We start from the raw sequence: 57,671 nt of genomic DNA, 5'->3' as shown, positions 1-57,671 counted from the left end.
CTCAAGGAACAACTGCAATATCAATCGGTTCATGACAGCCTCTCCGGACTTTATAACCGCCGTTTCTTCTTCGAGGTGTGCGAAAAGAACCTGAGTATGAACATGCGCCACCAGCTCACCTCGGTGCTGATAGTGCTGGATGTGGATCAGTTCAAATGCATCAACGATCGCTACGGTCACCCGCTGGGCGATCAGGCGCTGATCCATCTGGGCAGGGTGATGCAATCGGTGCTGCGCAGCGAAGATGTGCTGGCCCGCATCGGCGGTGACGAGTTTGCCATCTTGCTGCCCAACACCACCCTCTCGGCCGCCGCATCACTGGCCGAACGGCTGCGCAAGCAGGTGATGCAAAGCCCGTTACCCCTTGCCGATGGGGATGAGCTGGTTATCACCATCAGCGCCGGGCTGGTGGAAAATAGCAAGGGGGAGCAGATGGAGAGCCTCTACGCGCGCGCCGATCAGATGCTCTATCAGGCCAAACAGAGCGGCCGCAACTGCGTCGCGTGCAAGGCACGATAGCTGGCTGGCCAGTCAGGCACTCCCACTTCCCTTGCTGCATTTATCCCGACAGCTTAGTCATCCTATTGCACGCTGCTTTCACTCACGCTCGATTAGCACCTAACCCAGCTGTTTGCGCAGCACAAACTTTTGCACCTTGCCGGTGGAGGTCTTCGGCAGCGGGGTAAAGATGATCCGCTTAGGCGCCTTGAAGTGGGCCATCTGCTCCCGGCAAAAGGCGATCAGCTCCGCCTGGGTGGTCTCTCGCCCCTCTTTCAGTTTGACGAAGGCGCAGGGCACCTCCCCCCACTTCTCATCGGGCATGGCGATCACCGCCGCTTCGTCCACATCGGGATGGCGATAGAGCACATCTTCCACCTCCAGACTGGAGATATTCTCCCCGCCGGAGATGATGATGTCCTTGGATCTGTCCTTGATCTCCACATAACCATCCGGGTGCCACACCGCCAGATCCCCACTGCGAAACCAGCCGTCCGCCATCGCCTCGGCGCTGGCCGCCGGGTTCTTGAGATAGCCTTTCATCACCACATTACCGCGCAGCACTATCTCCCCCATGGTTTTGCCATCTTTGGCCACCGGCTCGCCACTGACCGGATTGATGACCCGCATTTCCCCCTGCAGGGGTGAGGCAACCCCCTGGCGCGCCTTCAAACGCGACAGCGTGGTGGCATCCTGCCCCTGCCAGCGTCTTTGCGGCTCGCACAGCACGCAGGGACCATAGGTTTCGGTGAGGCCATAGACGTGGGTCACGGCGATCCCCATCGCCTCCATGCCGGCGATCACGGTGGCGGGAGGCGCAGCGCCAGCGGTCATCACTTTGATGGGGAGATCCAGCCCCTGCTTGAGCGCTGGTTCGGCATTGTTGAGCATATTGAGCACGATGGGCGCTGCGCAAAAGTGACTCACCTTGTGCTCGTGCAGCGCCTCATAAATAGCGTCTGCCTGCACATGACGCAGGCAGATACTCACCCCGGCGGTGGCCGCCAGCGTCCAGGGGAAACACCAGCCGTTGCAGTGAAACATCGGCAATGTCCAGAGGTAGACGGGATGTTTGGGCAGCTCCCAGGAGAGTACGTTATTGATGGCGTTGAGGTGGGCGCCGCGATGGTGATAGACCACCCCCTTGGGATTGCCGGTAGTGCCGGAGGTGTAGTTAAGGGAGATAGCCTGCCACTCATCTTGCGGCAACCAGCCGGGCTCATCACCACTCCCTTGCGCAAGGAACTGTTCATAGTCGAGGTCACTGATAAGCGCCCCCTCCCGGTAGAGGGGATCATCGATGGCGATGACCAGCGGTTGGCTCTCCAGCAGACCCAGCGCCTTGCGCACCACGGCGCCAAACTCCCTGTCTACCAGCACCACCTTGCTCTGGGCATGCTGGAAGATAAAAGCCATCGACTCGGCATCGAGCCGGGTATTGATGGTGTTGAGCACGGCGCCGCTCATGGGCACCCCGAAGTGCGCTTCAAACATCGCCGGGATATTGGGTGCAACGATGGAGACGGTATCCCCCTCCCCGATACCGCTAAGCCGCAGGGCCGAGGCCAGCTGGCGGCAACGGCGGGCGGTCTCGCCCCAGCTCTGGCGCAGCGGGCCGTGGATCAGCGCCGGATAGTCGGGATAGACCCGCTCCGCCCGCCCCAAAAAGCTGATGGGGGTCAGGGCCTCGAAATTGGCGGCGGTTTTGGCAAGGTCACGCTCATAGATGTTCTGCACTGTCATCGGATTCCTTCCTCACAGGTGGCACAAAACGGGCAGTTTCGGGATGATTCAGAGATCAGCAAGCGACATAGGCATCCTGCCCGTCACTGGTCTCTTATGGGGATGACAGCCTAACAGTGAGCCTGCGGCGGCAGGTATTAGCAAAACGTCTTAGACAGGGGCAGCCTGCTGCCAACAGAGGCCCCCTGTTTTCGTTGCAAAAAAATATTTCATTACGGGAAAGCGTGCCATTTTTTTCACAGGCTGTTTTTGGCGAATAACGAAAAATGACGATAATGGAATATTATTCCGTCAAAACTGCTTTATATGTCATTTCATTCATCTCGGCACGCACTATTTTCATGACCTTTATTTAAGGTAAACCGCATAAAACGAAAGCCGAAATAGTTATTGCATAATAACTTTTATTTCATATCAGCTGTTAAATCCATGGAAAATAAATTTTGTGAGCCATCCCATAAAGCGAGCATGGCACCATGTTCATTCAGCCACACACGGGTTACGGTTACAACGTGAAACAATCTACCGGATGTTCAATATCAGGCCAGATTTCTCGCCAATCACTACGCAATCCACAGTGAGTTTGCGTACCTTGGATGTATGACGCAGAAACCCTATCGACCCGATATTCCGCCGAGCCCAAACCTGCTTTATCAAGGAGCATTTTATGTGTGCCGTGCCGAATACCACACCACGCAGACAATTCCCTACTGCATTTACCATTCTGTTTCTTATTATGTTACTGGCCATTGCACTGACCTGGATAATTCCGGCGGGCGCCTATGCCAAGCTCTCTTATAATCCAGCCAGTGAAAGTCTGATGGTCAATAGCCCACAGGGGGAAATAAGCCGACTTCCCGCAACCCAGGATGCCCTGGCAAAACTTAACATCAATATTGCGGTGGAGCAATTTACCAACGGCACCATCCGCAAGCCCATTGCCATTCCCGGCACCTATGCCCGATTGGAGCAAGCGCCCAAGGGGTTCGGTGACGTGGCGGTCAGCATGGTCAAGGGCACCATAGAGGGGGCGGATATCATCGTCTTTATTCTGGTGCTCGGGGGGCTGATCGGCGTCATCAACAAGACAGGTGCCTTCAGTGCAGGGCTGGTGGCGTTGTCGCGCAAGACCCGGGGCAACGAGTTCCTGTTTGTGGCGCTGGTCTGCTTCGTAATGGCGCTGGGAGGCACCACCTGCGGACTGGAGGAAGAGGCGGTCGCCTTCTACCCCATACTGGTGCCCATCTTTCTAGCGCTCGGCTATGACTCCATCGTCTGCGTAGGGGCCATCTTCCTCGCCGCCTCCATGGGAACCACCTTCTCCACCATCAATCCCTTCTCGGTGGTGATCGCCTCCAATGCCGCCGGCATTCCCTTTACCGAGGGGCTGATCTTTCGCGCCATTGGCTGTCTGGTGGGCACCCTGGTGGTGATCGGCTATCTCTACTGGTACTGCAAGAAGATCAAGGCCAACCCGGCCTTCTCCTACACCTATGAGGACAGAGAGAGTTTTCGCGCCCGTTTTCTCAAAGAGGGCTCTATGGACGAAGGGGTGCCCTTCACCCTGCGCCGCAAGATCATTCTGACCCTGTTTATCCTCGCCTTCCCGCTGATGGTGTGGGGCGTCTCCATGGCCGGTTGGTGGTTTCCGCAGATGGCAGCCACCTTCCTGACCATCGCCATCATCATCATTTTTATCTCGGGTCTCAAAGAGAAAGAGGCAGTCGAGGCCTTCACTCAGGGGGCGTCGGAGCTGGTGGCGGTCTCCCTCATAATCGGGCTGGCACGGGGGGTCAATCTGGTGCTGGATCAGGGGATGATCTCGGACACCATTCTGGCCTACGCCTCCGATCTGGTCTCCGGCATGCACGGCGCCGTGTTCGCGGTGGCGCAGATGCTGGTGTTCACCCTGCTGGGGCTGGTGGTGCCCTCCTCCTCCGGGCTCGCAGTGCTCTCCATGCCCATCATGGCGCCGCTGGCAGATACCGTGATGATCCCCCGCTATATCGTGGTGTCGGCCTACAACTGGGGCCAATACGCCATGCTGTTCCTGGCCCCCACCGGACTGGTGCTGGTCACCCTGCAGATGCTCGGCATCCAGTTCAACAAGTGGGTCAAGTTCGTGCTGCCCATGGTGGGCTTTGTGCTGGGATTTGGCGCCCTGATGCTGGTGGCGCAAGTGATGTTGGCCTGATGGGCCTGTGATACATGAGTGACAACACCCCGAGCCTGGCGCGGGGTGTTCTTTTGTCAGCCTTAGTGGCGCACCCGCCCCTGCTGGCGGAAGCAGTAGAGTTTAAGGCTGATGTCGGCGATATCGGCGGGAAGCTCCTCTCCCTGCTCGGCCAGGGGCCGGTAGAGGGATGAGAGCAGACGTTCAGCCTGCTGCGCCGTGATGATGTTGGCCTGGATGGCCGGGGTGATCCAGCTGGGTAACATTGACATATCTCCCCCTCGTTGATCCGGTGATCTCGGGTGAACCTCTTCATATCAGGTCTTACGCAGTTGTCTGCCGACCCGTTCACCCTCTGCTTCACCCAATCAAAGCAAAATGCTTGCCGTGATCTCTTATCGGCCAACATCCGATGGGGCTGGAGCCATTTATCAACCACTTGCGTGGCCATCTCAACGAACAGAGCCCTTGCTCAAGGCCTCCCTTGACCTGCCCCCGTCAGCACTTTGCCACTCTGGCATTCTGCTCACCGCACGCCTTGCAAATTGCGACTCGAATTGCTCCTTATTACACTGGCACAGTCCACCATGCGCCGGAAACCGGTCACTTTTAGTCCGTTGTCGCCAAAGCCAGACACTTTTTCGGGGTGACTGTTTTTTGACCTTGCCAGCGCCTGTCGCAGACCCATCCCCCTCGCCTTGTTCGGCCAACCGGTTATGACAAGATGGCGCCAGATTGGAACAGCCCGTATGGGTATGCAGGAGAACAACAAGATGAACAGATCCATGATGGCAGGTATCGGTATTGGCATCGCCTCGGCCCTGGCGCTCTCGGCGGCGGCCAGTGGCTCGCTCTTTACACCACAACCCACCTTTGCCGAGGTGATTGCCAGCAAGCCGATCACCGAGACCATCAAGACTCCCCGCCAGGAGTGTCGCAACGTCACCGTGACCCACCGCAAGCCGGTACAGGATGAGCACAAGATCCTCGGCACCGTGGTGGGCGCGGCGCTGGGGGGCGTGGTCGGCCACCAGTTTGGTGGCGGCAGTGGCAAGAAGGTGGCCACCGCTGCCGGGGCTGTCGCGGGTGGTTATGCCGGTAATCAGGTGCAGGGCAATATGCAGGCTGGCGATACCTACACCACCACCGAGCAGCGCTGCAAAACCGTGCAGGATACTAGCGTCAACACCATTGGTTATGACGTGACCTATCGCCTCGCAGGTCAGGAGGGGGTGATCCGCATGAAGCAAGCCCCCGGTGCAACCATTCCGGTCAAAGATGGCAAATTGGTGATCGACCAGCCAAAAGTGTGATTTCTCCTGACCCCACTCAGCAGCAGGCCCGCCTCTTTCGAGGCGGGCCTGTGTTTTTGGACGGCTTGTTTCCTTTTTCAAACAACGGCACGCACCACTCACGGCACTAGAACTATCACCCCTTGCAGCACTTCTTCACCGCCCGCACCACGTTCTGATACCCGGTGCAGCGGCACAGATTCCCCGACAGCCCGCGGCGGATCTCCGCATCGGTCAGTGGACGGCGCTCGGTCTTGTCGAGCAGAGCCGCGCTCGCCATCACGAGGCCCGGGGTGCAAAAACCGCACTGCACCGCCCCCTCGTCGATAAAGGCCTGCTGCACGTCGGAGAGCTCGTTACCTTTGCGTTCCCCCTCCACGGTACGAATGGATTTACCATCGGCCCACACCGCCAGATAGAGGCAGCTGTCGATAGCGGTGCCATTCACCCGCACGGTACAGGCGCCGCACTCACCGACACAGCACCCCTCTTTCACACTGATCAGCCCCTGCCCGCGCAGGAAGTGGAGCAGCGACATGGTGGGCGGCACTGCATAGGAGTAAGGCTTGCCGTTGATCTCGCACTGGATCTCCACTGCGGGACAGCTTTGCGGTTGCATCATAGGATCTTGCCTCCGGCACGTTCGACTGCGCAGGCGACCACCCGCTGCGCCAGGGTTTTGATAAGGTGCAGGCGAAACTCCTTCTCCGCCCGCCAGGAGGAGCGCGGCGCCACATCGGCTACCACCGCCTCGGCAATGGCTGCCAGTGTGGCGCGAGTCAGGGGTTGCCCTTCGGCCGCCGCTTCCGCGTGAGGCGTGCGCACCGGGGTCGGGGCCGCCACCCCATAGGCCAGCCGCAGGCGCTTGAAGTGGCCATCCTCAATCTGGCAGTAGGCGGCGCAGCCGATGGTGGCGATATCCATGGCATCGCGCATGGCGTATTTGAAGTAGTGGGAGCCCACATGGGGGTGCGAGTCCGGGGCAAAGTGAAACGCCACCAGAATTTCCGCCGGTTGCAGCGCAACCTTGCCTGGGCCGGTATGAAAACCGGCGATGGGGATGCGGCGTGTGCCGTTAGGACCAGCAATCTCAAGCTCGGCCTCCAGCGCGACGGTAGGCGCCGCCGAGTCGGCACTGGTGGCGCCGTTGCAGATGTTGCCGCCATAGGTGGCGACGTTGCGGATCTGCGGGCCGGCGATAGTAGCGGCCGCCTCGGCCAGCATCGGCAGGCGGCGCTGCACCAGTTCGTTCTCGATGAGCTCGGTAAAGGTGGTGCCGGAGCCGATGCGGATAGAACCGTCAGCCAGCTCGCTCACCCCTTTGAGTTCGGGCAAGTCGTGAATATCGACGATATGACGATAGGCGGCGTTGAGGTGATGCAGCTGGATCATCACATCGGTGCCGCCTGCCAGCAAACGCGCCTCGGGGTCAGCCTGACGCAGGGTGACCGCCTCGGCCACACTGCGGGCCTTGTAGTAACGGGCAATATCAAACATGGTGTTGCTCCTCCCCTGATCCCTCGCCAATCAAACCCGCCGCGACAAACTCCCGGAACAGGGTTTTGGGGGTGATGGGCAACTCGTTGATGGCGACCCCGGTCGCCATTCGAATGGCGTTACGGATTGCGGGGCCCGGCGAGATGATGGGCGGTTCCCCCAGTGATTTGTGGCCATAGACCGACTGGGGCTCATAGGTCTGCACGAAGTCACATTCAAGCTCCGGCAAATCCAGCATGGTGGGGAACTTGTAGTCGAGCAGGTTGGGATTGCGCACCACGCCGCTCTTGGCATCGATGATCATCTCCTCGAACAGCGACCAGCCGATCCCCATCCCCATGCCGCCATGCACCTGTCCCTCCGCCAGTTGCGGGTTAAGGATCTTGCCCGCATCGTGCAGGTTAATGATGCGATTGATAGTCACCTTGCAGAGATCGATATCGACGCTGAGATCGACAAAGGTGCAGCCGAAACTGGGCGGGTTAGTGGTGGTCTTGTGGGAGACCTCGGAGGTGATCTGACCGCCGATAGTGAGGTGGTAGTAGGCGTTGACCGACACTTCGGCGACGCTGATCAGTACCTTGTCCGGTGCGCCAGCCAGCACCACGTAACCATCGATCAGGGTGAGCGATCCCACATCCTGATGGCAGAGTTGGGCCGCCAGCGACAAAATGCGGGCCCGCAGCTGCAGCGCCGCCTGATGGATGGCGGGCGCCGCCACATAGCTCTGGCGCGAAGCGAACGAGCCAGGATCATAGGCGGTGATGTCGGTATCCTGAGTCGAGATGACCCGGATCTGCTCAAACGGAATGCCTAACGTCTGGGCCGCCATCTGGGCAAAGACGGTATCCGACCCCTGCCCTATCTCGGTGGCACCGATCTGCAGATTGACGGTGCCATCCTGATTGAGCAGCATGCGGGCGCCGGCAATTTCGACCCCCACCGGGTAGGTGTTGGAGCCGTAGCTAAAACACGCAACCCCGATGCCGCGCCGCACCCTAAGATGAGGATCCTGCCCCAGACACTCGGCCTTGAGTCGATCCCACTCGAACATCTCGCGGCCACGCAGCAAGCAGTCCGGCAATCCGGCGCTGTAGATGGTCTTCTGGTTGACCTGATTGACGTCCCCTTCCCGCGCCACGTTGGCGATCCGCACATCAAGCGGATCCAGCCCCAACTCGGCGCAGGCATCGTCCAGCATGCACTCGAGGGCAAAGATCACCTGCGGCGCGCCGTAACCGCGCATGGCACCGGCGGTGGGCAGGTTGCTGTAGAAGGTCTTGGCGTCATAACCGAAGGCGCTGCGCGGATAGAGGTAGCTGATCTTGTTGCCACCGGCGCTGGCGATGGAGTGGCCATGGGAGGCATAGCCGCCGGTGTTGGAGAGCACGTCGAGCTGATAGCCCTTGAGGGTGCCGTCGCGGTTGAGGCCCATCTTGCCATCGATGGCAAAGCCGTGGCGGGTGCGGGAGGCAAAAAAGCACTCTTCCCGGCTCAAGGTCACCTTGACCGGCACGCCGCCAAGCTTGTAGCTCAGAAACGCCGCCATCGGCTCTTCCAGCACATCCTGCTTGTTGCCAAAACCGCCGCCCATATAGGGCTTGATCACCCGCACGCTCGACCAGGGCAGGCCGAGAGATTTGGCCACCCGACTGCGCACTATCTGGGGGATCTGGGTGCTGCTGACGACGATGATGTGGTCCGGCTGATCCATGTAGGCGTAGCAGGTCACCGTCTCCAGATGGCAGTGCTGCACTACTGGAGTCCGGTAGTGCCCCTGAAACTGCAGATCGGCCGCAGCGATGGCCTGCTCCGGGTCATTGGCACGAAGCTGGCTTTGGCGCAGCAGATTGCCGCTCGGGTGGATGGGATAGGCACCGTCGGCCAGCGCACTTTCGGCATCCGTCATCACCGGTAGCGGCTCGTAAGTCACCTTGACCAGGGCGGCAGCCTTCTCGGCCACCAGCGGATCGCGCGCCACCACGATGGCGACCCCATCACCAAAGTGGCGTACATGGTCGGTGAGCAGGCGGCGGTCTTTCACATCCCGTTTGGCCTCATCGAGGGACCAGGCGTGACCGGCAGTGCGAAAACAGGTGGTGGGCACATCTTCGTGGGTGAACAAGGCTTCGACCCCGTGCAGGGCCAGCGCGTCGCTGGCGTCGATGGCGAGCACCTTGCCGTGGGCAATATTGCTGCGCACGTACTTGGCGTGGCGCATCCCGAGCATGATGTTGTCATCGGTATAGCGGGCGCTGCCGGTCACCTTGGCCTCGGCATCCACCCGCTTGAGCGGTAATCCTATGGACATATGCAAGTCCTTTTTTCGAAGGGAAAAATCTGGAACCGGCATAAAAAACAGCAAGATATGCGCCTGTTTCCCGCCATCGTCAGGACAATGGGGAGAAGTGTGAAGGGGATCCCATCTAGCCCGCTTTTGTTGGCCCGAAGCGACAAGCCAAGGGCAGCCCCTGAGCAAACGGGGCACATCAGCGGTGAAAAAAGCGGCAGAGCGAGGAGAGCAAGGGTGGGAGCCTATCAATCTGGTAGGAGGATTTATCAAAATGGTATCGCGATGGCACCAGCGGCTGAGGCATGGTAACCAGCGTTGACGGTCAGAGCGCCGCAGATATAAAAATGGGGCCGCCAGTGCGACCCCAAACGGGCGGGTTATCCCTAAATAGCCCACCCCCCAGCATAAAAGAGCACCAGCGCTAGGGCGATGACCACGGTGCCGACGTTGAGCTGGTGCCACTCCTTCGAGCAGATGCGGCCGATCACCAGCGCACTGAAGCCGAGCATGATGCCGGTGACGATGTTGCAGGTGAGCACGATAAAGACCGCGCACACCAGCCCGGACATGGCCCCGACAAAGTCATCGAAATCGAGCTTGGTGACGTTGCTCAGCATCAAGAGCCCCACATACATCAGGGCCGGTGCGGTGGCATAGGCGGGCACCAGATAGGAGAGCGGCGAGAGGAACAGCATCAGCAGGAAGAGGCCGCCGACCACGGTCGCGGTGAGGCCGGTTTTGCCCCCCGCCGCCGTGCCCGCGGCCGATTCGATATAGACGGCAGCCGGGGCCGCCCCCACCAGACTGGAGAAGATGCTGCTGACCGAGTCGGCACTGAGCGCCTTGCCGCTGTTGATGATATGACCATCCTTATCGAGCAGGTTGGCCTGCCCCGCCACGGCGCGGATGGTGCCGGTGGCATCGAATACCGCTGTCATCACCAGCGCCAGCACGCTGGGCAGCACCAGCGGCGAGAGGGCCCCCATGATATCCAGACTGAAGATGAGGGACTTGCCCTGATCGTCCGACAGGCTCGGCAGGGCGAACAGCCCCTGATATTTCACCGCCGGATCGAAAATCAGGCCGAAGATGGAGATGGCGATAATCACCAGCAGGATCCCCCCCGGTACTCGCAGCTTCTCCAGCCCGAAGATCACCGCAAGGCCGATCAGGGACATGATGACCGGCATCGAGGTGAAGGCCCCCAGCGCCACCGGCAGCCCCTCAAGCGGGTTCTTGATCACCAGCCCCACCCCGTTGGCGGCGATAAGCAGCAGGAAGAGACCGATCCCGATGCCGGTGCCGTGGGCAATTCCCATCGGCAGGTTGTCGAGGATCCAGCTACGCACTCCGGTCACCGAGATGGCGGTAAAGAGTACCCCCATCAGGAAGACGGCGCCCAGCGCCACCGGAATGGGGATCTGCTGCCCCAGCACCAGACTGAATGCAGTAAACGCCGTGAGGGAAATAGCGCAACCGATGGCCATCGGCAGCTTGGCCCAGAGCCCCATCAAGAGCGAACCGAACCCCGCCACCAGACAGGTGGCGACAAACACGGCGCCGGGAGGAAAGCCCGCCTTGCCGAGCATGCTCGGCACCACGATCACCGAGTAGACCATGGCAAGGAAGGTGGTGAGGCCCGCCAGCACCTCCTGTCTGACGTTGCTGCCCCGCTCGCTGATCATAAAGTAGCGATCAAGAGCCGTGAGCGGCTGTTGCTTTGGTGCGCTCTGGCTGGCGTCATCATTGGCCAGCTGTTCCACGCTGTTTGTCCTGCTGTTTGCTTGGGTCATACCCAACTCCTTCACACGCGCCTGAATGTTCCATGACGAAATGGCGACAGGATCTGCGGGTCTGCCGAGCGCCAGTCTGATGAGAAACAGGCGATGGTGGCAGAGGATGCGACAGACAGACCAGGGCAGGCAGCCTTGACTCAAACGTTTGCCTTGCTGGTCAAAAAAACCGGGCCATTTCACGTTCTATGCGGGGAGATCCCCTGTGGTGCGGCAAGACTGGCGCCCCTGTGGAGCACGCCAGCCGCCGTATTCGTTGGGGCTGCGCCGCGGCAGCCCACTCCAGCCCCTACCCCCGTTCATGCACCAGTTGGCCATCCACATAGGTGCGGTAGATGGATCTGTCATCCCCCAGGGTCAACAGCACAAAGAGCTTGTCCCGCAGGGTGGTGGAGTTGTCATAACGCAGCTGCTGCAGCGGGGTGGCGACCGGGTCGAGCACCACGAAGTCCGCCTCCTTGCCCACCGCAAAGCTGCCGATCTTCTCGTCAAGCCCCAGCGAATGGGCGCCGCCCAGGGTCGCCAGATAGAAGGCCTGATAGGCCGAGAGCCGCTCGCCCTGCAACTGCATCACCTTGTAGGCCTCGTTGAGGGTCTGCAGCATGTTGAAGGTGGTGCCGGCGCCTATGTCGGTGCCCATCCCCACCTTCACCTGCTTGCGCCACGCCTTGTGCAGCTTGAAGAGGCCACTGCCGAGATAAAGATTCGAGGTGGGACAAAACGCGATGGTGGATCCGGTCTCCTTCAGGCAATCCCACTCCTGTTCTTCCAGATGGACGCAGTGGGCAAACACGCAGTTGTGGCCGGTGAGCCCATGCTGGTGATAGACATCGAGATAACCCTTGTGCGCCGGGAAAAGGGATTTGACCCAGGCGATCTCATCCTTGTTCTCGCACAGATGGGTGTGCAGATAGGTGGTGGGAAACTCTTCGCGCAGTCGCCGCGCCATCGTCAGCTGCTCGGGTGTCGAGGTGGGTGCAAATCGTGGTGTGATGGCATAGAGCAGGCGACCATTGCCGTGCCAGCGCTCAATAAGCTGCTTACTCTGCACATAGCTGCTCTCGGCGGTATCGAGCAGATAATCGGGGGCATTGCGATCCATCATCACCTTGCCGGCGATCATCCGCATATTAATTCGACTGGCCGCCTCGAACAGGGCATCCACCGACTCGGGGTGCACTGTGCCGAACACCAGCGCCGTGGTGGTGCCGTTTCGCAGCAACTGCTTGATAAAGAAGGTGGACATCTCGCGGGCATATTCGAGATCGTTGTAGCGCCTCTCGGCCGGGAAGGTGTGGCGGTTGAGCCACTCCAGCAGTTGCTCGCCATAGGCCCCTACCATCTCGCTCTGGGGATAGTGAATGTGGGTATCGACAAAGCCGGGCACTATCATCTTGCCGCGGTAATCCCGCACCCGCACTTCTGTCGGAATGCGATCCTTGCCCTCCTCCCACTCACCAAACCAGTCGATGCAGCCGTTGCGAATGATCAGCAGGCCATCCTCGATAAGGCGCGCGTTGGACTCAATCTCCTCGGGCTGATCCACCACCCGGGTGATATCGAAGAAGCTGCCGCGTACCGCTTTGACAGAGTTGTCATTTTTCATAACCGTTTCCCTGTTTTTCTTGTTCTGTTGACGTTTTTTGCCGGTTTAACCGTCAGATCCGTTCCACTTGTGGCGCCACCGCCTGCCCGGGCACTGGCTCTGGTGACCCCTCACCCTTGCTGGCCGATGGCTGGCCCGCACTGCGGGCGGTAAAGATCACATCCGGCTTGTCGCTCAGCTGGATCACCTCCACCGCTTCGGCATCCCTGACGGCTGCCTTGCGCTTGCGGCTTTGCGGCAGCACCAGATTCATGATGATGGCGGTGATACCACCGGCACAGATGGGGTTCTCCACCAGCATGTAGATACCCGTCGGCAGCACCTTGAAGACGTTCGGGTCATAGGAGACCCCGAGCCCAAGACCCAGCGAGGTGGCGACAATCAGGGTCTCCCGCCGATCGAAGCCGTGGCTGATGATGATGCGACCACCGGCGATGGCGATCATGGAGAACATGATGACCATGGCGCCCCCCATCACAGGTGACGGTATGGTGGTAAAAAAGCGCCCTACTACGGGAAAAAGCCCCAGCAGCACCAGAATGACGGCAATGAACTTGCCCACATGGCGTGACGCCACTCCGGTCATCTGGATGACGCCGTTGTTCTGGGCAAAGGTGGTGAGTGGCAAAGAGCCGAGTGCCGAGGCGATCACCGAGACCAACCCGTCCGCCAGCACGCCGCCGGAGAGCCGTTTTTGAAATTCAGGCCCCTGAATATCCCGGTGGGAGACCATGGCGGTGGCGGTGATGTCCCCCACCGCCTCCAGCACGCTCAACAGATAGATGGTGCCCGCCAACATAAAGGCGTGAAAATCGAAGGAGAAACCGTACTTGAACGGGATCGGCACCGTAATAAGCGGCAGGTTATCAAGGGCGGAGAAATCCACCATACCGAGCATCAGGGCCACCGCATAACCCACCAGCAGGCCGATGGCAATGCCGCTCATCCGCAGCAGCGGGCTTCGGCTGCAGTTGAAGGCGACGATGACACAGAGCACCAAGAGCCCCAGCCCGATGTACTCGTATTTGCCGAAGGTGCCGCTGCTCATGGCGGAGAAGCCGCCGCCAAAGTCGATGATCCCCACCTTGATAAGACTCAGACCAATCATCAGCACCACTACCCCGCTCACGGTCGGGGTGATCACCCGCTTGAGGTAGGGCAGCACAAAGGAGGAGCCCATCACCAGAAAAGCACCGACAAAGGAGACCCCAAGCAGAGTCGAGACGATCAGCTCCTCGTGGATGCCATCTTTTTTCATGGCGCCGCCGAGGGCGATCATCACGGTCACGAAGGAGAAGTTGACCGACTGGATGGAGAGCAGCCCCGAACCGATGGGGCCATAACGGTTCACCTGCAGCCAGGTGCCGATACCGGAGGCGATCATCGCCATGGAGACCAGATAGGCGGTGATCTCGGTGGAGAGACCCAGGGCGCCACCGACGATCAGCGCCGGGGTCACCATGGGGACAAAAATGGCCAGCAGATGGGTCACTGCACCCATCAGGGTTTGATAAAACGGGGGTTTGTCTTCCAGCTCGTAAATGAGATCCGAGTGCTTGCGTGTTGTTTTAGACATCGTGTTTGTCCCATCACACAGAATGTAGGCGGAGTACTCATTCCGCCGTCAGGCGCTGGGGGCGAGCTGGCGCCCGCCCCTCACCTTTTCTTTTGTTATGCCGACACTTTTTGCTCCAGCTTGCCCAGTTCGCGCAGGATCTGCTCCGGCGTGAAGTGCCACTTGCGCAACCAGACACCACAGGCGTCGTGGATGGCGGTGGCGATGGCAGGCGCCGCGCCGTTGACCCCGATCTCCGAGATGGACTTGGCGCCGTAGGGGCCAACCTTGTCGTCACTCGGCACCAGGAAGGCCCGGAAGTCGCGCGGAATGTCGCCAATCTTGGGCGCGCCATAGCTCTTCAGATCCCGGGTCAGCGGGATGCCCTTGCTGTCGTAGCAGATCTCCTCGGTCATGGTGTGGCCGATGGCCCGCATGGTCGCCCCGTAGATCTGGCCAAGCGCAAGTTCCGGGTTGATGGGGGTACCGCAGTCGAGCAGGGCGTAGAACTTGTCGAGCCGGATCTCGCCGGTTCTGACGTTGACCGCCACCTCGGCGAAGTTGGCACCATACGGGAAGGCAAGCTCCGAGGTGATGTAGCTGGCAGTGCCCACCAGAATACCGAAGCCGGTACCTGTCTCCGCCTTGTGGGCCAGCTTGGCGAGGCTCACCTCCCCCTGCTTGCCGCGCACCACACCCGGGAACGCCAGTTCAACATCTGCTACCGGCTCGCCCAGCATGGCGGCGCCGTGGAACAGGATCTTCTCCTTGAGGTTCTCGGCCGCCTTTTTGGCCGCATTGCCGGAGAAGCAGGTACCGGACGAGGCGTAGGCCCCCTTGTCGAACAGGGCGTGGTCGGTGTCGCCGGAGATGACATGCACATCGCTGAGCGGGCAACCGAGCACCTCGGCGGTCAGCTTGGCCACCACGGTATCGAGGCCGGTGCCGATATCGGCGCCACCGGAGTGAACGATAAAGGTGCCGTCCGATTCCAGCTTGACCATGCAGTTGGCCTGATCGATATCCGGGATCCCCGATTTTTGCATGATGATGGCGACACCACGACCGATGCGCCAATCCCCGTCAGCGGGTTTGGGACTATCCCAGGCAATCAACTCGCGGCCCTGTTTGAGGATGGGTTCGAGGGCGCAGCTGGCCGCATGGGGCACCGAGGTAGGCATCTTGCCCTCGCCGATGGCACCCAGCACCTTGAGGATGTCCCCCTCGTGCACCCGGTTGTGCTCCACCATGTCGAGCTGATCGATGCCCAGTTTCTCGGCAAGTTCGGCAATGGCCATGGTCAGCGCGAAGTTGCCCTTGGGCGCGCCATAACCCTGATACGCGCCGGTCGGGCAGATGTTGCTGTAGTAGGTGTTGACGGTAAAGCGCACGTTGTCGCACGGATAGAGCGGCAGGGAGAGCGCCGGGCCGTTGCTTGGCACCGTCAGGGAGTGGTTGCCGTAAGGACCGGTGTTGGCACGAAAATCCATCTCGATGGCGGTGATGGTGCCATCTTTCTTGGCCCCCACTTTCACCTTCACCTTGGCCACATGGCGGGAGGTGTTGCTGATGAACTCCTCTTCACGGGTGTAGCGGAAGGTAACGGGACGGCCGGTGACCTTGGTCGCCCAGGCGCACACCTCTTCCAGCAGGATATCCTGCTTGGAACCAAAGCCGCCCCCTACCCGCTCCTTGATCACATGCACCTGATGCTGCTTCATGCCGACGATCCGCGCCACCTGGCGGCGCACGTGCCAGGGCACCTGGGTAGAGGCGTGAATAACCAGACGATCCCCATCCATGTAGGTGAAGCAGATGTGTGGCTCGGTCGGGCACTGCTGGGCCTGGGTCGATTCGTAGGTGCGCTCGACAATCTCGTCCGCCTCGGCAAAGCCTTTGGCCACGTCACCGATCTGGCCATGGACGCTGGCGGCCAGGTTCTCGTGGGGACGGGAACCGATGGGGAAGTTGATGATCATGTGCTCGTCGCCGCGGCGCACCGAGCAGGCGTTCTGCTGCTCCAGATCCGCCGGCGCACCGGCCATGTAGACGATAGGTTCGTCGTGGACCAGGGGGGCGTTGGGGGCCATCGCCTCATCGATATTCATGACCGCTGGCAGCACCTGATACTCGACCTCGATGAGTTTGAGGGCCGCCAATCCGATGGCTTCGCTCTCGGCCACCACGGCGGCGACCCTGTCACCTACGTGGCGCAGCTTGCGGCCAAACATGCGGCGATCGAGCGGTGACGGCTCGGGGGCGCTCTGACCACCCGGGGTGTAGTAGACATCCGGGCAGTTGAGGTGGGTGATGACGTGCACGACGCCCGGCAGCGCCTCGGCGCGGCTCACATCGAGTTTGGTGATCACCGCATGAGGATGGGGACTGCGCAGCATCTTGATGATCAGCGCATCTTCAGTAACCCGATCCTCCACGTAGCAGGGCTTGGCCTGCACCATCTTGGCGGCGTCCACTTTCGGACAGCTCTTGCCGATATGGCGCAGATCGTCGCGAAATTCCGGGGCGATCTGGCACAGATAATCCGGGTCCTTCATCCGTGAGCAGGCGAGCTCGATGGCCTGATAGAACTGCTGATAACCGCCATCGCGGTGAAACAGGCCCGAGAGGGCATCGTCGATTTGATCACGGGTGGGCTCGGGGTGGCGATCAAGCAGGTCGGTGACAATCAGCGCGGCGGCCGGATCGTTGTAGCCGGACTGCACCACACCCACATCCACCATTGCCTGCTGCACCAGACTGAGCTGGTTCCAGCTGCCCAGCGACTCGGCGGTGCGCACGTCGGCTCCATCCAGCTGGGCGGCGATCAGCAGGGAGGCGTTGATCACCTTGCCGTTGAAGAGAATGGCGTCGGAGCCGGCAAAGCCAAAACCGTCGTCGCTGTTGCGCACCGAGTGCATCCGGCACTGGTTGAACAGCACCCGCTGGGCATTCTCGCCAGCCGGGGTGATGACGGTGCGCAGGGCACCGTTCAGTGTGAAGTTGAGTTCCATCATGCCTGTACCTCCTGCTGCTGGCACTCGACCAGCAGATCCGCCACCACTACCCCGCTGATATAGCGCTTGTAGGTCACGCTGCCGCCGAGATCCTCGCGCGGTGCAACCAGCTCGCTCACGGCCGCCTCCAGCGCGGCATCGTGCAGATCGCGGCGCTCCACATCACGCAGGCGCATCGGCTGCGGCGTAACGCCAGCAACGGCGACCCGCATCTCGCCAAGGGCATCGAGGGCCACGGCGGCGGTCATCACCGCCAAGCCATCGGCGTTGCGGCTGATGCGGCGAGTGGCGCAGCGCAGTTCAGGCTCCGGCAGCACAACCCCCAGCACCAGGGCATTGCGCTGACCCGCCAGATAGGCGTCGATGGGTTGCAGCAGGTTGTTCTCCAGCACCACCACCGCTTCGAGCACCAGCAGCACCGGCAGCAAGGGGGAGTCCTGCTGTTGGCAGGCAAGTTCGCCGCCGATGGTGGCCTGATTGCGCAGATGGCGGGAGTAGACAAACCCCAGCGCATCGCACAGGGCGGCCGGGGTACGGGGATCCTCTTTCAGGGTCTGCAGGGTGACGGTGGCGCCGATATGGAGCTGGCCGTGCTGCTGCTCAATCTGGTTCAGTCCCAGCTTGTCCAGCGAGATAGCGACCTTCTTGTCGGTGCGGGTCGGAGCGGCGTTAAGCTTGCTGCCGCCTCCCATGTAGACGGCGTCGTTGCCGAAGCTGGCCTTGAGTTCCAAAGCCTGACCCAGTTGCTCGGGTCGGAAGAATTGCTCAATCATGTGTCGTCCTTACTCTTGCTGCCCGCCGCCGGGAAAATCCACAGGGCGGGCAATCCGGTCCAAAACTGTGGAAGGTGGCCTTAGGCCAGCTGATCCATCCGTTGCCACAGGCGGCTCGCCACCTTGCTGGCCTGCTCGTAAATGGGCGCGACATCGAACGGGAACTCGCGATCCTGATAGACCATGCGCCCCTCCACCATCACGCTGTTGACGCTGTTCGATCCCATGCCGAAGGCGAGATGGCCACCGAGGTTACGCGGCGCCAGCGGGGTCGGTGCGTCGTAGTCGCAAATGGTGAGGTCGGCCTTGTATCCCGGCTCCAGGCGGCCAAATTTGGCGCCGAAGTTGCGCTCCAGCAGGGTGTTGCCGTTCCACAGGAAGCGGGCAAAGCTGTCAGGCCACAGGGCGCCACCGGCATCCTTGTGCTTGAAGTAGGCGAACTTGAGCTCTTCGAGCATGTCGGAGCCGATACCATCGGTGCCAAGCGCCAGATTGCGATACTCCGGCAGGTGCATGTTGTAGCCCACGTGGTTGTTCATGTTGGAGCGGGCGTTGTGCACCAGGAAGGCATCGCGGCTGTTGAGCAGTTCGATGTCAGCCGGGCTCAGGTAGATGCCGTGGGCAATCAGGGTCTTGCTGTCGACAATGCCAAACTCGTCCAGCCGGGCGATGGGCTCCTTGCCATAGTGGTGGTGACCGTGGGCCATGTCGTAGCGGTCTTCCGCCACATGGATATGCAGCCCGCGACCGGTAACCTGCACCGCTTCGCGCAACATGGCTAGCCCTTCGTCTGGTACGGTGAAGGGGGCGTGTGCGCCGATATGGGCCTCCACCAGATAGGGTTCGCTCCCCTTGGCCTTGGCGGCATCAATGGCCTGCGCGAACAGGATGTTCTCCTCCACCCCGGCCTGCAGTTCGGCGAGGCCGCCGTTGCGATCCGTAGTCTCGAAGCATGTCATGCCACGCAGACCCGCCTCCATAAACCCTTTGCGCAGCACATTCAGGGAGCCCTTGATGAAGTTGGGCGAAGCGTGGTGGTCGATCACCGCACTGCAGCCGCTCTTGATCGCTTCCAGCGAGCAGATAAGGCCGCTGTAGTAGAGGGACTCTTCATCGAGCGCCCGATCGAGCCGCCACCAGAGGTTTTTCAGGGTGGAGATAAAATCCGGGCAGGGGGCGATGTTGGCCATGATCCCCCGCGACAGGCCTGAGTAGAAGTGGTTGTGGGCACAGACGATGCCCGGCATCACCAGCTTGCCCCCCATCTCCCGATAGTTGGCCTCCGGGTAGAGGGCCCGCAGATTGGGCCCCACCGCTTTGATAAGGGTGCCTTCGATGGCGATATCCACCCCTTCCAGCACCCGAGTCGGCTCCAGCTGGACGGCGGTGACGTTCTTCAGAATAAACATGGTTTGCTCCTTCGCTTATTCGTTATTCGCTCAGGCCTCGACGGCCCCCAGCAGGTAGTGGTGATGAGCATGGACATGGCTGATGATCCGGCACATGTCGCCAAGGGCCGCTGGCGCATCCTTGATCTGGCTCTGGGCGTCTATGGTCAGGCGATAGGTCTCGCCATCCTGACGCACCCGCAGTTCACCACCGTCAGCCAGATAGAAACCGGGGTTGCGGCTGTTGTCGAAGTCCTCGGGCAGGCTGAAGATGGTGACCTTGTCCTGATAGGGCTTGCCCTGCCACGGGCAGAACTGGGCGCAATTGCCACATTCGTTGCAGTAGGCATCCAGGTGCAGGGTCTGGAACTGGTCTTTGAAGCCCGGCACCGCAATGGCGACGTTGGCCCGGTTGGGGCAGACATCCACGCACTTGCTGCAGAGGTAGTTGCACTCGAGGCAACGGTGCGCCTCTTGCGCCACGAAGGCATCGCGCTCGCTCTTGTCAACCAGGGTGACGGCGATGCTCCCCTTGCGGCGATAGATCTCGTCCTTGCCCGACGGCTGGATTGAGACCTCGGCCTGACTGCCAGCGATATGCTCGCGAGAGAGCACCAGATCCGCGGCGCGGCGGGCACCACCGATGGCACCGACGATGGAGGATGGGCCGCTCTGCACGTCACCGATGAGGAAGACGTTGCGACGGCTGGTTTCGCCAGTCTGGCTATCCACCTCGGGCCAGCCATCGCTGCCAAGAGGAATGCCCATGGCTTTGAGCACCTCGCAGTCAGGCTGCTCGCCGATGGCGGTGATCAGCGCATCCATCTGCATCACTTCGGTCTGCTCGGTGGGCACCGGACGGCGGCGGCCCTGCTCGTCAGGATCCCCCAGCGCCATCATCCGCACGGTGAGCTTGCCATCTTTGTCAAAGCGCTCCGGATTGGTGAGGAAGCAGAAACGCACCCCATCCTCCACCGCTTCCAGATACTCCTCGCGATAGGCGGGCATCTCTTTCTCGCTGCGGCGGTAGATCACGGTCACATCGCTCACTCCCGGCACCTTGAGGGCGGCGCGGGCACAGTCCATGGCGGTGTTACCGGCACCAACCACAGCCACATGGCGGCCGAGTGGCAGCGGTTTGCCCTGATTAAAGCTGCGCAGGAAGTTGAAGGACTTGTAGACCCGATCATGACCCCCTTCGAGACGCATGCCTCCATTCTTGTCGGCGCCGATGCCGACGAAGACATAGGTAAAGCCCTGGGCGTGCAGCTTGTCGACGGTAAGCGCCGGATCGCAGCCAAACTCGAACTTGACCCCGTGAGCGGCGACAAAGTCGATGTCGTGCTGGATAAGTTCGGCCGGAATGCGGAACTCGGGGATGATGTGTTTGACCACGCCACCGGCATCCGCTTCACGCTCGAACACGGTGACCGGATGACCGGCACGGGCCAGGAAGTAACCGGCGGAGAGACCGGCCGGGCCTGCGCCAATCACCGCCACTGGATGCTTGTCACCGCTGCCTGCCGGTTTGTGCCAGCGGGCCTTGTACCCTTCCCAGCCGCGCTCCAGCGCCACTTTTTTCAGCTCGCGGATATTGAGCGCGCTGTCGTAGTCGAGACGGGTGCAGTTGTACTGGCACTGGTGATCGCAGATGTGGCTGGTGATGGCAGGCAAGGCGTTGCGCTGATAAATCAGCTCAAGGGCTGCCACATACTCCCCCTCGCCCATCAGGCGAATGTACTCGGGGATATCCTGATGCACGGCGCAGGCAGTGACGCAGGGCGCCACGTAGCAATCGGTCAGCGGCAGGCCGCCACCCACTTCGATGCGATCGTCGGACTTCCACTCCTTCTGGGTGTAATCCATGGTGAGCGCCTTGGCGGCAAGCGCCTCCAGCTTGGCCACATCCACCTGACTCATGCCCCAGCTGCCCGACGCCTCGATCTCTTTGAGACACTCGATCTGGCGCAGGTAGCCACCCGGTTTGAGCAGGTCGGTGGCCATGGTGATGGGGCGGATACCGGTCTCGAAGATCTCGGCGATGTTGAACTTGCTGGCACCGCCCGAGTAGGAGATGGGCAGCTTGCCATCGAAGGCGCGGGACAGCACAGCGGCCACGTTGATGGAGAGGGGGAACAACGCACGGCCGGACATGTACATCTCATCCCCCGGCAGCGCCCCCTTGCGGTTGATGGTGCCAAGGGTATTGGTGAGCTTGACCCCGAAGGTGAGCCCCTTCTCGGCGCCCAGTGCCATCAAGCGAGTCAGCATGGCTTTGGCCTGATCCAGCTTGAGGTCGTGATCGAACGACTCTTCGCTCAGACCAATGTAATCAAAGCCGCAGGTATCGAGGATCTCGCGCACCCGCGGGTAACCCAGCAGGGTCGGGTTCAGTTTGACGAAGGTGTTGAGCCCCTTCTCTTCCAGCATGTAGCGGCAAATGGCCTCGATCTCGTTGGGCGGGCAACCATGCATGGTGGAGAGGGTAACGCCGTGCACCAGATTGGCCGGGATACGATCCACCAGCTGTTGCAGGCGAGCGCGGCGCGCCCCCAGTCCCAGCTCAGCGATAAACTGCTCGTCGGCAACCAGCTCGCGCAGCACCTGCTGGTACTCGGCAAATTTCGGACTGCTACTGGCATCCATCAGGCTGTGGATGAACTGCTGCATCGGTGGCTGTTTGATGCCATCGAGGTTGTACCCCACGCTCATGTTGAAGATGAAGGACTTGGCCTCTCCGTCGAGACGGGGGTCGAACACCTCTTCCAGCAGGTAGAGGGCAAACCAGGCTTTCAGATACTCGTCAAACGCCTTGGGCAGGGTGAACTCGGTAGACCACTCGGTGTTGAAGCACTCGTCTTCGGCGTCGATGCAGGGCTTTTCCAGTTCGAGACGGTCCAGGATCTGCACCGTCTTGAGCTCGATAAAGCGCCCGCCAGTCAGCCAGGAGGTGACGATGTTCTGGGCCAACTGGGTATGGGGGCCGGCTGCCGGGCCGATGGGAGTCTCGCAGGTTTCACCGAACACCTTGATCTTGCGCTCGTCCTGCTTGCGATAAAATTGTGCGGCGGGAATACCGAAAATGCTCTGACTCTCTTTATATTCCGCAAAAATACGGGTCAGAAGGTTCTTGAAGGGAACGGGTCGCATAATATCGCCCATGGCTATCTCCTTGCAGCTGTTCTGCCCATTGGCAGCATGAATAAATGGGGTATCCCGCACGGGCATTACCCCTTGGCAAGGAGAGGAGCAACTATCAGGCCACTACAGTTACAAAACGAGCTACAAAACTATTTTTAGGGTGAAAGCGTGAGACAGCTCCAATTAATGGAGAGAATTTACGATGCCACCATTATGGGTATTGCGAGTAGTTATCAATCACTCTGGAATTTACTTAATGAGCAGTTCAAAAAGAACTCGCCCTATCAGATCAAGTGCGAGAAATATCACTTTGATACGCCATTTATCTCCCCGTTATCTTTTTAAACTGGGTTATTTCGTGGGCTCGCTCTCATTTTCAAGAATGCCACCCAGCAGCGCCTGATAGCGCTCCGGGGTATCCACATCAAACAGGATAGCGGGGCTGTCAACTGGCACCATACGGTGTGGATGCCCTTGCAACCAGCGCCGTATCGACGACTGCACCGGGGCCGCAGCCAACTCGCGGGCAAGGGATTTTGGCAGCAACACCGGATGGCCAGCCTCCCCCTGCCAGGTGGGAAAGAGTGTCTCACAGCCCTGTGCCTGCCAGAGCTGTTGATAGACCTCGCGCGGGATACAGGGGAGATCCCCGTGGCTGATAAAGAGGTAGTCAGCGTCACTGGCCGCCAGGGCGCAGCGGATGGAGCTGCCCAGCCCCTGCCGATAGTCGGGATTGTGGACGACAACAATATCCGGCCGTGATCCGTAGCGCGCTTGAAGCTCCTCGCCACGATGGCCCACCACCAGAATAACCCGCTGACTAAAAGCCAGGGCATTTTTGAGACTTGCATCAAGCATTGTCCCCTGGCAATAAGGTAGCATCATTTTCCAGGTCCCCATTCGGGAAGATAAACCCGCCGCCGTTATTATACAGTCACACTGCACTTGTTCCTGGCAACGTTGTTTCCCACTCCCTTCGTTATTTATTTTGGTCGTCATTATGTCGCACCCACACGCTGTTGCTGTCGCATTTCCAGATATAGATCCGCTATTAAACTCGCTCACCAAAAATATTGATGGCCATACCACCTTAATTAGCCTCTGCGGGGCCGGTGGAAAAACCAGCACCCTGTTCTGGCTGGCGGAATATTTTTATAAGCAGGGTAAAAGGGTGCTAATTACCACCACCACCAGGATGTTTCTGCCTGCCCCGTCACACTATCGGGAATTGATCCTGGAAGCCGATCCCGTCCGCCAGCTGACCCGCTGTCAGCAACTGCCCGATGAGCCGACTCTGGTCGCCCTGTTCAGCCATATCGATCAGGCCAGCGGCAAGGTGGCGGGCTCCACGCCCCAGCAGATTGATCTCATCAAGGGGCAGCAGCGCTTCGATCTCATCCTGGTCGAAGCGGATGGCGCCCATCACAAGTTATTGAAAGTGCCCGCTTTGCACGAACCTTGCATTCCACACCAGAGTGACTGGGTGATCGCCCTGCTGGGCGGCGCCATGGTGGGAGCCAATGCCGAACCGGCGCAGATCCACCGCTGGGCTGAATTGCAGGCCCTGTGCGGGATTGCGGCGGGTAAGCCACTTGACTGGGCACTGTTTGACAGGCTGCTCTCCCACCCCGAGGGGGTGTTCAAGGGCACCCCGCCCGGGGCGCGCCGGATCTGGTTTATCAATGGCGATTATCAAAATGAGGCGTCGTGGCTGGCGGAATTGATAAAGCTGCAGAGCCGCCACCCCGAGATCCACGCCATCTGGCAGGGGGCCGTGCGCGAATCCCCCCCCATCCGTCACCTGATCTGCACAGCTCCGCACGGGGAGGCGCTTTAGCCTCGCCCCTGACGTTTTAAGGATGAAAAGAGGTACCTTATGAATCTGTTTGCACACGCAGCCCGACTGGAACAGGAGAACACGCCGTTTGCCATGGCCCAGATCATCGAAAGCCGGGGATCCACCCCACGCCATCAGGCCCAGATGCTGGTGATGGCCGATGGCCAGATCCTCGGTACCATAGGCGGCGGCATGATCGAGCGGCTGGTGATCGAGGAAGCGATGGCCGCCATTGCCGAGCGCAAGCCGCGCATCTTCCACGGCCGGATGGCCCGCAACGGCGAACATGCGGTCGGGTCGGACTGTGGTGGCGCCATGTCGGTCTATATCGATGTCTATGGCCTGCGGCCACGGCTGGTGCTCATTGGTGCCGGTCACGTCAACCGGGCGCTGGCCCATGCTGCGGCGCCACTGGGTTTTGATATCCATGTGGGCGACTGTTTTGAAGGAAGCCTCAACCCCGATCACTTCCCCGTCGGCACTCACCTCAAACAGGCTGATACCATCAGCGCGGTGATCGAAGCACTGGCCATCGAGCCCGCCAACTTCGTTATCATCGCCACCAACCATCAGGACAAGGAGGCGCTGGAGCGGCTCATCAATCGCCCCCTCGCCTATCTGGGACTGCTCGCCAGCAAGCGTAAGGTGCAGACCTTCACCCAGGCGCTGCGCCAGCAAGGGATCAACCAGACCCAACTGCAGCAGCTGCACGCCCCCATCGGTTACAACATAGGTGCCGAAACCCCCGAGGAGATCGCCATCAGCATCCTCGCAGAGCTGCTGCAGGTGAAAAACGGCAAAGCGGGTGGGCTAATGCAGGATGATGTGCGGCTCAAGCGGGATAAGCTGGTGGTGATGCGTGGCTCCGGCGATATCGCCACCGGGGTGGCGCTGCGCCTGCACAATGCAGGCTTCAAGGTGGTGATGCTGGATCTCGACAAACCCACGGTGATCCGCCGCACTGTCGCCTTCGCTCAGGGGATGTTCGACGGTGAAACCAGTGTCGAGGGTGTGCGCGCCAAGCGGGTCGAGAGCGTTGATCAGGCGTTCGAGCAGCTGGATCGGGGCGTCATTCCGCTGCTGGTTGACCCCGACTGTGCCACCCTAGCCGAGCTCAAACCCCGCTATCTGGTGGATGCCATCCTCGCCAAGCAGAACCTCGGCACCCACAGGGAGATGGCCCCCATTACGGTGGCCCTTGGCCCAGGCTTTGAGGCGGGACGCGACTGCGATGCGGTGATCGAGACCAACCGCGGTCATCATCTGGGGCGGGTCATCTATCAGGGCCCTGCCCAACCCAATACCGGCATTCCCGGGGTGATCGAGGGGCACTCCGCCCGCCGGGTGGTGCGCGCCCCTGTCGCCGGGGTGATGAAGAGCATTATCAAGCTCGGTGATCTGGTGCAGGAGGGGGATGTGATCGCCCATGTGGGGGACGCCCCCATTATCGCGCCGCTCTCCGGCATGGTGCGGGGGCTGCTCAGCGATGGCATCGAGGTGACCGTCGGCTTCAAGATCGGTGACATCGACCCCAGAGGCGAGCGGGCCGACGCCACTACGGTATCGGACAAGGCTCGCGCCATCGGCGGCGCCGTGCTGGAGGCCATGATGCATCTGGCCCAGCGCCGATAACGGCTCTTCGCGTCCCTCTTCAGCACCAAGTTCAGCACCAAGCAAAAGCCCCACCATGATGGTGGGGCTTTTTTCGGCCTGTCTGTTGATGCAGCTCCTTTACATCAGGAGAACCTGCATCACGACCGGGTTCGTTGCAACCGCCAGGCTCGCACCGCCAGCACAACCAGAGTGATGGCGGTGAGCGGCAACACAAAACCGGTTAGCGCTGCACTGAACTGACCTTGCAGCGGACTGGATGTGGCGTGGAGGATCAGCCAGCAGGTGTAGCCGATGTAGTAGGCCAGAAACAGGGCCCCTTCCCAGCGGGCGATGGTGTAACCGGTAAAGAAGATGGGCAGGCAGGCAAGCGCCACCGCAATCATTACCGGAATATCGAACTGAAGGGCGGTGGCCGACACTTCAAGCCCACCGGGAGTGACAATGGAGGTGAGCCCCAGCACGCAGAGGATATTGAAGATATTGCTGCCCACCACGTTCCCCACAGCGATATCCCGCTCCCCGCGCAGGGCTGCGACGATGGAGGTCACCACTTCGGGCAAGGAGGTACCGGCCGCCACTATGGTCAAGCCGATGATCAGATCGCTCACCCCGAAGTAGTGGGCAATCTCAACCGCACTGCCAACCAGCAGACGGGAGCCGAGGATCAGCAGACCCAGACCTGCGGCAATAAAGAGTAGATTGCGCAACCAGTTGCCCGCCGTACTCGCTTCACGGGTCCCAAACTCCTGCTCGTACTCCGCCTGCACCGCTTTGTTTTCCCGTCGACTCTGGACAAAGAGAAACACGGTGTAGGCGATGATGCCGGCAAACAGCAGCGCCCCTTCCAGTGGCGCAATACGGCCATCGTAGCCCAGCAACAACACCAGAAAAGAGACCACTATCATCAAGGGAACGTCGAGACGTACCAGTTGCTGTGAGACGGTCAACGGTACGATCAGTGCCGAAATACCTAAAATAAACAGCACGTTGAAGATATTGCTGCCGACCACGTTCCCCACCGCTATCCCTGCCTGCCCCTCGAGGCCAGACTGGATGCTCACCGCCAGCTCGGGAGCACTGGTCCCAAAGGCCACTATGGTCAATCCCACCACCAGTGGCGATATCCCCATCATGGTGGCGAGGCGAGATGCGCCCCGCACCAGAGATTCGGCCCCCACCACCAGACACACCAGGCCTACAGCCAACCACACCAGCGTCATCATACGGTCTCATCCTTGCCGTTAGGTTCGTTGAAATAATCACAATAAATCAGATACCTGTGCTCCAGCACAGTCAGACCACGCCATTGTAACGAGGGGCTGGTCCCCTGTCGCGGGCTCTTTTGAGTGCTGTTTATCGTGCCACTGGCAGCCCAGTCACCACTCAACCGTGCTTGATACGGGTTTCCCCCGCCACTGACACCACGGAACGCTTGCCCTTGCGACTGATCACCAACAATGCCAGCACGATAAGGGCGATACCGCTCCCCTCCACCGGCCCCGGGTTTTCCCCGAGCAGCCACCAGGAGAGCAGCACGCCGCTCACCGGCACCGCCAGGGTGCTGAGGCTGGCAATACCCGCCGGCAGCTTTTTCAGCACAAACAGCCAGAGGCTCCAGGCCAGTGCCGTGGCGAAGATGGCGCTGTAGGCGAGCGCGCCAAACACATAGGGCTGCCAGTCGATGGGTCGCTCCGGCACCAGCACCGCCACTACAGCCATCACCATGGTGGCGTAGATCATCTGCCAGGTGGTGAGAGACATCAGATCCACCGCGGGGTGGCGGACATACATCCGCTTGGCGATGATGGCGCTGATCCCCCAGCAGATGCCGGAGGCAATCCCTAGCAGCGCACTCTTCATGGAATCCAGATGCAACTGCCAAGGCTCGATCACCAAGAGCAGCCCGCAAGCAGCCACCCCGACCGCCAGATAGTGGAGCCTGCGCATCCGCTCGCCGAGAAAGAGCGCCGCGAAGATCACCACCCAGAACGGCATGGTGTAGCTCAGAATAGCCACCTTGCCCGCCCCGCCGCTGATCAAAGCCCACTGGGCCAACCCCACCATGCCGCAGGTCTGGAACAGGGCAATGGCGAGGGTATAGCGAAACGGAGTGGGTTCAAGATAACGGCGCCCGCGCAGGGCCAACACCAGCAGCAGAACCAGAGATCCGCACAGGCAGCGCAGGGCGGTGAACTCGAAGGCCCCCGCGTAGAGCATCACCTGCTTCATCACGATCCAGCTGTAACTCCAGATGGCGGTGAGCAGGATCAATCCCACCAGCGCCGCCATATTGATCTTTCCACTCATTTGTTTGTTACTCACCTCTTGTCACTCATTGCGCCGGGTCTGTTCTCGGCGTCTTGCCCGCGCTTGAAGGCGGCCATCTTACGCCGCTCATCCTCCGCTGACCATGACTGCCCCAAAATGAACAAGGGGGCCGTCGGCCCCCGCAATCACACTCAACCCGAGCTGGAACGCCTAGCGGCAGATAAGGGTTCCCGTCTTGCCGGCAATGCCGTCGGCGGCCTTCTCCAGCAAGGTGATCAGGGATTTGCGCCCCGGCATGGAGGTCGCGAACGAGAGCGCTGCCTCCACCTTGGGCAGCATGGAGCCCTTGGCAAACTGCCCCTGAGCAATAAAGCTGTTGGCATCGGCGACGCTCAGCTGATCGAGCCACTGCACATCGGGCTTGCCGAAGTTGATGGCGACCTTCTCTACCGCGGTTAGGATGATCAGCATGTCGGCGTCAATGAGCTCCGCCAGCTTGGCACTGGCCCAATCCTTGTCGATCACAGCACTGGCTCCGCGCAGGTGATTACCCTCGCGCAGCACCGGGATGCCGCCGCCACCGACTGTGATCACCACCTGACCGGCGGCCAGCATGGCAGAGACGGTCTCTTTCTCGATGATATCGACGGGTTTGGGAGATGCGACCACCCGGCGATAGCCACGGCCGGCATCCTCTTTGAGCCGCTCGCCCTTGGCCATCAATGCCTCGGCCTCCTCCTTGCTGAAGAAACCGCCGATGGGTTTGCTCGGGTCAAGGAAGGCGGGATCGTTTTTATCCACCTCAACCTGGGTCACCAAGGTAGCAACCGGCTTGTGAATACCACGCGCCAGCAAGGCCTCGCGCAGGGCGTTTTGCAGGTCATAACCGATATAACCCTGACTCAGGGCCACGCAGACCGACATGGGCAGATGGGGTGCCTTGGGATCGTGGCGAGCCGCCACCTCGAACGCCTGCTGGATCATCCCCACCTGCGGGCCGTTGCCGTGGGTCACCACCACCTCATGCCCCTGAGCGATCAGGTCGGCAATGGTGCCCGCCGTGCTCTGCACCGCCTTCATCTGCTCGGGCAGGTTGTTGCCCAGAGCGTTGCCCCCCAGGGCCAGTACGATACGCTGTTTCATCTTGTGCTCTCCGATGATAAGGGTGGGCCGGTGTCATACCGACTCGGTTGTTCTGTCTATTGCTGTGCTGATTGCTGTTCTCGGGCCGCCGCGCCCAGCAGCGGATCAAAGGGCGCTCTGGCCAAAAAGCTGCCATGCCCCCGTTGCCCGGTAAATTCGCCGTCGCGAGCGACTATCTCGCCACGACTGAGGGTCATCCTGATCCGGCCGGGGCAATGCATCCCCTCGTAGGGGCTGTAGTCACCGTTGTCATGCAGCAGTGGGTGAGAAATCAGGGTGTCACCGCGGGGATCCATGATCACCAGATCGGCATCAGACCCCGCTTGCAGGTTGCCCTTGCGCGGCCAGAGGCCAAACAGGCGCGCCGGGTTGGCGCTGGTGAGTGCCACGAAGCGCGACGGCGAGATGCGCCCGCCTAGTACCCCGTGGGAAAACAGCAGCAGCATCCGGTTTTCGACCCCGGGCAAGCCGTTGGGGCAGCGGCTGAAATCGCCCCCCGAGAGGGTCATGCGCTGGGCGTGAGAGAAGTTGCAGTGATCGGTCGCCACCGTGTCGATGTCACCCGCAGCGATACCGACCCACAGCTTGTCCTGCTCGCGGCGCGAGCGCAGCGGCGGGCTCAGCAGATAGTCGACCCCGTTCTCCTTGTAATAACACTGCTCATCGAGCAGCAGATATTGCGGGCAGGTCTCGACCCAGACCGGTTGCCCCTGACGGCGCGCCAGTTTCAGATACTCCAGCCCCAAGCCATTGGAGAGATGGACGATATAGAGTGGCGCATTGCCCGCGAGCCCCGCCAGATTGATCATCCGGGCGATCGCCTCCGCCTCGCACTCCAGTGGGCGGCTTTGCGGGTGATACCAGGGTTCATGGTGACCGGCGGCGAGCAGGGCCGCACGGCGCGCCGCGATGGCGGCATCGTTCTCGGGATGGACGGTGGCGAGCGCCCCCACCTCCTTGAGGCGGGCCAGCGCGCGCAGCACGTCGTGATCCCCCAACTTGTAGTGGTAGGTGAGATAGAGCTTGAAGCTGCTGATCCCCTCCTCCTGAACCATGGCGGCCATTTCGTGGAGGATAGCGTCATCCACATGCTGGACAACGCCGTGAAAGCTGTAATCGACCACCGCCTGATCGGCGGCATAGTCGTGATAGCGGGCCAACTGGTGATGCAGGTTACACCCCGCCGGGCCAAATCCCATGTGATCGACGATGGTGGTGGTGCCACCACAGGCGGCGGCACGGGTACCGCTGAAAAAGTCATCGCAACTGCGGGCAATGCCCACGTCGATGTTGAAGTGGGTATGGACGTCGATGCCACCCGGCATCACATAACAGCCGCTGGCATCGATCACGTCGGTCTCGCCATCGGGCTGGATAGCGGCGGCGCGCGCGCGGATCACCCCGTTCTCGATCAGCAGATCCTGACGATATTCACCCTGTGCATCGACCAACACACCGTTTTTGATCAGCCGTTTCATCCCCACCACCTCGAACATCACTTCAAACAGCAAAACCCCGCCTCAACACAGACGGGGCACTTGCCACACTTGCGACAGCCGGGCGGCGATGGCAGTCACCACCCGGCAGCCCCCTTACTTGTCCAGCTCGGCCAGATAGAGCATGGGGATCACGGCGTACATGGCGGCGCACTTGACCAGATGCTCTTTCCAGGTCTTCTCGTTCGGGGCGTGGGCTTCCGGCTCTTTACCCGGGCCAAAACCGATGACCGGAATACCGTGGCGACCCATGATGGAGACACCGTTGGTCGAGAAGGTCCACTTGTCCACCACCGGCTCCTTGTTGAACAGCTCGCGATAAGCCTTGGAGAGGGTTTTGACGGTGATGTGATCCTCTTCCACCTTCCAGGTCGGGAAGTAGCACTCGGTCGGGTAGACCAGACCGGTGTAGGCCGGACGGTCGTACTGATACATGGAGACCTCGGCACCGGCGGCTTGCACCGCAGGCAGGGCACGGATCTCGTCCAGCGCACCTTGCCAAGTTTCACCCCAGGTCAGACGACGGTCGATGGAGATGGCACAGCTATCCGCCACGGCGCAGCGGCTTGGCGAAGTGAAGAAGATCTCGGAGACGGTCAGGGTGCCCTTGCCGAGGAAGTCGTCGTTGCCGAGGTTGTGGCTGAGCTCCTGCAATTCGCCGAGGATCGGGCCCATCTTGAAGATGGCGTTGTCACCGCGCTCCGGCGCGGAGCCGTGGCAGCTGACCCCCTGCACCTCGACGCGGATCTCCATGCGGCCGCGCTGGCCACGGTAGATCTGGCAGTCGGTGGGCTCGGTACTGACCACGAACTCGGGGCGGATCTTGCTCTGCTCGATGATGTACTGCCAGCAGAGACCGTCGCAGTCCTCCTCCTGCACGGTACCGGTCACCAGCAGGGTGTACTGATCTTCCAGCCCCAGATCCTTGATGATCTTGCCCGCATAGACCATGGAGGCCATGCCGCCTTCTTGGTCAGATGCGCCGCGGCCACCGATGATCTCGTGATCTTCCATCCCCTCATAGGGGTCGAAGGTCCAGTTGGCGCGGTTGCCGACACCGACGGTATCGATGTGGGCATCCATGGCGATCAGGTGCGGGCCGTGGCCGATATAACCCAGCACGTTGCCCATGGGGTCGATCTCCACCTTGTCAAAACCAACCTTCTCCATCTCCTGCTTGATGCGCAGCACGACGCGCTCTTCATCGCAGCTCTCGCTCGGGATAGCGATCATGTCACGCAGGAACTGACTCATCTCGGCCTTGTACTGGTAGGCCTTCTCCAACACCATTTCAAACGGAATTTGCTTGCTCATTGTGATTCTCCATAACAACTGAGAGTGCGCGGCCTGTTCGTCGGCAGCGCCCTGTGCCCGTTACCGCACCCCGTTGGCGAGGCGCGATCAATGCTTCAATTCGTGTCTCTGCTCTCGCAGGGGTTACTCACAGCCGGGGTTAATCGCAGGCAGGATGTTTGCCTTCCCACACCACTTCCCGGTAGTGGGTCACATCGGTGTCCCCTTCGGTGTTGATGATCAGCACCACGGAGTCGCGACTTAGCCCGAGGCGCGCCATCAGCGCTGCGCGATCCGGGTGGTGACGTACTGCCGCCAGCACGCCGGTACCGACCGAGCCGGACTCACCGGAGATGATGCGTGGATCATTGCCAAGGGGGTTGCCGAGCACTCTCATGCCCAATGCCGACACCTTGTCGTGACAGGAGATGAACTGGGTGGTGCAGCTTCTGAGCAGCGGCCAGCCGAGCGGATTGGGTTCACCGCAGGCGAGACCGGCCATGATGGTGCGCATGTCGCCCCCCACGTTGACCATCTCCCCCGCCACACCGGAGCGGTAGATGCAGTCGGCCTGATCCGGTTCGACCACGATACTGTGCAGGTTTTTCGCCCCGAAGCAGTCCACCAGATAACCGAGCACACCGCCCGCCAGCGCACCAACGCCAGCCTGCAGCAACACGTGGGTCGGCTGCTTGATGCCCATGGCCTGCATCTGCTCGACCGCTTCGTCGGCCAGGGTGGAGTAACCCTGCATGATCCAGGTCGGGATCTTGGTGTAGCCCTCCCAGGCGGTGTCCTGCACTATGTGCCAGCCGCGCTCTTCGGCCATCTTCATGGTTAGGCGCACGGTGTCGTCATAGTTCATGTCGGTGACGATGCACTCGGCACCGAGATTGAGGATGTGGTCAACCCGCTCCTGGGCCGAGCCCTTGGGCATGTAGACCACCGCATGCTGACCCACCTGTTTGGCGGCCCAGGCAACGCCACGACCGTGGTTGCCATCTGTGGTGGTGGCGAATGTCATCGGCTCCTTGATGGTGCGTTTGATGAGATCGAAGGAGAAATCCTCGATGGCCACCCCGTACTTTTCACAGAGCAAGTTGGCGATGGCATAAACGCCACCCAGCATCTTGAAGGCGTTGAGGCCAAAGCGCTTTGACTCGTCCTTGACCAATATATTTTTCACCCCGATATAGGCGGCCAGATCTTTCAGGTCGCACAATGGGGTCGGTTCATAACCGGCCAGTTTTTTATGAAAAGCGCGAGCCTTTTGTGCTTCGGCGCGAGAAAACAGCGGAGATGGCTCGGCGGTAAAAAAGCGGTTATCGGCAATATCCATCTTCAGCGAAAATTGGGACATGCTTACCTCACTAGGCGTTACCTGACAAAGAGCTGCCTCGCCGGGAGATCCGTTATTCAGATACCACGGGGAGAAAACTCGAAATAATGAATTCGACAGTATGGGCAGGATGAATATTCACCATGCCCTGCCGTTATTTATTTCACCCGCTTTTGCGCCTCTTTAATCAGATTTTCCAGAGTTTCTGCCGGGGCGGAAAATTTACGGGCCATGATCATGGCGGCAATAATATAGGGCTTCCAGCTCGCCTCTTTGTAAGTGGCGATACGGTATTTCTCGAATACCCCTTCGGTTACTTCGCCCTCTTTGCAGGAGACGCCGGAAATATCGGCGGGCAGGCAGTGCATATAGAGCGCCTCGCCCCCCTTGGTGAGCTTCATCATCTCCTCGGTGCAGTGCCAATCCTTGTGCTTGGCGTTCTGCTCAAGGCAATGTTTCTCCAGCTCCTTGAGGCCGGCGTGGTCATTGGCACGCAGCAACTCGGTGCGCTGCTCCATCACCTTGTAGGGAGCCCAGGACTTGGGATAGACGATATCGGCATCCTTGAACGCCTCTTCCATGGAGGTGACCTGACGGAAGCTGCCGCCAGATGCCTTGGCATTCTCTTTGGCTACTTCGATCACGTCCGGGATCAGGTCATACCCTTCCGGATGGGCTAGGGTCACGTCCATACCGAAACGGGTCATCAAGCCGATGATGCCCTGCGGCACGGAGAGCGGCTTGCCGTAGCTCGGGGAGTAAGCCCAGGTCATCGCAATCTTCTTGCCCTTGAGGCTATCCAGGCTGCCGAAGTGCTCCTGCAACCAGGCGAGATCAGCCATGGACTGGGTCGGGTGATCAATGTCGCACTGCAGGTTGACCAGCGCCGGACGCTGGGGCAGCACCCCCTTCTCGAACCCTTCATCCAGCGCGGCGCCCACTTCGCGCATATAGGCGTTGCCAGCACCGAGGAACATGTCGTCACGGATGCCGATGGCATCGGCGCAGAAGGAGATCATATTGGCCGTTTCACGGACGGTTTCGCCATGGGCGATCTGGGATTTGCCCTCATCCAGATCCTGCTGGGCCAGACCGAGCAGGTTCAGCGCAGAGGCGTAAGAGAAGCGGGTTCGGGTGGAGTTATCGCGGAAAACCGAGATACCGAGCCCGCTGTTAAACAGTTTGGTGCAGATATTTTCGGCGCGCAGGGTCTTGAGTGATTCGGCCAGTTTCAATACCAGCTCCAGCTCCTGAGGGGTTTGCTCCCAGGTCAGCAGAAAATCTTTTTCATGCAGGTTGGATTTGAGTGCTCTGATCTCTTTGATTAATTCGTTAACTGCTTTCATCGTTCGCCCCAATCATTGGATGAGATATGGATAGCTCCCCTTTCACTCACGATGTCACCAGCATCCCGGTTGTGGGTGAGCGCGTCGGTTAGCGTCGATATGAGGCAATCAATAACCGTGCCAAACCAATAAAATGCAGGCAGATATTAATAAATGGCGAAAGTGTGTGATGCCAACCACAAAATCAGTGGCTATTTCAGCGGTTTATTCCATAAAAGGATGGATAGGGTGGCCAAGCGATAAAATAGCAAGGTGATAATAATCAGAGGCAATATCCCTGCGCCGGTGAGAATTATCATCAAAGGTCAGTTTCAGGGGCTGAAATGATACCAGCGGGGTTGCCGTTATCATTATGATAATGCTGTGCAGTGACTTGCTCTTTTGTTACGACCTCTTCTGCAGAAGTGTCACTGCCATTTAACCTCCCTTGCACTCCCCGCCCGTATCGCCTCTCGCCTTATCTTCCGGCCACATTGCTGGGCGCGGTTGGCCCAAGGTGCTAACGTGAATACGCCAGCTGCGCATCTGTCTCGGATGCTCAGAAGAGGCCGACGTTCACTGCCGCAACTGCGCGGATGAACCTGCATGACTTACATCTTTGAGGGATTATCTATGTCCAGGAATGCCGCTCTGCTCATCACCCTGACCCTGCTCGGGATCGCCCCTGCCCACGCCATCAGCGCCAAATATGCCGAGCAACTGGAGCGATCCGGCTGCACCCAGGTTACCGAGGCGCAGGGCTGTGACATTCACAAAACCAAAGCGGAAAATGCCAAGGCGGGATTTGGTACGGCCGCGGAGGGCGGTCTGAATCTGAGCTATGAGCAGAAGCTGGATCGCTCGGGCTGCACTCAGGTGAGCGAGCTTAATGGCTGCGATATCAACAAGACCAAGGCTGAGAACGCGGCTGCCAGTGTTGGCAATGCTCCGGCCGCGGCAACCAGCGCCAGCCCCTATGCGGGCAACTGGATCGCCACCTTCCCCCAAACCGGCGCCACCGTGGCCAATATCCGCATCGATGGCAAGGATCAGGTGTGGGTCAACGACAAGAAGGTCAATGCCAAGAAATCCGATGGCGCGCTGGTGTTCAAGGATGGCATGGTCATCTACACCATTCAGGGGGATCGCCGCATCAAGGGTGAAGATGGCTGGGTCGATAATGATGCCGGCACCAAGGGGCCCATCAACGCCAAGTAAGCAGCTGACCACGAAATGACGGGGAGCACAGGCTCCCCGTTTCACTCCTGATTACTCATCTCTTCCAATGACCAGCTCCGCCAGTGAGGGGCCAGAATCAATACCTCCTGCTCCAGCCAAGTCCCGTCTGTGATCAGTTTATCGAGCCAGGGAACGTCTGCCGGCGGGCCATGATCATCGACCTGATCAGCCTGCGTCGTCACATGCCAGGGCACCTTGCCACTGCCCGTTGCAAAGGTGCGTACCGAACGGGCGTAGTGATCCAGATAAGGCTGCAGCTCACAGGGAAGCCAGAGCATGACCGGTCGAGTTAGCTCACGTGCCAACTCGACGGCGATATCGATACCCCGTTGATCGAGATCGCCAAAATGTGCCCACTGCACGCCCGCAGGCAGCAGCGGGATTAGCTGTTTGGCCAGGGTGGTATTGCGACCGGGGGCAAAGAGCAGCAGTTGCCCGGGTTGCAGTGGGTAATCGACAAAGGCCCCCTTGTTCTCCACCGTAATGACCCGATCCCCTTGCCAGCCGATGGCCGCCAGCGTGCCCAGAGTCCGCTCCGGCAACGCCAATTCCCCCAGCAGCGCCATCATTGCCGTCATATCGTGCTGCTGACCCTGCTGATCGACCAGTGAGAGCGGTTCGAGGGTACGGATGCGGATCACCTCATCCTGCGTGAGCGACAATTCCGCAAGCTGTGGCGCGGCAAGGGATGCTGACCGCGAATGCTTGCTGTCCCCCTGCCAGAGGGCATAAAAGCAGGCCTGATTGAGCCGTGCAGGTAAACTCACTCCCATTCGTTGCAGCTGCTCCCCCTTGTCCGGTTCGGGGGGCGCAGCCCGTGCCAGTTGTCCGGTCAGAAAAGTCCGCCCCGCGTCGGTCAACACATAATGAGCACCTCGGCCAACCGGCTTGATCCCGGCTACTGCCTGCAACAGATCCTTCAGCTCCCTACCATGCCGACTCTCAAGAGAGCAGCCCTTCTCGTTCTGGCTATCGAGCAACCGTGCACACAAATCCTGTACCCGCACCTCATCAAACAGCGACATCCTTACCTCTCCATGTGGCTTCATATGACGAAGTAGAGGTGATTTTCCCTGTCATTACCGTGACCGGCTTCGCAAGCGGTTCTTATCAGCCCCGCCATGCATGGCCCGTTACTGGTAAACCCGCCACAAAGGGAGCAAGCTGGTTTGATATAGAGATACGCTGCGCTCTTCGCGGCACGACAACGCGATACCCGCTTCCACAAGGGCTTGCCATGACCGACGCCACAGACCCATCGCCATCCTCTTCTTGGCATCTTTCGGATATCCGCGAACTGGCGCACCTGCTGACTCTGGCGCTGCCCGCCGCGGTAGAGATCACCGAAGCAGTGCATCAGGCGGTACTGAGCGGTATGGGGCTCAAGGGACGGGATGAGGGAAAAACAGCCGGGATCACCGGGCTGGTCTACAAGGGGGTACATGGTGCCGCCAACACCCTGGGCAGCGGCATCAACGAACTGCTCAGCCGCCTGCCAGCCACACCGCCGCCCCACCAGATCCCCGAAACCCCGAAACGCGCGGCCCTGATCGCCACGCTCAACGGCGTGTTGGGGGACAAGCTGGTCGAGCACCACAATGCTCTCGCCACCCCCATGATCCTGCGCTATCAGGGCAAGCCCCTCGATTGGCAAGCGATGCCAAAGGATCTACCCCGCGAGGGACGGGTGCTGCTGATGATCCATGGCCTCTGCATGAACGATCTGCAGTGGAAGACCGAGCATCAAGGCAAACCGGTCAATCACGGGGAGCAACTTGCCGCCGCGCTTGGCTATCTGCCTCTTTACTTGCGCTACAACTCGGGCCTGCCTATCGCACATAACGGGCAGCTACTTGCCCTGTTGCTGGAGGAGCTGTTCGCCTACTGGCCGGGAGAGCTCAAAGAGATAACGATAATGGGCTACAGCATGGGGGGACTGGTTGCACGCAGCGCCTGCCACCATGCCGGCGTGGCCGGGCTCACCTGGCCTGCACGCCTTGCCAACCTGATATTTCTCGGCACACCACACCACGGCGCACCGCTCGAACATGCAGGTCACTGGCTGGAACAGTTGTTGCCCGCTACCGCCTACAGCGAACCCTTCGTCAGACTGGCGCGGCTGCGCAGTGCAGGCATCAAGGATCTGCGCCACGGCAAGGTGATCGACGAAGTGGCCCAACCCGACCCCGCCGTGCCCTTGCGCGATCCCCGCGTTCCACTCCCCTTACCCTGCAGCGTCAACTGTTATGCCATCGCCGCGACCACTGCCGCCAAGCGCAGCCTGCTGGCCGACCGGCTGATTGGCGATGGACTGGTGCCGCTACGCAGTGCCCTCGGTCAGCACAACGAAGCGCGCCATCAGCTGGCTTTTCTTCCTGCCCATACCCTGATTGTCTATCGCACCAGCCATATGGCCCTGCTCGCCAACCCACAGGTTGGCCAGCAACTGCTGCGCTGGCTCAGCCCCTTGCAGTTATAGCGAACTGGCTATTAAAGCAACAGAATGCTGGTTCACACAGGAGCCCTGTGGCACTCTGGGACGTCAAAGGGAAGACCCACACTGACACTTGATGTGTCCCCACTGCAAAGGAGCGCCACCGATGGCCAAAGCAAGCAAGAAAGAGATCAAGAAGAAGATCGCCGCTCGTCTTGAGAAAATTGCCAAGCATGAAGGCAAGATCAAGAAGCTGAAGAAGGCCCTGAAGTAGGGCCCACCGCATAAGAAAAACCGCCAATAGGCGGTTTTTTCATCCCCCTTTCGCCCCTTTACCATCGTTTTGATACCAATGGCCTTGATGTAAACGCCTCAAGCGCACCTCAGCAGAACAACCCGACTGAAGCCACGCACGTTCTCATCGCTGATATTTGGTCTAACAGCGCCAATCGGGCGCCGCGCGCGCCCATGCCAGCAACTACCTTCAACGGAGTGTTTGATATGAGCCAGCAGTGGAGCGCCATATGTACTATTACACCCTCACTTTCAAGGAAGATGTCGATCGCCTGACCGCCCCCGAGCAGGAGATCACCTTGCAGAGCCCCGCTCAGGCGGGGGATTTTGTTATCCTCTCCGACGGCAGCCGCCATCAGGTGATGTTTGTCACCCACCGCGTCCACTACAGCAGCCTCTATCTCGATAAAGGGGTCAGGGTGCCACAGAGTTAGTGGCTATCGCCTTCAATTGATGGGGCTGAGTGAAATATTCACGCCGTTGACATAATAATCATCGCATCATGTCAATGTTCCTTTATCTCTATCACGATATATCTGAGGAAGCGCGATGAAAAAATACAACATTGTCTTATATCAAATTCAATTTATTTAGCCACGAAAAAGCAAATCATACATCACAAAAACGAACCACTATCACTCAATATCATTGACCACACCCTTGGTGCGTTATAACAATTACTTTGCTGAACATATTTATTCGCAAGTCATTATTAGTGATGGAGTTATCACAATGAATAAAGTTATCTTACCCATAGCATTAATTACCTGTGCCACGCTCGCTCACGCAGAGTCCAGCACTATTATCAACGGTCTGGATTTTGGTCCATTAGCTCAGTTGGCTGGCACATGGAAAAGCACCGATGCTGGTGGTGTAGATGTAGCACCCGGCCAGGAGGGTAGCAAAGTTGGCAAAGGGGGGCCGGCAGTGGAACCCTTTTACGAAGTCATTACTTTTGAACCGGCAGCCGATGCTAAAAATGCCAGCGAACAATATCTGGTAGCCATGTATTACAAACAGGAAGTATTCAGAAAAAGCGATAATGGGAAATTTCATGACCAACGCGGCTATCTGATTTATGACAAGACTAATCAGCTTGTTTACAACTCATACTGTATACCCCGTGCAGTCTGTGTGGTCACTGAAGGCAAAGCGGGTAACAAAATCGAGTTCAAGACGGGCAAGCGCGGTATTGCGGAAAGCAATTATATGACCATTAATGATTCCACCACGGATTTCTCGATGACTCTGGACTTCTCAGAGAAAGATCTCCTCAAATACAGTCAAACCACCAACCTGATGGTGTATGGCAAGCCATTCGCACACTCCGATAGTGCATCCCTGACCAGAACCAATTGATGTTTCATGGCCAAGGTATTCATTACCTTGGCTTTTTTATATTCGTCGATAGTCTATCCTGATGGCATCCCTATCCCACTCGGGGTTAAGCACACCGGCATACCAGAGTGTCAGAATGACATCCATCTGATTGTTATGCTTAACAACCTTGCCGCTCTTACAGGCAGAGACCACTTCCAGCCATAACTGCTCGGGATTGATCGGTTTGGTAATATCCTTGTGTGACAATAAATCAATGGCAGCCAACACATATGCTCTGGTTTTGGTCGCAGCTACATAATGAACTGGCATGATGCAACTGATACAACCAAGACTGCAAAGAGTCAAAAAAGTTACCTTTGGATTATTCTTGAATTTCCCTGTACTAATATCATCACCAAATGCTTCAGCAATAGCCATATCCCAAGCGGTAGCATGCCCATAATTATTCTGCACCATCAGATGAACAGCTCTCAGCGCTGCACCACCATATTTACCATAGATAATCATCACTAATCCCTCCTTTTGCCCCATAGTAAGGCCGAACAGGCGAGATAAGCTAAAATAAATATCAATCACGATCATCGATTTTTTCCATTGATAACAAATCCATTTTTAGCTGAATTAAATATTGATCCATATCAATGTTATATCTTTATCTACCGAAAGGCTGACTGGTCGATGTCAGCCTTCCAATATCATTCATCAACATCCATTTTCGTGTATAAACGGGTTCACCCAGCCTAGAGCACCTCTATTTTTACTTTGATAATCCCGTCGCGAATATTGCCGATGGTGCTAAAGGCAGATTTGGAGAGATCGATAATACGCCCACTTTTAAAGGCGCCGCGGTCATTGACCTTGACCACTACGCTCTTGCCGTTGGCGAGGTTGGTGACCCGCACCATGGAGCCGAAGGGCAATTCCATATGGGCGGCGCTATTGAGGTTGTTGCGATAGATCTCGCCGCTGGCGGTCTTTTTGCCGTGATAACGGTCGGCATAATAGCTGGCGTAACCGGTCTCGCTATAGCCGCGCCAGCTGCCGCCGTGACTCTCGTCATAACGGCTGCTACAGGCCGCCAGCAGCAGGCAAAGAGATAACAGCAGCCCTTTCTGGATATGTTGCACCTTTCCCCTCTCCTCTCTTCTTCTTTTCTCTATGCGCAATTTTTCTTCTTCGATACGGCCGGTGACGCTGGCGACACGCTTGCAGGCGGGAGACCTCACCTTGCCATAGCTCCAAGGCACTCATCATGTTACTCGTCTTGTTGTCAGGCAACAGCGACCGCGCGGCTACTTTGCCATATCCTCCATGCAAAAAGGGAGGCAAATGCCTCCCTTTCAACTAGTTACCGGTCATCCTTTGTCGGGATGGGCCAGAGACTTCTCAGGCAATCAGCTTGTCGTCGGCAAAGCCGAAACCGCGCAGGCCCACCACATGTACGTGCTCGTGCTTGCCCTGCACCTTGCGGATGAGCTTGTAGGTGGTGCCCTTCTCGGGGCTGATGTTCTCGGGCGCCGCGATAAGCAGCTGCATATCCTGGCGCTCGCACAGCTCGAACAGGGTGGCGATGGATTTGCCATCCAGACGGGCCGCTTCGTCGAGGAACAACAGGCGGCAGGGGGCGATATCCTTGCCGCGCAGACGGCGGGACTCCTCCTCCCAGCTGATCAGCACCATCAGCAGGATCGCCTGACCGGTACCGATCGCCTCGCCGGTGGAGAGCGCGCCGCTCTCGGCCCGCAGCCAGCCATCGGCCCCGCGCTGCACCTCGATCTCCAGCTCCAAATAGTTGCGATAGTCGAGCAGCACGTCGCCCATCACCTGATAGCTGCGATCTCCCTGCTCGATCTGCGGGTTCAGGCGCTGGAACAGCTTGGCCATCGCCTCGGAGAAGCTGAGCTCCTTGTCGGCGAACAGATCGTTGTGCATGGCAGTTTGATCGGCCAGCGCCGTCAGCAGACGGGTATGGGCCTCGCGGATATTGACGTTGAGGCGCACCCCGCGCACCAGACCGAAGGCGATGTTCTGCAGCCCCTGGTTGAGCACCCGGATGCGGTTCTGCTCGCGGCGGATGATGTTGGTGATCTTGGCCGCCACTTCGTGGGAGGAGAGCGACAGGTGGGTTTCCCGCTGCTTGAGCTCGTCAGCCAGACGGGCCAGCTCGATCTCCATCTCCTCGATCGCCTCCACCGGATCATCGGAGCGAATGATGTCGTTGCGGATGCGATCCTTGAGGTAACGGTAGACCTGCACGTAGAAGGCCACCTTCTGCTCGGTGCTACGGTTGCCCTCAGAGAGACGCAGCGCATCGCGCAGAGCCTCGTCGTGGGCCACCGCCACCCGCAGGGCGCCGAGGGCCTTGTCCGACATGGAACGCAGCTCGTCGCTGTCGAGGTACGCCAGCTCGCGCTTGTTGAGGCGCTTCTCGACGTCGGTCTCCCGCGCCAGTCGCACCACCCGCGACCAGCTCGCCTTGTGACCCACCAGAGATTTACGGGCGCTGTAGTAATCCTTTCCTTCGAGCTTGAGACGGCCACCGAGGGATTCGATCTCGCGCTTGGTGACCTGCAACTGGGCCTCGGCGCTGGTGCGACGGGAGCGGGTGCGGATCAGCAGCTCTTCAATCTCTTTCTTGTGGGCGCGCGCCTTCTCTTCCATATCGTCAGAGAGGGTCAGCCCCATGGCCGCCAGCTCCTGCTCAAACTCGGTCAGGGTCTGGCGCTTGGCCTCTACGCTGGAGTTGAGCGCGGTGCGCAGCTGCAACGCCTCGGTGTGACGCTGGGCAATCTGCTTGTGCTGCTCGCCAGCGGTACGGGCTGCCAGCTCGGCGGCTTTGAGCTTCTCTTTGAGTCGCTCGCTCATCTCGGAGGCCTTGCCCAGCAGATCTTGCGCATCCTGATAGGCAAAGTGCGGCAGACGGGCCACCAGCTGATCGAGGGCGTAGCAACGGCGTTTCTGCTCGGCCAGCAGGTCATTTACCTCATCGAAGGCCGCCTGCAGCGCGGCAAGATCCTGCGGATCCTGACGCAGCACCTGCACCATGGTTTCCAGTGTTTCCAGCGACTTGCCGTGTTTGGCGATAAAGGCTTCGGCTGTTTTAAGGGCCTCAACGTCGGCATGAGCCGCCTCGAGGCGGGCCGCCAGATCAGTCTCGGCAAACAGGTGGGCAAAGGGCAGCATCCCCTGCACCAGCTGGATATGGCGAGTCAGCTGGGCGGCGGCCGCTTTGGCATCACTCAGCTGCTTGTCATACTCGCCGATGGCTGCTTGCAGTGTGCGCAGTTCGGCCTGTTTGGCCTGCACTTCGGCTTCGGGGTCGGGGCGGAAGGCGATATCCAGATGCTGACCGATAAAGTCGCGGAAGTGACCGTAGAGACGGTGGTACTTCTGCTGCTCAAACGCAGCCTTGGCGTAACCCTCGATCAGCCCTTCACGCTCAAGGTCGAGCTGCTCGATCCGCTTTTCCCGGGCAGCGCGGCCAAACAGCGGCAGCTCGGGGTAGCGGGAGAAGCGCACCTGACGCTTGCTGGTGCGTACCAGCACGGCGTCCCCCAGCTCGTCCGCTTCCACCAGATCCTCGTCAAAGGAGTCGGGGTTGCCCTGAATCAGGTAGATATCTTCCGGGCAATCTTCCAGCTTTTTCAGCCGCTCGATGGCGCCCTCAAGGTCGAGCACCACCAGGGCGCTGCGAGCCGGGCCATAGAGCGCCGAGTAGTAAGGGGCATCGTCGATGGAGATGTCGTCATAGACATCGGAGAGCAGCACACCCCCCACTTGCTCGGCGATGCGGGCAAGACGGGGATCCGCCTCGCCTGCTCCCAACTGCAGGTTGCGAATTTGCAGCTCCAGCGCCTGTTTCTGCGCCGCGATGCGGTTGCTCTCCTGCTCGAACTCGCGCTCCTTGTCGAGCACGGCCTGCATGCCGACCGAAAGCTCTTCAGCGGTAGCGAGCGGCAGACCGCTCTGCTCGCGCAGCTGCTCGAGTTTTTCAAAAGATTTCAGCCAGCGCGGCGCCAGCTTGGTGAGCTCCGCAATATCACGGCCCAGCTGGGTGCCCTGATGCTCGAGGCTGGCGCGGCGCTGGTTCACCTCCGCCTGCTGTTCGGAGAGCTCCTCCTGACGGGTGCGCTGGGATTCGAGGAAGATCTCCAGCTCGTCGCTGCTGGCGATAAGCTGGCCAGAGGCCTGCTGCAGCTCGTCACGCAGCTTGAAGAGGCTCTTCTGGCTTTCGCTCTCTTTCTCGAGGCGAGCCAGCGCGGCGCGCAGCCCCTGCCCCTGCGCGATGCGAGCCTTGTCTTCGATGTGACGCTTGAGCAGCGCCTGCGCGGTGGGCCAGGCGGCCTCGCGCACTGTTTCGGGGGCGATGCTCAAAAGCAGCGCCAACGCCGCTTCATGCTCGGCCACCGCCGCCTTCGCCAGCGCCAATTGCTGCTCGGCCCCCAGCACCCGGCTGGTGAGGCTCTGCTCGGCGGCGCGGAACTGGTGCAGGGTGTCGCTCGCCTGTTCGGCGCTCAGCCCCGGCAGCTCGCACTGCTCGCGGGCAGCATCGAGGGCCTGCACCGCCTGACGGTACTGGATGGCGCGGGTCTGCTGGATATCGAGCGCCTGCTGGTAGTCGGCCAGCTGGGTCTTGAGGCTGTCGACTTCTGCCTGCGCCAGCTCCTTGCGCTCTTCCACTTCCAGCAGCTGGCCGTGGATCTCTTCCACTACCGCCTGCTGCTGCTCGAGTTTGTCAGAGAGATCCGCCAGATCGGCGCGATACATCTCGATCTTCTTCTGCAAGCTGACGGCCGCCATCACCTTGGCCAGATGCTCGGAGGCAGACTCCAGCTCGTCGGTCAGCAATTTTTCGCGGTTGGTGAGCTGCTCCACCTCGTCGGCCAGATAGATGGCGCGCTGTTTCTCTTCGGCCAGAATGCGGCGCTTGTCGGCCAGCTCCTGGCGCGCCTTGAGGGCCAGCTCGGAGAGACGGCTCTTCTCGGCGGCGTTGCGCACATAGTCGGCGGCCACATAGTGGGTGGTCTCGGTGATCAGGTTCTTGAACAGATCCCGCTGCCCTTGCGTCTCCTTGATCGCTTCCAGCGTGCGGCGGTTTTCATAGATGGCCGCCTCCATGTCTGCAAACGCCTTGCGCACCCCGGAGTTCTCCGGCAGCAGGTATTCGCGCAGGGAACGGCTGATGGACGAGGAGATGCCGCCGTAGAGGGAAGCCTCGATCAGGCGATAGAACTTGCCGCGATCTTTTTGATCGCGCAGCTTCTTCGGGGTGATGCCGAACTCGAACATGAAGTTGTGATAGTCGGTCACCGTATTGAATTTGGCGACTTTCAGCGCCCCCAGCTCGGCGGCCGCTCCTTTCAGGTCGGTAAAGGCGCGCACCCGCCCCTTGCCGCCATCAAGCTTCTCCAGCAGCAGATCGGTCGGCGCCAGATTCTCCGGCACATCCACCAGCGCAAACGGAGTGATGTTGACCTTGTTGTCACGGTTGGCCACCTGCTCGAGGTGCACGCCGACCCAGATCCGCTGTTCGCGGCTGTTCATCACTTCCAGCAGGGAATAGCAGTGGCCGCGCTGCAGCTTGCCGTAGAGCCCCTTGTCACGGGAGGCGCTGCTCGATCCCGCTTCCGTGGTATTGCGGAAATGGAGCAGTGACTGGTCGGGGATGAGCGCCGCGATAAAGGCCGCCATGGTGGTGGACTTGCCCGCGCCGTTGCCGCCGGAAAGGGTGGTGACCAGCTGGTCGAGATCGAAGGTCCGGGCAAAGAAGCCGTTCCAGTTGACCATGGTCAGGGATTTGAACTTGCCTCGCACCGGTTATACCTCCAGATCCAGTTGTTCTTCATCGAGATCCGCCTCGATGTCATCAAAGAGCGAGTCGCTGCTCGGCATTTCATCGTCGTGGAAGATGGCTTCACCCTCCTGGATCATCCGCAGCTGAACGGCGCGCGGATCTTCATCGGAACGCACGTCGGCGGCGAAACGGAACACCGATTCGTTGACCCGGAATTTATCCCCGTTACCAAGGGCGGTGATCATGCCAAGGCGGCGCAGACGGCGCATGGAGGTACGGATCTTTTCGAGCAACTTCTTCTTGTCGAGATCGGTACCGCCGGAGCGGCTGTTGACCATCCGCAGCAGCTGCTTCTCGTCGGCGAGGCTCAGCACCTCTTCCTGCAGCTCGGCCATGGCGAACACCCCTTCCGAGGCGAGACGATCCGGGCTCAGGTAGAGGTAGCAGAGCACCTTGCCCACCAGCATATCGAGCTCGGAGAGCACAGTGGTGCCGATGTCGGAGCTCGGGCGCGGACGCAGGTAGAAGAAGCCTTCCGGCGCCTTGATCAGCTCCACCTGATAGCGGCCGTAGAAGATCTCCAGCTCGCTGTGATACTCGACCAGCGCCGAATGCTGCTCGAACTCGTCGGCACTAATGTGGCGGCCGGAGCGCAAGGCGGTGTCGATGCGCGGAAACAAGGGGTTGGCAATCGCCTCTGCAAGGCGCAGCGGCAAGGGAAACTCAGAATTGATCAATGACATAGGCCTGAACCTTGGATCCAGCTTGGTTAATGGGTTTCCATGCGGGTTGGCGATGCAGTTCGCGCTCGCCGCTGGCATGGCCCAGGCGCACGGCCTGGTCGATCAGAAGACGCGCCACATCGAAGTGGGCATGGGCCGGGTAGTCCAGCAGGTATTCCCGCAGCACATCGGCCAAGTCCAGCTGCTGGCCCTGCTCGGGGTAGCGGGCCAGATAACGCTCGATGCGCTCAGCCAGCTCCTGGTTGATGTCCACCATCTCGACGTACTCCATCTCGAGTGGCACCTCACCGGTCACCTCCTCGTCGTGGATGGCGATGGTTTCGTCGCGCAGCTCCAGCAGGCGGGGCTCTTCGGCCACCCGCAGCTGCCAGTTGTGCTGCTCGAAGTTGCGGATGGACTCGCGCAGCCGCTGGCTGAAGGCGCGGTTCTTGTCCATATCGATGGCGTTGCGGATAAATTTGTGGACGTGTCTATCGTAGCGGGACCAGAGCTCGATGCACTGCTGACCCCAGCTGGTGATGATGTCAAGGCGACCTTGCAAGGCGTGAGTCAGCTCCTCGACGTGGAACAGATCGTCGCGCCCCTGCGCCGCCTCCTGAATATTGAGCAGCCCCGCCTGCAGGCGGTGGCCGGCAGCATCCAGGGTATCCTGCAGCTCGCGCAGGGTCTGGCCGGTCTCGTGCAGCAGCTTTTCGCAGCTGTGAATGGCATCGACCCAGTTCTGGGTCAGCAGGGCCGCAATCTCGCTTTTGACCTGATTCTGCTGCTCATCCATGGCGCGCTGGGTGAGATCGATCCGCCCCAGGGTCTCTTCCAGCGAGAAAGTGAGGCGCGGCAGCACCTCGGCATCCCACTGCTCGCGAGTGTTGGTCTCGAGCGCCGCCTTACGGGCGGTGTCGAGCTCGGAGGCCAGGTGTTCAAGCAGGATGGAGAGCTTGATGGAGTCGACCTGACGCTGATCCATAAAGAAGTCGACGATGCTCACACCCAGACGCGACAGGCGGTAGAGGCTCTCCCCCGCCACCATGTCGGTGTTGAAACGCGACAGCAGCTGCTGGCGAATGAGATCGTTGATGGCGTTGTTGGCGCGACCGGTGAGGGTCTCGTCCATCTGGCCAAAAGCGCTGCTGACATAGCCAAAAGCGTCGTGCAGCGCCGCTTCCGACAAATCCGACTCATCTTCGGACAGGGTCTTGATTGCAATCAGAAAGGCCAGCCGGTCGGTCGGCAGGCTCAACGCCAACCCCTCCTGCCTGACCCACCCTACTAGCTCCGGCAAAGAACGCTCTGGCAGGGTACGGGATGTACTCATCATGATGTTGTCATCTCGTTGTTGTATTGGGCGCAAAATCGTGCGCGCGGCTACATCCGGTAGCATCGAAAACATGGTTCACATCGAAGTGAACCGCGAGCAGTCAGCTGGCCGGCTTCTGGGCCATCACATGGATATAGCGGCCGAGGGCGACAAAAGGCTCCTGACGGCAATATTGCTGCTCCATGGCCAGCAGATCGTCGAACTTCTCCACCTGATCCTGCTTGTGACGCATATAGTCGTGGATCACCCGCACCCCCGTCTTGCCGATGATGCGCAGCCCCCCGCGACCAATCCAGTCATAGACCTGCTCCGGCAACTGGGGGTTGGTGGGCGTAAGCGCGGTCTGGCGCTTCTTGCGAAGGCCAAGGCGCACATAGTCAAAATTGCCCACCACCAGGCTCTGGAACAGCAAACCATGACGGTTGTAGAAAAGCAGCGACAGTATGCCCCCGGCATTGACGAAAGGGAACAGACCCAGCAAGGTCTGGCGCGGCTCGGCAAGCCACTCCAGCACCGCATGGCAGAGCACCAGATCAAAGGTACCTGTCACGTGTTGCTTCAGATCCTGAATGGGGCAATGGATGAGACGGATTTTGTCTTCCAGCCCCTTCTCGGCGATCTGGCTGCGGGCCAGTTCCAGCATTTCTGCTGACAGATCGCACAGCTCCACCTGATGGCCCATGGCCGCCAGCTTCTGGGCGAAATAGCCAAAACCGCCCCCCGCATCGAGGATGCGCAGCGGTCGGTTGCCAAGGCGGGCCAGGCAGGCTTCGATGTCGCTCCAGACAATGGTGGTGCGGATGCGCCCCTTGGTGGAGTCGTAAATGTTGCGGGCGAACTTGTCGGCGCGCCCGTCAAAACTCTGATCGTGCTTCAAGGAGAAACTCAACATTAGCGCCACAGGGTTGTGGCCATCCCAAAAAAGAGAGGTATTCTGTCACATCCCGAATTTGCTGAAAACTCAAGGAAGTGTCTGTCGTGTTTGTGATTAAAAAGTGGCTGGGTCAGCTGTTGATGCCGCTCCCCTTCTCCCTCTCCCTGCTACTGGTCGCCCTGCTGCTGCTCTGGTTCACCCGTTTTCAGAAAACCGGCAAGCTGCTGGCCACCCTCTCGCTGCTCATTGTGGCCCTGATGGGGATGCGGCCGGTGAGCTATGAACTGGCCCGCGGGCTGGAGCAGACCTTCCCGCCGTTCGAGGTGAGCCAGCATCCCAACATCGATGCCATAGTAGTGCTCGGCAATGGCCATGTCAGTGACCCGGCGGTGCCCGAGCGCTCCTGGCAAAACAATATCGCCCTGGCACGGACTCTAGAGGGGGTTCGCCTTGCCCAGGCCTATCCCGACGCCGAGCTGGTGTTCTCCGGTTATGTGTCGGGGGATACCCTCTCCAATGCCGAGGTCAATGCCCGGATGGCCGAGAGCCTTGGCATTCCCCGCGCGCGAATGACGTTGTTTGAAAACAACAAAGACACTCATGATGAAGCGGTCAGTATCAGCCGCCATCTGAAAGGAAAAGAGGTGGCGCTGGTCAGTTCGGCCACTCATTTGCCACGTGCCATGGCCCTCTATCAGGGTCAGGGACTCAAGGCCATGCCGGCCCCCACCGATTACACCGCCAAGCAGAGCCAGGTACCCCAGCCCCTCTACAGTTATTTACCCAAAGGGCGTTATTTGATGTATTCCGAAGCTGCCATCCACGAATGGATTGGGGTATGGTGGGCTCGCTTGCGGGGGCAGGTTAACGAATGAGCGATCAAGCGTTTCATTCCTGATTTGGATCAGGAAAGCGAAAAAAAATTACGTCATTTGCCGCCGGGTCAGCTATCTTGGGCTCGGTTCAATTCATATAATGTCGCGCAATCAAATGCCTAGGAGATATACAAGATGAGACAGCACCTGGTAATGGGTAACTGGAAACTGAACGGCACCAAAGCTTCTGTTGAAGCTCTGATCAAAGGACTGACCCCGGCTGCTGCCGCTCATCCTTCTGTGCAAGTCGCCGTCTGCCCGCCGGTTATCTTTTTGGGTCTGGTTGAGCAACTGACCGCTGGCAGCAAAATTGCCTACGGTGCCCAGAACGCTGACGTTCACGAGTCTGGTGCCTTCACCGGCGAAAACGCCCCCTCCATGCTGAAAGCCTTTGGTTGCACCTACTCTCTGGTCGGCCACAGCGAGCGTCGTACCCTGCACGCAGAGAGTGACGACGTGGTTGCTGCCAAGTACGAAGCGATCCAGAAAGGCGGCCTGGTGCCGGTTCTGTGCATCGGTGAAACTCTGGAGCAGTTCGAAGCCGGCGTGACCAAGAACGTGGTTGAGACCCAGCTGAAAGCCGTTATCGACCGTTGCGGCATCGCCTCCTTCAACAACGCCGTTATCGCTTACGAGCCGGTATGGGCCATCGGTACTGGCAAGACTGCCACTCCGGAGATCGCTCAGTCCGTTCACGCTCACATCCGTCAGTACCTGGCCGGTTTTGATGCCGCTGTTGCTGCCAAAGTACAGATCCTGTACGGCGGTTCCGTTACTGGCGCCACTGCAGCCGACCTGTTCGGTCAGCCGGACATCGACGGTGGCCTGGTCGGTGGTGCGTCCCTGAAAGTGGACGACTTCTCCCAGATCATCGCTGGCGCTGCCAAGTAATCGCTGATTACGGCAAAGAGAGGGGCTCGTCCCCTCTCTTGTATCGCTTTTCCTATGGTGGCCCCCGCATCCCATATGAAAGCCGATATAGTAAAAGTGGCTTGTCTATTTAAACATTCGTATTTGACAACTCAGATCCAGAGGCACTCATGACCAAACAAATCAAACGTATTGGTGTTTTGACCAGTGGTGGCGACGCACCCGGTATGAACGCAGCCATTCGCGCCGTGGTTCGCGCCGGTTTGCATCATGGCCTGGAAGTTTACGGTATTTATGATGGCTACCTCGGCCTGCACCAGGATCGTATCGTCAAGCTGGAGCGTCACAGCGTCTCCGACGTGGTGAACCGTGGTGGTACTTTCCTCGGCTCCGCCCGTTTCCCTGCCTTCAAAGACCCCGCAGTGCGCGCCGAAGCGATCGAAAATCTGAAAAAGCACGGTATCGATGCGCTGGTCGTCATCGGTGGTGACGGCTCCTACATGGGTGCCAAGAAGCTGACCGAAGAGGGTTTCCCCTGCATCGGCCTGCCGGGCACCATCGACAACGATATCGCCGGTACCGACTTCACCATCGGTTTTGATACCGCTCTGAACGTGGTGGTTGACGCCATCGACCGTCTGCGTGACACCTGCAGCTCCCACCACCGTATCTCAGTGGTCGAGATCATGGGTCGCCACTGTGGCGATCTGGCCATGTCTGCCGCCGTTGCCGGTGGTGCCGAATATGTGATCGTGCCGGAAGTAGCCTTCGACAAAGAGAAGCTGCTCAAGCAGATCAAGGAAGGCGAAGCCAAGGGCAAGAAGCACGCCATCATCACCATCTGTGAGCACGTGACCGACGTGAACGCGCTGGCCAAGGACATCGAAGCCCTGACCGGTCGTGAAACCCGAGCCACTATCCTGGGCCATATCCAGCGTGGCGGTGCCCCGACTGCCCGTGACCGCATCATGTCCAGCCGTATGGGTGCTTACGCCGTTGAGCAGCTGCTGGCTGGTCACGGTGGTCGCTGCGTCGGTATCCAGCGCAACGAGCTGGTACACCACGATATCATCGACTGCATCGAGAACATGAAGCGTCCGTTCGATCAGGAGCTTTACAACCTCTCCACCACCCTGTTCTAAGCCTCGCGGCTTTTTACCGGCTGTTGATGACAAAAACCCTCCATCGGAGGGTTTTTTAATATCTTGCAAAAACGGGGGCATCGGCACGCTGTGTGCCCCTCACCATACGGGTTGCCTGATTACCAACCCTTGCGCCATCTGACTGATCACCAGCCTTCCTCTCCTCACAGCAACCGGCTTCAGCCTACGAACAGAGTTCCGGTATCGTCGTGGATGTGTTTTATTACTGCGAACCGGATTGCGTTGATCTGCACTCTGTCGACCCTGAAACGAGCTTGTTCAGCCTCCTCGTCATACGCCGTTTTTTATATATCAATCTTGTAGAAGGGATTCAGATATCTTACCCAACCATGCTCCGGCGCTGCTCTCGTATTGCAATCACATGACTCACGCAGGTGCATCGCCCACGCAGATCGCTGCTCGCGCCCAGCCCAGCCCAGCCCAGCCCAGCCAGAGAATACGCCTCTGGCCTATTGCCCACCTCACTCTTGCTGCGGCCATGTCTATTCCGAGGCTGACGGGAAAATTGGCGGTGATAAAACAGCCAGTTACCACTCTGAATCCCCCCGATGCACCGCTCTACTCCCTATCAACCCAATGTATTGCTGTAAAAATGCGGAGCCTCCAGACTGATAAAGTGATGGTGCGACAAGGGCTGGGAACCAGATTGTCTCCATAGACTTCTTTTGGATGGGCTATCTACATCAGGAATCTTCAAATCACTGCCTTGCACACTTTTTATGGCCTAAAGGACACTATTACGAGGGTGAAAACTTATAAAATGCCATTGGAGCTCCATACAAAACCCATCACCAAGCCAACCAGAAGCCAGCCAACCAATTGAATTTAAATGAAATAATCACAACAACAGAATCTTGAATGCCTGACACGTCAGATAAGGTGATAAAATCAGCTAAATATGACAAAAATAGCCATCTAAACCAGCCAAGCATATAAAGCAGCTATTTTATCAATTCACACCTTGTTTTACCCCCTTGTTATGGTATCTTGACTACATCAACCAACAACTTAGGGAGAGAAAAATGAAAGAGTTTGTCGTTACTGCCGTTTTCACGGTGTTTTTCACCCTGGTTGCTGTCTCTCTGCCCTCACTGTCACAGTTCTGAGCCGGATAGAGAGGCATCAATCCGGACCGACCCTCTTTGCCATGTCTGTTTAATCGCCACCAACTGGCGCTTTTCAGTGACAATGCCGAGATGGTCAACATAGATATGATTTCATCACGTTGACGCTGTTTCTTTCGCCACAAGGGTGTAACCAGGATGGTTTAACCATATGGCCTGATGGAGTAGAACCAGCAGCAGATCATATCCGAGGGGAGCAAGGCTCCCCTTTTTGTTACCCGCCATTTGACAATCCCCTACCCCGGCATCTACAACAAGCCGGTTGACGCCATACGGCCCATGCCTACGACTGTTGTTTTCCCTCCCGTGCTATCCATCAACACAGCTACATCCGTCAGCAATCTCTTGTGCACACCTTTGCTCTGATACTTCTCCGGCAGATATAAAAAAGCCCCCGCCATCATGGCAGGGGCTCGCGTTACGCAGTGTCAGCTTAGGGCTGTTATATCTCAGTCCAGCTCAAAGCAATTATGCCTTGTTCCAGCGCTGCGGATCATATTCCGGGCTGAAGCGGTCAACAATGACAGCACAGGCCGCATCGCCGGTGATATTGAGGGAGGTGCGGATCATGTCGAACAGACGATCCAGCGCGAACAGCAGCGGCAGCCCTTCAATGGGGATCCCGGCCGCCAGCAGTACGGCAACCACCAGGAAGCTTGGGCCCGGCACACCGGCCTGACCGATCGCCCCCAGAGTGGAGGTCACAATGATGGCTGCCCAGGCACCGACGCTCAGATCGATGTTGTAAACCTGCGCGAAGAAGATGGCGACCAGACCGTAATAGATGGCGTTACCGCTCATATTGATAGTGGCCCCCAGCGGCAACACGAAGGAGGCGGTCGCGTTGGTCACTTTCAGATCATGCTCGCAGGTCTCCATATTGACCGGCAGGGTCGCCATGGAAGAGGCGGTGGAGAAGGCCACGATCTGCGGCTTCTTCATGGCAGAGAGGTACTTCATTACCGGCGTGTTGGAGAACATCATCACCAGCAGCGGATAGACCACAAAGCCGAAGATGAGGATGGCAGCCACATAGACCACGAACAGCTTGAGTACCAGGGTCAGCACATCGAAGCCATAGGTACCGATGGCTTCCGCCATCAGACCGAACACCCCGAGCGGCGCGATGATCATCACCTTGTTGATCATCCAGACGAAGGCATCCACCAGAGTATTGAGCCCATCGACCAGCGGTTTGGCCCGCTCGCGCGGCTGTTTGGCCAGCGCAATGCCGAGGAACATGCAGAACACCAGGATCTGCAGGATGTTCGCTTCGTTGAGGGAGTTGAAGACGTTGGTGGGGATCATGCCAAGCAAGGTGGCGACTGCATCCGGCAACGCCCCTTTATCGGCGTAGTCACCGCCAAACATGGAGGCAACGGAAGCGAAATCGACCCCGACACCCGGTTTGAAGATCTGCCCCATCACCAGTGCCAGCAACACGGCTAATGCTGAGGTCACGAGGAAGAAAGCCAGCGTAGCCGCACCGATCTTGCCCGCAGCCGGGCTTGCGCCCAGATTGGCGGCGCCGGAGAGGATGGCAACCGCCACAAGCGGGATCACCAGCATCTTGATCAGCTGGATAAACAGGGTACCGAGTGGTGCAAACACGGTGGCTTGTTCACCCATGAACGCGCCGACCACTGCGCCCAGTACCATGGCGACCACAACCTGGAAGCCGATGTTTTTAATGAGTCCTTTAGTTAACACAATATGTTCCTTTATGTAGCAAAATTCACACTTTTCCCAGTGCAATTAACCAAACAGGGGAATGAGCGGCTGCCCATTCCCCTGTTTGCGCGTGTTATCTCACATTTAATTGCTGTTTTAAATCAGCAAATCATTAACCTTGGCTATTAATAAGTTTGCGAAAAAGTGAAGATTCAAAGCGGTCTCGGCGATTTTTACCTCATCCTCCATGACAACTGGCAAAAGATTGTGCTAGTTTGGCTGCACAAACGTACACACAGGGATGTAAAGATGCTGAAAGTTAACGAGTATTTCGACGGAAATGTAAAATCCATCGGTTTCGAACAAAAAGGCGAGAAATCAACCGTCGGGGTGATGAACGCCGGTGACTACCTGTTCAACACCGCCGCCCCCGAACGGATGACAGTGATCAAGGGCGCCCTCACCATCCAGCTGGCTGATGAAGATGAGTGGCACACCTACAGCCAGGGTGAATCCTTCCTGGTGGCCGGTCACTCCTCCTTCAAACTGGAAGTGAAAACCCCCACCGCCTACTTGTGCGAATTTCTCGACTGATCAGGCCGGTTGAAGGGGATCAGCCCCTTCAACTTTCTTGGTCCCCCCAGCCCCATTATCGGTGTCCATGTCACAGCACCGCACATCCCCGCTTCCTATCCATGGCAAAAATCCTAGAATAAACAGACATAAACCATCACCGGATTGATGTCATGATCAGCGTGTTTGACCTGTTTTCCATCGGAATTGGCCCCTCCTCTTCCCATACCGTCGGCCCCATGCGTGCCTCCTATGCCTTCGTCCAGCAGCTCAAGTTGCAAGGGCATCTGCCACAGGTCACGCGGGTCGAAGTGGAGTGTTACGGCTCGCTGGGCCAGACCGGCAAAGGGCACGGTACCGGCAAGGCAATCATTCTGGGGTTATCGGGTTTTGAACCGGAATCGGTCGATATCGATGCGATTCCTGCCATTCTGGCTCGAGTGGAAAAGGAACAGAGCCTGCCGCTGGCAGGCGAGCAACCAAGCCATTTTCCGCGCATCGGTGCCATCATCTTCAACCGCCGCAAGACCCTGCCGGCCCACACCAACGGCATGACTCTGCGCGCCTTTGATAAAGAGGAAAACCTGCGCTTCAGCCAGACCTACTACTCCATCGGGGGCGGCTTCATCATTGAAGAGAGCCACTTTGCCACCGCCAAGGAGGAGGCCGCCAAGTCCGATGCCGAACACCCTGTCCCCTACCCGTTCGACAGCGGCGCTCAACTGCTGGCCCATTGTCAGGAGAGCGGCCTCTCCATCTCGGGGCTGATCCTGGCCAATGAGCGGGTCTTTCGCAGCGATGAGCAGATAAAAGCAGGGCTGCGCAAGATCTGGCAGGCGATGCAGGGCTGCGTCGAGCGGGGCTGCAAAAGCGAAGGGGTGCTGCCGGGCGGCCTCAAGGTTCGGCGCCGCGCCCCAGGACTGTTTCGCCAGCTAAGCTGCGAGACCAACTTCAACAAGGATCCGCTGATGGTGATGGAGTGGGTCGACTTGTTTGCGCTGGCCGTCAACGAGGAGAACGCCGCCGGTGGCCGGGTGGTCACCGCCCCCACCAATGGCGCTGCGGGCATCATCCCCGCCGTGCTGCACTACTACGATCGCTTCGTGCACAAGGTGGATGACGAGACGCTGATCCGCTACTTCCTCACCGCGGCTGCCATCGGCATCTTATATAAGAAGAACGCCTCCCTCTCCGGCGCCGAAGTGGGTTGTCAGGGAGAAGTGGGAGTCGCCTGTTCCATGGCGGCTGGCGCGCTGACCGAACTGCTGGGGGGCAGTCCGGCCATGGTGGAGAACGCCGCCGAGATCGGCATGGAGCACAATCTCGGCCTCACCTGCGATCCCATCGGCGGACTGGTGCAGGTGCCCTGCATCGAGCGCAACGCCATGGGGGCGGTCAAGGCGATCAATGCCGCCCGCCTCGCCCTGCGCGGCACCGGTGAGCACAAGGTGTCGCTCGACAAGGTGATCAAGACCATGTGGGAGACTGGCAACGACATGAAGACCAAATACAAGGAGACGGCCCGTGGCGGCCTCGCCGTTAACATTACCGAATGTTAAAAAACGGCAAATGACTCCATTTGGTTCCGAAATGCCCGGCATCGCCGGGTATTTTTATGGGCAAACGCTTAACAAAATGGATAAGCACAAAAATAAATTTTATACTCGCGCCTCAGATTCAACAAAAATAGATCTATTTCAACTTTTTTTAGGTCTGGAGCCGTTACACTACGGTTATCTGGTTCTGTGACCTGCGCTGACAAGCGCGTTCCATGGATCTCCCAAATTTCTGTGAGTGGGCATGCCGCCCCCTTCTACCCTGAGGTAATAGTGACATGATCAGCGTTTTTGATATCTTCAAAATCGGTGTAGGCCCCTCTTCTTCCCACACTGTTGGCCCGATGAAAGCGGCCAAACAGTTTGTTGACGAGCTGCGCGCGGGCGGCAAGATCCGCGATGTAACCCGGATCAATGTCGACGTCTACGGCTCCCTCTCCTGGACAGGCAAAGGCCACCATACCGACACTGCCATCATCATGGGCCTGGCTGGCAACCTGCCGGAAAATGTCGATATCGATGCCATCCCCGAGTTTATCTCCCGTGTTGAGCAGACCGAGCGCCTGCCGATCGGCCTGCACTGCCACACCGTCAGCTTCCCGCGCGATGCCATGGTATTCCACGACGAAGCCCTGCCGCTGCACGAAAACGGCATGAAGCTGACTGCCCTGATCGAAGATGAAGTGGTGTACAGCAAGACCTACTACTCCATCGGTGGTGGCTT

Annotated in this window: 43 protein-coding genes (1 of these 43 running past the window's edge); 15 read left to right on the top strand and 28 right to left on the bottom strand. The window is 59.1% G+C overall.

Annotated features, from left to right (window positions below):
* A protein-coding gene (locus G5358_RS02115; RefSeq protein WP_421323501.1) for a sensor domain-containing diguanylate cyclase crosses the window boundary here: on the top strand, positions 1 to 519 show its end. The gene continues 771 nt to the left of window position 1, outside the view; the window shows 519 of its 1,290 coding nt (coding positions 772-1,290); its start codon lies beyond the left edge, outside the window; it ends in the stop codon at positions 517 to 519.
* Positions 520 to 618: 99 nt separating this feature from the next.
* Here the strand turns inward: G5358_RS02115 and G5358_RS02110 are convergent, their stop codons facing one another.
* Positions 619 to 2,241 carry an acyl-CoA synthetase gene (locus G5358_RS02110; RefSeq protein ID WP_421255157.1) on the bottom strand — a complete coding sequence of 541 codons (1,623 nt, stop codon included), beginning with the start codon at positions 2,239 to 2,241 and terminating at the stop codon, positions 619 to 621.
* Between the two features lie 667 nt (positions 2,242 to 2,908).
* On the opposite strand from G5358_RS02110, the gene G5358_RS02105 reads away from it, so the two are divergent.
* Positions 2,909 to 4,435, top strand: coding sequence for a YfcC family protein (locus G5358_RS02105; protein WP_421323500.1), 1,527 nt, complete (start codon positions 2,909 to 2,911; stop codon positions 4,433 to 4,435).
* A gap of 62 nt (positions 4,436 to 4,497) precedes the next feature.
* On the opposite strand, the gene G5358_RS02100 is transcribed toward G5358_RS02105, so the two are convergent.
* The gene (locus G5358_RS02100; RefSeq protein ID WP_040069812.1) at positions 4,498 to 4,686 is read right to left on the bottom strand and encodes a hypothetical protein; all 189 of its coding nucleotides are present in this window, start codon (positions 4,684 to 4,686) and stop codon (positions 4,498 to 4,500) included.
* A gap of 501 nt (positions 4,687 to 5,187) precedes the next feature.
* On the opposite strand from G5358_RS02100, the gene G5358_RS02095 reads away from it, so the two are divergent.
* The gene (locus tag G5358_RS02095) at positions 5,188 to 5,727 is read left to right on the top strand and encodes a glycine zipper 2TM domain-containing protein (protein ID WP_026035120.1); all 540 of its coding nucleotides are present in this window, start codon (positions 5,188 to 5,190) and stop codon (positions 5,725 to 5,727) included.
* 115 nt (positions 5,728 to 5,842) lie between these two features.
* Here the strand turns inward: G5358_RS02095 and xdhC are convergent, their stop codons facing one another.
* The 11 genes from xdhC to mocA all read right to left on the bottom strand — a co-directional run bounded on the left by xdhC (position 5,843) and on the right by mocA (position 23,765).
* A complete protein-coding gene (gene xdhC / locus G5358_RS02090) occupies positions 5,843 to 6,328 on the bottom strand; it encodes a xanthine dehydrogenase iron sulfur-binding subunit XdhC (protein WP_058056839.1) in 486 nt (161 codons plus the stop codon).
* Positions 6,325 to 7,203, bottom strand: a complete 879-nt coding sequence (gene xdhB, locus G5358_RS02085; protein WP_421323499.1) for a xanthine dehydrogenase FAD-binding subunit XdhB — start codon at positions 7,201 to 7,203, stop codon at positions 6,325 to 6,327. Before xdhB ends, xdhC begins: the two co-directional genes overlap by 4 nt.
* Entirely contained in the window at positions 7,196 to 9,514 is a 2,319-nt protein-coding gene (gene xdhA / locus G5358_RS02080) for a xanthine dehydrogenase molybdenum-binding subunit XdhA (RefSeq protein WP_421323498.1), read from the bottom strand. Before xdhA ends, xdhB begins: the two co-directional genes overlap by 8 nt.
* 365 nt (positions 9,515 to 9,879) lie before the next feature.
* Positions 9,880 to 11,181 carry an NCS2 family permease gene (locus G5358_RS02075; protein WP_421231045.1) on the bottom strand — a complete coding sequence of 434 codons (1,302 nt, stop codon included), beginning with the start codon at positions 11,179 to 11,181 and terminating at the stop codon, positions 9,880 to 9,882.
* 397 nt (positions 11,182 to 11,578) lie between these two features.
* Positions 11,579 to 12,895, bottom strand: a complete 1,317-nt coding sequence (gene guaD, locus G5358_RS02070; protein WP_100653697.1) for a guanine deaminase — start codon at positions 12,893 to 12,895, stop codon at positions 11,579 to 11,581.
* Positions 12,896 to 12,947: 52 nt separating this feature from the next.
* Positions 12,948 to 14,471 carry a nucleobase:cation symporter-2 family protein gene (locus G5358_RS02065; RefSeq protein WP_421323497.1) on the bottom strand — a complete coding sequence of 508 codons (1,524 nt, stop codon included), beginning with the start codon at positions 14,469 to 14,471 and terminating at the stop codon, positions 12,948 to 12,950.
* A gap of 95 nt (positions 14,472 to 14,566) precedes the next feature.
* Complete coding sequence (locus G5358_RS02060) at positions 14,567 to 17,464, bottom strand: molybdopterin-dependent oxidoreductase Mo/Fe-S-binding subunit (RefSeq protein ID WP_421323496.1); 2,898 nt, start codon at positions 17,462 to 17,464, stop codon at positions 14,567 to 14,569.
* Positions 17,461 to 18,237: a molybdopterin-dependent oxidoreductase FAD-binding subunit gene (gene ygfM / locus G5358_RS02055; RefSeq protein WP_421323495.1), complete on the bottom strand. Its 777-nt coding sequence runs from the start codon at positions 18,235 to 18,237 to the stop codon at positions 17,461 to 17,463. Before ygfM ends, G5358_RS02060 begins: the two co-directional genes overlap by 4 nt.
* 80 nt (positions 18,238 to 18,317) lie before the next feature.
* On the bottom strand, positions 18,318 to 19,646 hold the full coding sequence (gene ssnA, locus G5358_RS02050; protein ID WP_421323494.1) for a putative aminohydrolase SsnA: 1,329 nt from the start codon (positions 19,644 to 19,646) through the stop codon (positions 18,318 to 18,320).
* 30 nt (positions 19,647 to 19,676) lie between these two features.
* Positions 19,677 to 22,787 carry a putative selenate reductase subunit YgfK gene (gene ygfK / locus G5358_RS02045; protein WP_421323493.1) on the bottom strand — a complete coding sequence of 1,037 codons (3,111 nt, stop codon included), beginning with the start codon at positions 22,785 to 22,787 and terminating at the stop codon, positions 19,677 to 19,679.
* A gap of 330 nt (positions 22,788 to 23,117) precedes the next feature.
* Positions 23,118 to 23,765: a molybdenum cofactor cytidylyltransferase gene (gene mocA, locus G5358_RS02040; RefSeq protein WP_421323492.1), complete on the bottom strand. Its 648-nt coding sequence runs from the start codon at positions 23,763 to 23,765 to the stop codon at positions 23,118 to 23,120.
* A gap of 1 nt (position 23,766) precedes the next feature.
* Between mocA and yqeC the strand changes: the two genes are divergently transcribed.
* Both yqeC and yqeB read left to right on the top strand, forming a co-directional pair.
* Positions 23,767 to 24,603: a selenium cofactor biosynthesis protein YqeC gene (gene yqeC, locus G5358_RS02035; protein ID WP_421323491.1), complete on the top strand. Its 837-nt coding sequence runs from the start codon at positions 23,767 to 23,769 to the stop codon at positions 24,601 to 24,603.
* Positions 24,604 to 24,642: 39 nt separating this feature from the next.
* Positions 24,643 to 26,235 (top strand): selenium-dependent molybdenum cofactor biosynthesis protein YqeB, encoded by a 1,593-nt coding sequence (gene yqeB, locus G5358_RS02030; RefSeq protein WP_421323490.1) that lies wholly within the window; start codon positions 24,643 to 24,645, stop codon positions 26,233 to 26,235.
* 119 nt (positions 26,236 to 26,354) lie between these two features.
* Here the strand turns inward: yqeB and G5358_RS02025 are convergent, their stop codons facing one another.
* The 7 genes from G5358_RS02025 to ygeW all read right to left on the bottom strand — a co-directional run bounded on the left by G5358_RS02025 (position 26,355) and on the right by ygeW (position 35,102).
* A complete protein-coding gene (locus G5358_RS02025; RefSeq protein ID WP_151285962.1) occupies positions 26,355 to 27,440 on the bottom strand; it encodes a calcium/sodium antiporter in 1,086 nt (361 codons plus the stop codon).
* A 160-nt stretch (positions 27,441 to 27,600) separates the two neighbouring features.
* Positions 27,601 to 28,524: a DMT family transporter gene (locus G5358_RS02020; RefSeq protein WP_421323489.1), complete on the bottom strand. Its 924-nt coding sequence runs from the start codon at positions 28,522 to 28,524 to the stop codon at positions 27,601 to 27,603.
* A 171-nt stretch (positions 28,525 to 28,695) separates the two neighbouring features.
* Positions 28,696 to 29,628: a carbamate kinase gene (gene arcC / locus G5358_RS02015; RefSeq protein WP_043850867.1), complete on the bottom strand. Its 933-nt coding sequence runs from the start codon at positions 29,626 to 29,628 to the stop codon at positions 28,696 to 28,698.
* Between the two features lie 56 nt (positions 29,629 to 29,684).
* Positions 29,685 to 31,106 carry a dihydropyrimidinase gene (gene hydA / locus G5358_RS02010; protein ID WP_421323510.1) on the bottom strand — a complete coding sequence of 474 codons (1,422 nt, stop codon included), beginning with the start codon at positions 31,104 to 31,106 and terminating at the stop codon, positions 29,685 to 29,687.
* A 114-nt stretch (positions 31,107 to 31,220) separates the two neighbouring features.
* Positions 31,221 to 32,438 carry a YgeY family selenium metabolism-linked hydrolase gene (locus tag G5358_RS02005; protein ID WP_204379827.1) on the bottom strand — a complete coding sequence of 406 codons (1,218 nt, stop codon included), beginning with the start codon at positions 32,436 to 32,438 and terminating at the stop codon, positions 31,221 to 31,223.
* Between the two features lie 139 nt (positions 32,439 to 32,577).
* Complete coding sequence (gene dpaL, locus G5358_RS02000; protein WP_216953638.1) at positions 32,578 to 33,777, bottom strand: diaminopropionate ammonia-lyase; 1,200 nt, start codon at positions 33,775 to 33,777, stop codon at positions 32,578 to 32,580.
* A gap of 137 nt (positions 33,778 to 33,914) precedes the next feature.
* Positions 33,915 to 35,102: a knotted carbamoyltransferase YgeW gene (gene ygeW / locus G5358_RS01995; RefSeq protein WP_101530617.1), complete on the bottom strand. Its 1,188-nt coding sequence runs from the start codon at positions 35,100 to 35,102 to the stop codon at positions 33,915 to 33,917.
* Between the two features lie 612 nt (positions 35,103 to 35,714).
* Here ygeW and G5358_RS01990 point away from each other — a divergent pair.
* Positions 35,715 to 36,299, top strand: a complete 585-nt coding sequence (locus tag G5358_RS01990; RefSeq protein ID WP_335840855.1) for a hypothetical protein — start codon at positions 35,715 to 35,717, stop codon at positions 36,297 to 36,299.
* Positions 36,300 to 36,340: 41 nt separating this feature from the next.
* Here the strand turns inward: G5358_RS01990 and G5358_RS01985 are convergent, their stop codons facing one another.
* Positions 36,341 to 37,345, bottom strand: a complete 1,005-nt coding sequence (locus G5358_RS01985; protein ID WP_421323488.1) for a Wadjet anti-phage system protein JetD domain-containing protein — start codon at positions 37,343 to 37,345, stop codon at positions 36,341 to 36,343.
* A 212-nt stretch (positions 37,346 to 37,557) separates the two neighbouring features.
* Between G5358_RS01985 and G5358_RS01980 the strand changes: the two genes are divergently transcribed.
* The 3 genes from G5358_RS01980 to G5358_RS01970 all read left to right on the top strand — a co-directional run bounded on the left by G5358_RS01980 (position 37,558) and on the right by G5358_RS01970 (position 40,407).
* Entirely contained in the window at positions 37,558 to 38,799 is a 1,242-nt protein-coding gene (locus G5358_RS01980; protein WP_245132622.1) for a lipase family alpha/beta hydrolase, read from the top strand.
* Positions 38,800 to 39,278: 479 nt separating this feature from the next.
* Entirely contained in the window at positions 39,279 to 39,482 is a 204-nt protein-coding gene (locus G5358_RS01975; protein ID WP_421323487.1) for a hypothetical protein, read from the top strand.
* A 298-nt stretch (positions 39,483 to 39,780) separates the two neighbouring features.
* Positions 39,781 to 40,407, top strand: coding sequence for a heme-binding beta-barrel domain-containing protein (locus G5358_RS01970; RefSeq protein ID WP_042055942.1), 627 nt, complete (start codon positions 39,781 to 39,783; stop codon positions 40,405 to 40,407).
* A 36-nt stretch (positions 40,408 to 40,443) separates the two neighbouring features.
* Here the strand turns inward: G5358_RS01970 and G5358_RS01965 are convergent, their stop codons facing one another.
* The 6 genes from G5358_RS01965 to cmoM all read right to left on the bottom strand — a co-directional run bounded on the left by G5358_RS01965 (position 40,444) and on the right by cmoM (position 49,118).
* Positions 40,444 to 40,971 (bottom strand): DUF6979 family protein, encoded by a 528-nt coding sequence (locus G5358_RS01965; protein ID WP_236727593.1) that lies wholly within the window; start codon positions 40,969 to 40,971, stop codon positions 40,444 to 40,446.
* Positions 40,972 to 41,129: 158 nt separating this feature from the next.
* Positions 41,130 to 41,516, bottom strand: a complete 387-nt coding sequence (locus G5358_RS01960) for a septal ring lytic transglycosylase RlpA family protein (RefSeq protein WP_162506377.1) — start codon at positions 41,514 to 41,516, stop codon at positions 41,130 to 41,132.
* Positions 41,517 to 41,775: 259 nt separating this feature from the next.
* Positions 41,776 to 46,203 (bottom strand): chromosome partition protein MukB, encoded by a 4,428-nt coding sequence (gene mukB, locus G5358_RS01955; RefSeq protein ID WP_421323486.1) that lies wholly within the window; start codon positions 46,201 to 46,203, stop codon positions 41,776 to 41,778.
* 3 nt (positions 46,204 to 46,206) lie between these two features.
* A complete protein-coding gene (gene mukE / locus G5358_RS01950) occupies positions 46,207 to 46,926 on the bottom strand; it encodes a chromosome partition protein MukE (protein WP_005336835.1) in 720 nt (239 codons plus the stop codon).
* Entirely contained in the window at positions 46,907 to 48,241 is a 1,335-nt protein-coding gene (mukF, locus tag G5358_RS01945) for a chromosome partition protein MukF (RefSeq protein WP_421172332.1), read from the bottom strand. Before mukF ends, mukE begins: the two co-directional genes overlap by 20 nt.
* 100 nt (positions 48,242 to 48,341) lie before the next feature.
* Complete coding sequence (gene cmoM / locus G5358_RS01940; RefSeq protein WP_031227571.1) at positions 48,342 to 49,118, bottom strand: tRNA uridine 5-oxyacetic acid(34) methyltransferase CmoM; 777 nt, start codon at positions 49,116 to 49,118, stop codon at positions 48,342 to 48,344.
* Between the two features lie 101 nt (positions 49,119 to 49,219).
* Here cmoM and elyC point away from each other — a divergent pair, with 101 nt between their 5' ends.
* From elyC to pfkA, 3 genes are all read left to right on the top strand, one after another.
* Complete coding sequence (elyC, locus tag G5358_RS01935) at positions 49,220 to 49,990, top strand: envelope biogenesis factor ElyC (RefSeq protein WP_421323485.1); 771 nt, start codon at positions 49,220 to 49,222, stop codon at positions 49,988 to 49,990.
* Between the two features lie 135 nt (positions 49,991 to 50,125).
* Positions 50,126 to 50,881: a triose-phosphate isomerase gene (gene tpiA, locus G5358_RS01930; RefSeq protein WP_040069280.1), complete on the top strand. Its 756-nt coding sequence runs from the start codon at positions 50,126 to 50,128 to the stop codon at positions 50,879 to 50,881.
* Positions 50,882 to 51,030: 149 nt separating this feature from the next.
* A complete protein-coding gene (pfkA, locus tag G5358_RS01925) occupies positions 51,031 to 52,002 on the top strand; it encodes a 6-phosphofructokinase (protein WP_005336840.1) in 972 nt (323 codons plus the stop codon).
* 1,613 nt (positions 52,003 to 53,615) lie between these two features.
* Here pfkA and G5358_RS01920 read toward each other — a convergent pair.
* Positions 53,616 to 54,857, bottom strand: a complete 1,242-nt coding sequence (locus tag G5358_RS01920) for a dicarboxylate/amino acid:cation symporter (protein WP_005352303.1) — start codon at positions 54,855 to 54,857, stop codon at positions 53,616 to 53,618.
* A gap of 270 nt (positions 54,858 to 55,127) precedes the next feature.
* Between G5358_RS01920 and G5358_RS01915 the strand changes: the two genes are divergently transcribed.
* The 3 genes from G5358_RS01915 to G5358_RS01905 form a co-directional block, all read left to right on the top strand.
* Positions 55,128 to 55,412, top strand: coding sequence for a pyrimidine/purine nucleoside phosphorylase (locus tag G5358_RS01915; protein ID WP_005336842.1), 285 nt, complete (start codon positions 55,128 to 55,130; stop codon positions 55,410 to 55,412).
* A 152-nt stretch (positions 55,413 to 55,564) separates the two neighbouring features.
* Positions 55,565 to 56,950 carry an L-serine ammonia-lyase gene (locus G5358_RS01910; protein ID WP_421323484.1) on the top strand — a complete coding sequence of 462 codons (1,386 nt, stop codon included), beginning with the start codon at positions 55,565 to 55,567 and terminating at the stop codon, positions 56,948 to 56,950.
* Between the two features lie 275 nt (positions 56,951 to 57,225).
* Positions 57,226 to 57,671 (top strand): serine dehydratase beta chain (locus tag G5358_RS01905; RefSeq protein ID WP_421323483.1); only part of this gene is annotated, 446 nt, incomplete at its 3' end.

Source organism: Aeromonas sp. 604176 (assembly GCF_049170755.1).
Taxonomy (GTDB): Bacteria; Pseudomonadota; Gammaproteobacteria; order Enterobacterales; family Aeromonadaceae; genus Aeromonas; species Aeromonas veronii_A.
The sequence above is the reverse complement of the archived record's forward strand: the minus strand, read 5'-3'. Positions and strand labels throughout refer to the sequence as shown.

Coding starts and splice junctions, on each gene's coding strand:
- ygeW (WP_101530617.1), bottom strand. CDS start 35,102: ATGAAAGCAGTTAACGAATTAATCAAAGAGATCAGAGCACTCAAATCC.
- G5358_RS02025 (WP_151285962.1), bottom strand. CDS start 27,440: ATGATGACGCTGGTGTGGTTGGCTGTAGGCCTGGTGTGTCTGGTGGTG.
- pfkA (WP_005336840.1), top strand. CDS start 51,031: ATGACCAAACAAATCAAACGTATTGGTGTTTTGACCAGTGGTGGCGAC.
- mocA (WP_421323492.1), bottom strand. CDS start 23,765: ATGACGACCAAAATAAATAACGAAGGGAGTGGGAAACAACGTTGCCAG.
- G5358_RS02095 (WP_026035120.1), top strand. CDS start 5,188: ATGAACAGATCCATGATGGCAGGTATCGGTATTGGCATCGCCTCGGCC.
- yqeB (WP_421323490.1), top strand. CDS start 24,643: ATGAATCTGTTTGCACACGCAGCCCGACTGGAACAGGAGAACACGCCG.
- G5358_RS01910 (WP_421323484.1), top strand. CDS start 55,565: ATGATCAGCGTGTTTGACCTGTTTTCCATCGGAATTGGCCCCTCCTCT.
- hydA (WP_421323510.1), bottom strand. CDS start 31,106: ATGAAACGGCTGATCAAAAACGGTGTGTTGGTCGATGCACAGGGTGAA.
- G5358_RS02110 (WP_421255157.1), bottom strand. CDS start 2,241: ATGACAGTGCAGAACATCTATGAGCGTGACCTTGCCAAAACCGCCGCC.
- G5358_RS02020 (WP_421323489.1), bottom strand. CDS start 28,524: ATGAGTGGAAAGATCAATATGGCGGCGCTGGTGGGATTGATCCTGCTC.
- G5358_RS01980 (WP_245132622.1), top strand. CDS start 37,558: ATGACCGACGCCACAGACCCATCGCCATCCTCTTCTTGGCATCTTTCG.
- mukF (WP_421172332.1), bottom strand. CDS start 48,241: ATGATGAGTACATCCCGTACCCTGCCAGAGCGTTCTTTGCCGGAGCTA.
- G5358_RS02005 (WP_204379827.1), bottom strand. CDS start 32,438: ATGAGCAAGCAAATTCCGTTTGAAATGGTGTTGGAGAAGGCCTACCAG.
- ygfM (WP_421323495.1), bottom strand. CDS start 18,237: ATGATTGAGCAATTCTTCCGACCCGAGCAACTGGGTCAGGCTTTGGAA.
- G5358_RS01975 (WP_421323487.1), top strand. CDS start 39,279: ATGTACTATTACACCCTCACTTTCAAGGAAGATGTCGATCGCCTGACC.
- G5358_RS01990 (WP_335840855.1), top strand. CDS start 35,715: ATGTCCAGGAATGCCGCTCTGCTCATCACCCTGACCCTGCTCGGGATC.
- G5358_RS02075 (WP_421231045.1), bottom strand. CDS start 11,181: ATGATCAGCGAGCGGGGCAGCAACGTCAGACAGGAGGTGCTGGCGGGC.
- G5358_RS02060 (WP_421323496.1), bottom strand. CDS start 17,464: ATGATGGAACTCAACTTCACACTGAACGGTGCCCTGCGCACCGTCATC.
- guaD (WP_100653697.1), bottom strand. CDS start 12,895: ATGAAAAATGACAACTCTGTCAAAGCGGTACGCGGCAGCTTCTTCGAT.
- xdhC (WP_058056839.1), bottom strand. CDS start 6,328: ATGATGCAACCGCAAAGCTGTCCCGCAGTGGAGATCCAGTGCGAGATC.
- tpiA (WP_040069280.1), top strand. CDS start 50,126: ATGAGACAGCACCTGGTAATGGGTAACTGGAAACTGAACGGCACCAAA.
- yqeC (WP_421323491.1), top strand. CDS start 23,767: ATGTCGCACCCACACGCTGTTGCTGTCGCATTTCCAGATATAGATCCG.
- ygfK (WP_421323493.1), bottom strand. CDS start 22,787: ATGGGCGATATTATGCGACCCGTTCCCTTCAAGAACCTTCTGACCCGT.
- G5358_RS01985 (WP_421323488.1), bottom strand. CDS start 37,345: ATGTCGCTGTTTGATGAGGTGCGGGTACAGGATTTGTGTGCACGGTTG.
- ssnA (WP_421323494.1), bottom strand. CDS start 19,646: ATGTTTATTCTGAAGAACGTCACCGCCGTCCAGCTGGAGCCGACTCGG.
- G5358_RS01915 (WP_005336842.1), top strand. CDS start 55,128: ATGCTGAAAGTTAACGAGTATTTCGACGGAAATGTAAAATCCATCGGT.
- G5358_RS02065 (WP_421323497.1), bottom strand. CDS start 14,471: ATGTCTAAAACAACACGCAAGCACTCGGATCTCATTTACGAGCTGGAA.
- dpaL (WP_216953638.1), bottom strand. CDS start 33,777: ATGTCCCAATTTTCGCTGAAGATGGATATTGCCGATAACCGCTTTTTT.
- G5358_RS02100 (WP_040069812.1), bottom strand. CDS start 4,686: ATGTCAATGTTACCCAGCTGGATCACCCCGGCCATCCAGGCCAACATC.
- xdhB (WP_421323499.1), bottom strand. CDS start 7,203: ATGTTTGATATTGCCCGTTACTACAAGGCCCGCAGTGTGGCCGAGGCG.
- xdhA (WP_421323498.1), bottom strand. CDS start 9,514: ATGTCCATAGGATTACCGCTCAAGCGGGTGGATGCCGAGGCCAAGGTG.
- G5358_RS02105 (WP_421323500.1), top strand. CDS start 2,909: ATGTGTGCCGTGCCGAATACCACACCACGCAGACAATTCCCTACTGCA.
- G5358_RS01970 (WP_042055942.1), top strand. CDS start 39,781: ATGAATAAAGTTATCTTACCCATAGCATTAATTACCTGTGCCACGCTC.
- mukE (WP_005336835.1), bottom strand. CDS start 46,926: ATGTCATTGATCAATTCTGAGTTTCCCTTGCCGCTGCGCCTTGCAGAG.
- G5358_RS01965 (WP_236727593.1), bottom strand. CDS start 40,971: ATGATCGTGATTGATATTTATTTTAGCTTATCTCGCCTGTTCGGCCTT.
- arcC (WP_043850867.1), bottom strand. CDS start 29,628: ATGAAACAGCGTATCGTACTGGCCCTGGGGGGCAACGCTCTGGGCAAC.